The organism is Methylobacterium longum, from assembly GCF_022179385.1.
GTDB classification, from domain to species: Bacteria; Pseudomonadota; Alphaproteobacteria; order Rhizobiales; family Beijerinckiaceae; genus Methylobacterium; species Methylobacterium longum.
Genome location: NZ_BPQS01000013.1, coordinates 1 through 55916, shown reverse-complemented (window position 1 = coordinate 55916; position 55916 = coordinate 1). Strand labels below are relative to the sequence as shown.

The following is a 55916-nucleotide window of genomic DNA, read 5'->3' as shown; positions in this document are numbered from 1 at the left end:
TACACCCGCTTCGAGGACGAGCGGACCCGCCCCGCCGCCGAACTCCTCGCCCGCGTGCCCCTCGCCGCGCCGCTCCTGGCCTGCGATCTCGGCTGCGGCCCGGGCAATTCCACCGCGCTGATCGCGGCGCGCTACCCGGGCGCGGAGGTGATCGGCCTCGATGCCTCGCCGGCGATGCTGGCGAGCGCCCGCGCCCGGCTTCCGGGCCTAGCCTTCGCGCTGGCCGATGCCGCGACCTGGATTCCGGAGCGGGCGCCGGACCTGATCTACGCCAACGCCGTGCTGCAATGGCTGCCGGACCACGCGCGCCTGCTGCCGCGGCTGTTCGGCCTCCTCGCCCCGGGCGGCGTGCTCGCGGTGCAGATGCCCGACAACCTCGCCGAGCCCACCCATCGCCTGATGCGCGACGTCGCGGCGGACGGACCCTGGGCGGCGGCGATCGGCGATCCGGCCGTGGCCGGCCGCCTCGGGCGGATGCTGGAGCCCGCGGCCTATTACGACCTGTTGGCGCCGCACGCCGCCGAGGTCGATGTCTGGCGCACCGCCTATCACCACCGGATGGCGGATGCCGCCGCCATCGTGGACTGGGTGAGCGCCACGGGGCTCCGGCCCTTCCTCGACCCGCTCGATGCCGGGGAGCGGGCCGGATTCCTGTCGGCCTACACCGCCGAGATCGAGGCCGCCTACCCGCCGCGCAGCGACGGGCGGCGCCTGTTGGCCTTCCCGCGGGTGTTCATCGTGGCGCGGGCGCGGTAGCGGCTCAGGCCTCGCCGCGGGCCATCAGCGCCTCGTACTCGGAGACGTCCAGCTTGCCCTCCTGGGCGACACGGGCCTTGTCGGCATCGCTGATCACGTCGCCCGCGAGGTCGAGGCGCTTCCAGGCGGCGAGCGGGGTCTCGCGGCCGGGCCGCGGCACGTACTTGTTCTGCTCGAGCTTCTGGTACTTGTGGATGTAGCGCGGGCAGTTGACCCAGATCTTGGTGACCGCGACCTTCACGAGGTACTTCGCCTCGGTGTACTCGGCCATGAGGGCGTCGTCGCGCAGCAGCGTCGCGTGGCCTTGCACGCGGATGCGGTGCGGCGTCTCGAAGTCGATGAACAGCAGGCCGACCTTGGCCTGACCCTCGATGTTGCCCATCGAGTAGAACATGCCGTTGCCGTCGAAGCCCGGGAACACCAGCGTGCTGGCGTCGAGCACCTTCACGAAGCCCGTGGGGCCGCCCTTGTAGGAGACGGTCGGCATGCCGTCCGGGTCGACGGTCGAGAGGAAGAACATGTCGCGGGCGCCGATGAAGGCGGCCTCGTCCGGCTGGACGCTCTCGTGGACCCAGTCCTCGTCGAGGCGCACGGCGAGCTTGGTGGTGCCGAACTCCTCCTGCAGCGCCCGGTGCGCGTCGGAATAGAGCGATGCCATGCGTGTCCTCTCCGCGTGCCGGTCCTCGTGCAGGCGGGACCGCTGCGGGGCTTATGGCCGGGATGTCCGGTGCCGGGCAACCCGGAACGCGAAGGGCCGGCCACGCCTTCGCGTGACCGGCCCCGGCATGCGCGGCCGGGCAGAGCCCGACCGCGCGGGTGCGGATCAGTTGCGGGTCTTGTCGACCAGCGCCTTCTCGGAGATCCACGGCATCATGCCGCGGAGCTTGGCGCCGACCTCCTCGATCGGGTGGGCGGCGAGCTTGGCGCGGGTCGCCTTGAACGAGGTCTGGTTGACCTTGTTCTCCAGCATCCAGTTGCGGGTGAAGGTGCCCGACTGGATGTCGTTCAGCACGCGCTTCATCTCGGCCTTGGTCTCGGGCGTCACGATCCGCGGGCCGGTGACGTACTCGCCGTACTCGGCCGTGTTGGAGATCGAGTAGTTCATGTTGGCGATGCCGCCCTCGTAGATGAGGTCGACGATCAGCTTCACCTCGTGGAGGCACTCGAAATAGGCCATCTCGGGGGCGTAGCCCGCCTCGACCAGGGTCTCGAAGCCGGCCTTGATCAGCTCGACGAGGCCGCCGCACAGCACGGCCTGCTCGCCGAACAGGTCGGTCTCGCACTCCTCCTTGAAGGTCGTCTCGATGATGCCGGCGCGGCCGCCACCGTTGGCCGAGGCGTAGGACAGGCCGAGGTCGTGGGCGTTTCCGGAGGCGTCCTGCGCGATGGCGATCAGGGTCGGCACGCCGCCGCCGCGGAGGTACTCGGAGCGCACGGTGTGGCCGGGGCCCTTCGGAGCGACCATCAGGACGTCGAGGTCCTTGCGCGGCTCGATCAGGTTGAAGTGGACGTTGAGGCCGTGGGCGAACAGGAGCGCGGCGCCCTGCTTCATGTTGCCTTCGAGGGACTCACGGTAGATGTCGCCCTGCAGCTCGTCGGGGGTGAGCATCATCACCACGTCAGCCTGACGGGCGGCCTCGGCGACCGACAGGACCTTGAAGCCCTCGGCTTCCGCCTTCTTGGCGGTGGCGGAGCCCTCGCGCAGGGCGATGACGATGTCCTTCACGCCCGAATCGCGCAGGTTGAGCGCGTGGGCGTGACCCTGACTGCCGTAGCCGACGATGACGACCTTCTTGCCCTTGATCAGGTTCAGGTCGGCGTCGCGATCGTAATATACCCGCATGTCTGTCTCCTCTTAAACGTGGTGGTTCGGGTCGGTTGTGGCCCGGCCGTAGAGGGCCAGGAACTGCTCGACGGCGCGGCCCGCATCGCGCCGGATCTCGGCCCCATCGAAATCGAGGGTCTCGCCGAGCAGAAGTCGGATCTGGATATCCCGGCCGACGAGGCCGAAGAAGGTCCGGAAGGCGGCCTCGCTGTCCGCGAAGGCGAGAAGGCCGGCGGCGCGCCCAGCCTCCAGCACGGGCTTCACGCGCTCACCGATGGCGAAGCGCCCGTTCGCCAGGACGATGCCGCCGAGGTTGCTCTTGCGCGAGCCCGCATGCGCGATGGCGATCCGGTTCAGCGCCACCGAGGTCGGACCGGTGATGACCTCCAGCCACGTCACGGCGAAGTCCTGCAGGCGCTCCCGCAGGGTCGCGCCGTCGAGCACATGCGCGGCATCGGAGCCCGCATGGACCCGCGAGGCCTGCCAGCGCACCGTCGCGGTCAGCAGCCCGTCCCGGTCGCCGAACCACTTGTAGAGCGTCTCCTTCGAGCAGCTCGCCCGCCGCGCGACGGCATCCATGGTGAGCTGCTCGCCGTCCTCGACCATGAGGCCGAGCACGGCATCCAGCACCGCCTGCTGGCGTACCGAAGGCGCGTCCCGCTCTGCTGTGGCGCTGGTCTGCATCATCTCGAATGGCGTACCGTACCGTACGGTACGCGCTCTAGGACGATTCGCGGATGGCGGCAAGGGGGGTGCCGCGCCCCGACCGTGTCAGCGCGGCAGGGGCAGGCCCTCGCGGGCGAAGACGGCCTGCACGGCCGGCCGCTCGGCAACGCGACGGGCATGGGCGGTCCAGGCCGGGAAGCGGCCGGCCATGTCGAACCGGAGCACCGGACCGTTGGCCCAGAACCAGAACACCGTCAGGTAGGCGTCGACGACGCTGAAGCGGTCGCCCACCGCCCAGCCGCCGTGCGAGAGGCGCACCTCGGTCATGGTGGCGAGGTCGGCGTAGGTGTTGGCCGCCTTCGCCTTGATGCCCGGAAGGGCGCTCTCGTCGTCGGAGTAGCGCTCGGGCCGGCGGACATGGGCGTAGGTCACGTGGTGGTTGCAGGCGAGCCAGCCGAGCCACTCGTCCGCGGCGGCCTGCTCGCGCAGGTCGGTGGGCCACAATGCCGTCTCCGGCACCTGACGGGCCACGTGGCGCATGATCGCCGCGCATTCGGTGAGCACCCAGCCGTCCTCGGTCAGCGCCGGCACGCGGCCGCGATCGTTGATCGCGAGGTATTCCGGCCGGCGCTGGTCGCCGGCGGCGAGGTCGAGCTTGATGCCCTCGTATGACAGCCCGGATTCCTCCAGGACGATGTGGGCGGCCAGCGAGCAGGCGCCGGGGGCGTAGTAGAGGGTGCGGGCGGTCATGAGTGATCCTTGATCGACGAAGTCGGGCGCGGCGCGTTCGCCGCAGCAAGGCGGCCTCGATCGGCTCGCCTCATCGATTCAATCGGCGCTCCGCAACACCGTTCGGCCGAGTGGCCAGATCCTAAAGCGGCTCCGCCCCGCGCCCCATCGCGGAGATGCCGGTCCGGCAGATCTCCACCAGCCCGATCACGCTCATCAGGCGCACGAACCGGTCGATCTCCTCGGTGGCCCCGGTCAGCTCGAACACGAAGGAGTTGAGCGTGGCGTCCAGCGTCTTGGCGCCGAAGGCGGCGGCGAGCCGCAGGGCCTCGCTGCGGTGCTCGCCCTCGCCCTTCACCTTCACGAGGCAGATCTCACGCTCGAGGGCGTTGCCCTGAAGCGTCAAATCCACCACCCGGTGGACCGGCACCAGCCGGTCGAGCTGCGCCTTGATCTGCTCGATCACGGCGTTGGTGCCCGTGGTGACGATGGTGATGCGCGAGATGTGGCGCGCCTCCTCGGTCTCGGAGACGGTCAGGCTCTCGATGTTGTAGCCGCGGCCGGAGAACAGCCCCGAGATGCGGGCGAGCACGCCGGGCTCGTTGTCGACGATCACCGCCAGCGTGTGCCGGTTCACCGGCTCGACGCGGACGGCATCGGGGTAGTGGGTGTTCATCGCATTCATCGCCGGCCTCGTCCTCGTCGTTCGACCCATTGCCGCCGCAGCGGCGGATCGCGGCCCGGCGGTACGCCGGGCCGCCCTCCCTCACACCAGCATCTTGCCTTCCTCGGAGATCACGTCGCCGAGTTCGACGCCGGTCTCGCCGAGGTAATCGGACAGGAGCATCTCGTTGTGCGCCTTGCCCGACGGGATCATCGGGAAGCAATTCTCGGTCTTGTCGACGATGCAGTCGAAGATCACCGGGCCGTCATGGGCGAGCATCTCCGCGATGGCGCCGTCGAGGTCGCCCGGCTTCTCGCAGCGCATGCCCTTGGCGCCGTAGGCCTCCGCGAGCTTCACGAAGTCCGGCAGGCTCTCCGAGTAGCTCTGCGAGTAGCGCGAGCCGTGCAGCAGTTCCTGCCACTGCCGGACCATGCCCATGTACTCGTTGTTCAGGATGAACACCTTGACGGGCAGCCGGTACTGAACCGCCGTCGACATCTCCTGCATGTTCATCAGGATCGAGGCCTCGCCCGCGATGTCGATGACGAGCCCGTCCGGATGCGCGAGCTGGGTGCCGATGGCCGCCGGCAGGCCGTAGCCCATCGTGCCGAGGCCGCCGGAGGTCATCCAGCGGTTCGGCTCGTCGTACTTGAAGTACTGGGCCGCCCACATCTGGTGCTGGCCAACCTCGGTCGTGATGTAGGTCTCGCGATTCTTGCAGGCCTCGTAGAGGCGCTGGACGGCGTATTGCGGCTTGATGATCGTGCCCGACGGCCAGTAGGCGAGGCAGTCGCGCGCCTTCCAGGTCCCGATCTTCTGGAACCACGGATCGAGGTTGGACCTGTCGGGCCGCGACGGCAGGGCGCGCCACGCCTCCAGCATGTCGGCCAGCACCGAGGCGCAATCGCCAACGATCCCGACATCGACCTTGACGACCTTGTTGATCGAGGACGCGTCGACGTCGATGTGGATCTTCTTGGAGAAGGGCGAGAACGCGTCGAGCCGGCCGGTGATTCGGTCGTCGAACCGGGCGCCGACGCAGATCATCACGTCGCACTCGTGCATCGCGAGATTGGCCTCGTAGGTCCCGTGCATGCCAAGCATGCCCAGGAACTTCTCGTCCGTACCCGGATAGGCGCCGAGCCCCATCAGGGTCGAGGTGACCGGGAAGCCGGTCTCGCGGACGAGTTCGCGCAGGAGGCGCGAGGCCTCCGGGCCCGAATTGATCACGCCGCCGCCCGTGTAGAAGACCGGCCGGCGCGCGGTCGCCATCAGTTCGACGGCCGCGCGGATCCGGTCGGCATCGCCCTTCACCGCCGGGCGGTAGGTCTTGTGGCTCGCGATCTCGGGGCGCTCGTAGAGCCCGGAGGCGAACTGGATGTCCTTGGGCAGGTCGACGACGACCGGGCCGGGCCGGCCATTGGCCGCGACGTAGAACGCCTCGTGCAGGATGCGCGGCAGGTCGTCGATCGATTTGACCAGGTAATTGTGCTTCGTGCAGTGGCGCGTGATGCCGACCGTGTCGCATTCCTGGAACGCGTCGGTGCCGATCAGGTGCGTCGGGACCTGGCCGGTGATGCAGACCAGCGGGATCGAATCCAGCATCGCGTCGGTGAGCCCGGTGACGATGTTGGTGGCCCCGGGACCCGAGGTAACGAGGACGCAGCCGACCTTGCCGGAGGAGCGGGCATAGCCCTCGGCCGCGTGGACGGCGCCCTGCTCGTGGCGGACGAGAATGTGCTTGACGGCGTTCTGGTGGAAGAGCGCGTCGTAGATCGGCAGTACGGCGCCGCCCGGGTACCCGAACAGCGTATCGACACCCTGATCCTGGAAGGCCCGGATGACCATCTCGGCCCCGGTCATGACCTCGCCGCTCATGCTCGTCTCCTCGCGCTCTCCGGAGCCACGGCGGTCACCGACCGCCGCCCTGCCCCGTCCTCTCTCACCGCACCCTCGTCATGCGGGGCGGTTCCCGCCTCGCCCGAACGTGCCGTCCGCCTCGATATCCCGTCCGGCCGATCCCATGCCGCCCTGGAGCGGGCAACAAAAAAGGGCCCCGAGGGACCCTGCATGCGCCACCGCTCGGATCGCGACCCTAGCTCAGGGCCGCCCCGTCGGTGACGCTACCGCTACAATAAGGATCGTGGTCATCGGATATCCGTACTCGCCTCGCGGCGGCCAGTCGATCCGACGTGGATCGACACCGGTCGCGCGTGAAGTGTCGGGCCTCATAGCGGAGCGCGTGGTGCCGGTCAACGCGTCCGCGCGGCTGTTCGTGCTGTTTCCCTGTGTCGAGCCGGTCAATGCCCCTCACTGCAGCGACGGCGGGAAGCGCCGGACCCAGTTGCTCGCCGCGTCGTAGGCCGCGCCAAGTTGCAGGCAGGCGAGCTCGCCATGATTGGGGCCGACGATCTGGATGCCGGTGGGCAGGCCGCCCGCTCCGAAGCCGGCCGGGACGTCGAGGGCCGGCAGGCCCGACATCGTCGCCGGAATCGTGATCTGCATCCAGCGGTGATAGGTGTCCATCGCCTGCCCGCCCACCGTCCCGGGCCAGCGCAGGGTCTTGTCGAACGGGAAGACCTGGGCGCTCGGCATGACGACGAAATCGTAGGCGTCCATGAAGCGGCGCAGGGTCTCGTACCAGCGCGTGCGCCCCTCCAGGGCCGCGATGATCCGGTCGGCGCCGAGCGCCAGCCCCCGCTCCACCTCCCAGACGGCCTCCGGCTTCAGCAGTGCCCGCTGACGGGACTCGTCGTGGAACGGGCGGAGCGACGCCGCGACCGTGAAGGCCCGCAGCACCAGCCAGTCCTGCCAGAGCTGCTCCATGTCGTAGCGGGGTATCGCCTCCTCGACGATGCAGCCGATGTCGACGAAGGTTGAGAGCGCGGAACGCCCGAGGTCGAGCACGCCGGGATCGAACGGGATCTGCCCGCCGCAATCGCCGAGCCACGCGATCCGCGTGCCGCGGAAATCGCGGGCGAGCGAGTTCGCGAAGGCGGATGGATCCTGCCGGATGGCGTTCGGGCAGCGCGGATCGTAGCCTGCCAGCACCGAGAGCATCAGGCCGATATCGGCGGGCGTCCGGCCGATGGCGCCGAGCACCCCGAGGCCGGGGCTGAACACGTCCTTGGCCTCGGCCGGGATCCGGCCCCAGCTCGGGCGCAGGCCGTAGCAATTGTTGAAGGCCGGCGGGTTGCGCAGCGACCCGGCATGGTCGCTGCCGTCGGCGACCGGCTGCATCCGCAGAGCCACCGCCACGGCGGCGCCGCCGCTCGATCCGCCCCCGGTCTTTTCCGGATCGTAGGCGTTGCCGGTGGCGCCGTAGACCGGGTTGAAGCTGTGCGAGCCCAGGCCGAACTCGGGGATGTTGGTCTTGCCGATGAAGATCGCCCCAGCGGCGCGCAGCCGGGCCACCATGATCGAGTCGGTCTCGGCGATCCGGTCGGCGAAGATCGGGGATCCTTGGGTAAACCGCAGGCCGCGGACGGGGTCGAGATCCTTCACGGCCAGCGGGAAACCGTGCAGCGGGCCGACGGCATCGCCGCGCGCCAGGGCGGCGTCGGCGGCCTCGGCCTCCCGCAGGAGCGCGGCATCATCCGCGAGGCCCACGAGGGCATTCACCTGCGGGTTGATCCGGTGGATCCGCTCCAGATAGGCGCGCATCACCTCCCCGCAGGAGACCACCCGGCCGCGGATGGCGGCGGCGAGGTCCACGGCGCCGAGCCCCGTGATGCCGTCCTGTCGCGCGTCCTGCATCGAAAACTACCTCCGGATCGACGGAGATCGGTAGCCGGAGGTTGGATCCAGGCAAAGACGCCTTTAGCTGAAAGGATGGAATGCCGCTGTCGGTGTTTGCGAGCGCAGCGAAGCGATCCAGTGTCGCGCGACGATCACCGTTGTCGCGCTGCCCTGGGTCGCTTCGCTGCGCTCGCGATGACGTCCGGCCGCCACTGAGGCCGTCACGCCACCGACCAGGGCAGCGTCTCCTCACCGCGGAACACCACCACCGCCGTGTCGTCCACCGCGACCGCCTCTGCGACCCGGCCCGGCCGCCGCTCCAGGGTCACGGTCCCGGCATTGGGCTCCAGCCCGTGGAAACGGGCGCCGTTGAGCGACGCGAAGGCCTCGAACCGGTCCAGTGCCCCCTCCTCGTCGAAGACCTGCACGTAGGTCTGGAGCGCGGAGGGCCCGCAGAACACGCCGGCGCAGCCGCAGGACGCCTCCTTGGCGCCGCGGACATGCGGAGCGGTGTCCGTGCCGAGGTAGAAGCAGGCCTCGCCCGAGGTCGCAGCCTTGCGCAGCGCGAGCCGGTGCCGCTCGCGCTTGGCCACCGGCAGGCAGTAGAGGTGCGGGCGCAGGCCCCCCTGGAAGATGTGGGTCCGGTTGATCACGAGGTGGTGCGGCGTGATCGTGGCCGCGCACCGGCTCCGGTGCTCCCGGACCACGTCGAGGATCTCCGCCGTGGTGGCGTGCTCCACGGTGACCTTCAGCCCCTGGTGGCGGCCGAGCAGCGGGATCAGGCTGCCCTCCATGAAGGCGGCCTCGCGGTCGAAGATGTCGATCTCCGGTTCGGTCGCCTCGCCGTGGATCAGAAGCGGCATGCCGATCCGCTCCATGCGCTCCAGCACGGGGGCGATCCCGAGGAGGTCGGTGACGCCGGCATGCGAGTTCGTGGTCGCGCCCGCCGGGTAGAGCTTGGCGGCGACCCAGACCTTGTCCTTGAAGCCGCGCTCGATCTCGGCCGGATCCGTGTCGTCCCGCAGGTAGCAGGTCATCAGCGGCGTGAAGTCCATCCCGGCGGGCAGAGCCGCCAGAATGCGCTCTCGGTAGGCCCGCGCGGCCGCGACCGTGGTCACCGGCGGCACGAGGTTCGGCATGATGATGCCCCGGGCGAACTGCGCCGCCGTGTAGGGCAGCACCGCTTTGAGCATCGCGCCGTCGCGCAGGTGGATGTGCCAGTCGTCCGGCCGGCGGATGGTGATCCGCTCGACCGGCTTCGCCTCCTGGCGCTCGGCGGGGAACAGGTCGGCGACGCCCATCGCGAAAACTCCTCAGGCCTGACCGAAGGCGGAGATGCCGCCATGGGCCGCCGACCATTCGGCCGGGGCGTTGAGGAAGCGCTCGACCTCGTCGAGCGTCTTCGGGTCGAAGGTGCCCATCTCCTTGGCCACCGCCAGCACGTCCCACCACGTGGTGAGATAGTGGAGCTTGATGCCGATCTCCTCCATCAGCGCGGCGCTGCCCGGGAAGATGTCGTAGTAGAACAGCACGAAGCAGTGATCGACCTGGGCGCCGGACTCGCGCAGGGCGTTGCAGAAATTCACCTTGCTGCGCCCGTCGGTGGCGAGGTCCTCGACCAGCAGCGTCCGGGCGCCCTCGACGATCTCGCCCTCGATCTGGGCGTTGCGGCCGAAGCCCTTGGGCTTCTTCCGGATGTACTGCATCGGCAGCATCATCCGGTCGGCGATCCAGGCCGCGAAGGGGATGCCGGCGGTCTCGCCGCCCGCGATGTGGGTGAGCTTCTCGTAGCCGATCTCGCGCACGATCGTGGCGGTGGCGAAGTCCATGAGGGTCGAGCGCAGGCGCGGGAACGAGATGATCTTCCGGCTGTCCGTGTAGACCGGGCTCGCCCAGCCCGACGTGAACTTGAACGGCTCGTCCTTGTAGAAGAGGACCGCGCCGATCTCGAGGAACATCTTGGCCGCCTCGCGGGCGATCACCGTCCGGTCGAGGGGCAGGAAGGGGCTGGTCATGCGGCGTGCGCGCTCCCGCTGAGGGCGCTCTCCATCGGCGACGGACCCGGCCGGGGGCTGAGAGCGCGTGAGACTGAGGTCTGGCCGCCCTCCTCCGCCCTGGCTCCGCACGCGTCAAGTCTGCGCGGGACGCTATCCGCGCCTCAAGCGCCGGCCCGGAGATGCGCGAGGTGCCGGATTGCGAGCGCGTAGCCGTGCGTCCCGAACCCGGCGAGCACGGCCGTCGCGGCGAGCGAGATATAGGAGTGATGGCGGAAGGCCTCGCGCCGGTGGACGTTCGAGATGTGGCACTCGATCACCGGCACCGCGCAGGTGTTCAGCGCGTCGAGGATCGCCACCGAGGTGTGGGTGTAGGCCCCCGCGTTGATGACGATCCCGGCGGATCCGACACGGAAATCGTGGATCGCGTCGATCAGCACGTGCTCCGCATTGCTTTGCCGAAAATCGACCTGCAGCCCGAAGCCGGCGGCCGTGTCGCGGCAAAGAGCCTCGACGTCGGCCAGCGTCTCGCGGCCGTAGATCTCGGGCTGTCGCTTGCCGAGCAGGTTCAGGTTCGGCCCGTTCAGGACCAGGACAGTGTCGTTCATCGTGTGCCCCGTGGCCCGGGCGGCGTGGCCGACTTACCGCCCGGGCCTCGTCCCCATACTCGACCTTGTAAGTCAGTTCGCATCCCCTCGGGCAAGGCCGGATCGCATCGGCCGCGCGGGGATCGGAGCGCGGCTCGGATCGACCGGTCCGGCCCCGTGCTCACGCCGCCGCGGCGGAGAGCGCACCGAGGTCGCGGACCAGCTCGTCCACGCGCCCGGGCTTCGCGTCCCAGGCGAACATGAAGCGCGCGCCACCGCCGATGAAGGTGTAGAACCGCCATCCCCGGGCGCGCAGGCCGTCCATGGTGGCGGGCGGCAGCGTCAGGAAGACCGCGTTGGCCTCCACGGGAAACAGTGCCCGCACCCCTGGCAGCCCGGCGACGGCCTCGGCGAAGCGCCGGGCGCAGGCGTTCCCGTGCGTGGCGTTCCTCAGCCATGCGCCGCTCTCCAGCATGCCGACCCAGGGGGCCGCGAGGAAGCGCATCTTCGAGGCCAGTTGGCCCGCCTGCTTGCAGCGGTAGCCGAAATCCTCGGCGAGCTTCGGATCGAAGAACACCACCGCCTCGCCGGCATGCATCCCGTTCTTGGTACCGCCGAAGCACAGGACGTCGATGCCCGCCCGCCACGTCATGTCGCCCGGGCTGCAGCCGAGGCTCGCGCAGGCATTGGCGAAGCGCGAGCCGTCCATGTGGAGCGCAAGACCGAGGTCTCGGCAGGTCGCCGACAGCGCCCGCAGCTCGGCGAGGCTGTAGACCTGACCCGTCTCGGTGGGCTGCGTGATCGTTACAACCCGCGGCCGCGGGAAGTGGATGTCGCTCCGGTTCTGAGCGAGGCCGCGGATCGCGTCCGGCGTGAGCTTGCCGCCCTCGGTCCGGACGGTCAGCAGCTTCGAGCCGTTGGAGAAGAATTCCGGTGCGCCGCACTCGTCGGTCTCGACATGGGCCGAATCGGCGCAGATCACGCTGTGATAGGACTGGCAGAGGGCGGCCAACGCCAGGGCGTTGGCGGCGGTGCCGTTGAACGCGAAGAACACTTCGCACTCGGTCTCGAAGAGGGCCCGGAACGCGTCGGCGGCGCGCTGCGTCCACCCGTCCTCGCCGTAGGCCGGGGCATGGCCGCGATTGGCCGCCTCCATGGCCGACCAGGCCTCCGGGCAGATGCCGGAGTAGTTGTCGCTGGCGAATTGCTGCGAGTCGTCGTGTCTCATCCGCGCAACCTAGCACGACACCGGCGAAGATGGATCGCGCAAGCAGGTTGGAACTGGTGCGCGCTTGGTGTAATAGGCCCGCCAATGCGTGGGCTCCACGCCGATTCGGAAACCGACGTTCCCGTCCCTCCCGGGTTCATCCCGGGCGAGGGACGTTGCCGGTTTCCAGATCGGCGGCGGGCTGCGCGAGCCCCAAATCCAGGTCCAGAGGATCAAGTCCGTTGCAGGTACTCGTTCGCGACAACAACGTCGATCAAGCGCTCCGCGTCCTCAAGAAGAAGATGCAGCGCGAGGGCATCTTCCGCGAGATGAAGCAGCGCAAGGCTTATGAGAAGCCGTCCGTGCGCAAAGCTCGCGAAAAGGCCGAGGCCGTCCGCCGCGCCCGCAAGCAGGCCCGCAAGACCGCGATCCGCGAGGGCCTGATCGCCGCGCCGAAGCCGAAGCCCCGTTTCCCCGCCGGCGGCCGTCGCCCCGGCTTCCCGTCCCCGACGGCGGCGCAGCCGCAGGGCGGCAACGCCTCGGGTCAGGTCCCGGTCACGCCGGCTCCCGTCGCCTGAGCGACCACGGAGCGGCTTCGAAAGAGCCCGGCCCGCGTCAGCGGCCGGGCTTTTTCTATGGCCGGGTGCCGGGCGGGTCCTGCCGGCCATCCGCCCGCTCGGCCAGGCCGCCGGTCTCGCGAGCGAAGCGAAACAAGCCCGTCGCCCCACGCCCGGGGAGGTCGTGAGGCTCCAGGTCGCGCCGCTGCGCTCACGCAGACCGTTCGGAAAGGCCGCCCAGGCTCAGGCAGCCTTGCTTCAGGCCGCCCGGGTTCAGGCAGCTTTGGCGGCGATCGTCGCGCGTTCGGCCTGAACCAGCACGTCGAGGGCGCGCCACGGCTTCTGCATGTACACCGCCTGATCGGGCAGGCGCGCGTCGCGGCTCGCCCCGGAGGTGATGACCACGCGCACGTCCGGCCAGCGGCGGCCCACCGCCTGAGCGAGGGAGATACCGTCCATCGCGCCCGGCAGGCGCACGTCGGCGAAGAGCAGGGCCACGGTGACGTCGGCGCGCTCCAGCACCGACAGGGCCGCCTCCGCGCTCTCGCAAGCGATCACGCCGAGATCCGTCTCTTCCAGCACCGCGGTGGCGAGATCGCGCACCGCCGCGTCGTCCTCGACGACGAGAGCCACGGGGCTGGAACTATCGGGCTGTGCGCGATCCATGAAAGGTCTCCTGATCTCGGTGATTTACCCCTCGACGGGTCACGGCCTCATGAGCAGGCTTCTGATTCCCCGATTCGGCCATGCTGGCCTGTCAGGAGCCGGCTCACAAGAGTCGTGGCGATTCGGCGGGCGTATGCCTGCCCTGCGGCCAAGGGTCATCACTTTCGTGCACAACGCCCGAAATTGGCGCAACGCACGGGCGGTTAAGAAACTGTTCACCGAAGTGGACCGACTGTTAACCTGCTGGGCGGCGCGGACCCATCCCGGTGGGGCGTTCTCGGCGGATTCAACGCGGACCAGAGCTGAAGGATCGACCTCCCCCATGTGCCGTTTCCTCGCCTACAGCGGTGAGCCGGTCTTCCTCTCCGACCTCGTCTGCGCGCCGACCCACTCGCTGGTGCATCAGTCGCTGCACGCCGACGAAGGGAAGACCGAAACCAACGGCGACGGGTTCGGCATCGGCTGGTACGCCGAGCGGCCGGAACCGGGGGTCTATCGGGATATCTCGCCGGCGTGGTCGGACGAGAACTTGGTGAACCTGTGCGGGCAGGTCCGGGCGCGGACGTTCTTCGCCCATGTGCGCGCCTCGACCGGCACCGCGACCGCCCGGGCGAACTGCCATCCGTTCGTCCACGGCCGCCATCTGTTCATGCATAATGGCCAGATCGGCGGCTACCATCGGATCAAGCGCCGGCTCGAGGCCATGATCCCGGACGCCTATTACGATCACCGCCGCGGCAGCACCGATTCCGAGGCGATCTTCCTGCTAGCGCTGGCCAACGGGCTCGAGACCGATCCGGTTGGCGCGATGGCGCGGACGCTGGGCTCCATCCGCGAGCTGATGGCGGCCGCCAATGTCTGCGAGCCGCTGCGCTTCACCGCGCTCCTGACCGACGGCGAGACGCTCACCGCCTATCGCTGGGCCTGCGACGGCCGTCCCCCGAGCCTGTACTACCGCGAGGGTCCCGGCGGCATCGTGGTGGTCTCGGAGCCGATCGACGGATGCCGCGAGGGATGGCAGGTCGTCCCGAAGGGCGGCACGCTCCGCGCCCGCCACGGCGCGGCGACGGTCGTGCAGGTGCCTGGAACCACGAGCCGCGCAGCAGCCTGAATACAAACGGGACCAGCCATGCCGCGGGAGGCATTGCCGGGTCGCGCCGTATGTCCACATTCCGCCCACGGCCGATCGTGCGGCCGGGCGGGAATCGACCGATGTATCCGGATACCGAGCTTCACATCGCCGGGCGCTGGCGCGCGGGCGCCGACCGGGAGACCCTGGGGGTCCTGAACCCGGCTACGGGCGAGACGATCGGACAATGCGCCGTCGCCACACAGGCCGATCTCGACGAGGCCCTGGAGGCCGCCGCCCGTGCGTTCCCGGCGTGGCGGAAGGTGGCGCCGTTCGAACGCGCCAAGGTGATGCGCAAGGCCGCCGACCTGCTGCGCGCCCGGGCCGACGACATCGCCCGCACCATGACCCAGGAGCAGGGCAAGCCGCTTGCCGAAGCGCGGATGGAGACCCTGGCGGCGGCCGACATCATCGACTGGTTCGCGGAGGAAGGTAAGCGCGCATACGGCCGCGTCATCCCGGGGCGCGCCGACGGCGTCCTGCAGGCGGTGATCCGCGAGCCGGTGGGTCCGGTGGCCTGCTTCACGCCCTGGAACTTCCCGATCAACCAAGCGGTCCGCAAGATCTCGGCGGCCCTCTGCACCGGCTGCACGGTGATCCTGAAAGGCCCCGAGGACACGCCGGCCAGTTGCGCGGCCCTGGTCCGCGCCTTCCTGGATGCCGGCATCCCGGGCGATGCGCTCTCGCTCGTCTACGGCGATCCGGCGACCATCTCGGCCTACCTGATCCCGCACCCGGTCATCCGGAAGATCTCGTTCACCGGCTCGACCGTGGTCGGCAAGAAGCTCGCCGCGCTGGCGGGCGAGCACATGAAGCGCGCGACCATGGAACTCGGCGGCCACGCGCCGGCGATCGTGTTCGGCGACGCGGACGTCGAGAAGGCCATCGCGGTCCTCGCCCCGTCGAAGTTCCGCAATGCCGGACAGGTCTGCGTCTCGCCGACCCGCTTCCTGGTGCACGATACGGTGTTCGACCGCTTCGTCGAGGGCTTCACGAGCTTCGCCAAGGCCCTGAAGGTCGGCGACGGATTGGATCCCGACACCAAGATGGGTCCCCTGATCCACGGCCGCCGCCTCGACGACATCACGGCGCTGAGCGCCGACGCGGAAACGAGCGGGGCCGGCCTGCGCACCGGCGGCCAGCGCATCGGCAACCAGGGCAATTTCTTCGAGCCGACCGTCTTCACCGAGGTGCCGCTCACCGCCCGAATCATGAACGAGGAGCCCTTCGGGCCCGTGGCCTTGATCAACCGCTTCTCGGACGACGACGAGGCGCTGGCCGAGGCCAACCGGCTGCCCTACGGCCTGGCGGCCTACGCCTACACCCGCTCGGCCGAGCGCGCGGCCCGGGTGTCCAACGGGGTCGAGAGCGGCATGATCTCCATCAACCACCACGGCTTGGCCCTGCCGGAGACGCCGTTCGGCGGCGTGAAGGATTCGGGCTACGGCAGCGAGGGCGGCCCGGAGGCGCTCGACGCCTACCTGGTGACCAAGTTCGTCACGCAGGCGAACTTCTGACGAGCCGCGCGGCGCGTCAGTAGTGGGGAGGCGGCGGCTCCGCTCCGCGCGGCGCGGCGCGGACCGCCGCCTCCTCCACCTGCTCCCGGAGCCCGTCGACCTGCCGCGTGAGGCGGTCGATCAGCTGCCACTGCGCGGTCACGGTCCGGTTCAGATCCTCGATCGTGGCCTCCTGCTCGGTGAGACGCATCTCCAGGCGGTCGATCCGGCTCGGTTCGTCCATCACCGCTCTCCCGTCAGACCCGCCACACGCGGTTCGGTGTCCCCGCGCCGGCTCTTAGCGCAACCGGGACATCCCGCGATATACAGGTGCGCCGCTGCGGTCCCGGAGAGCCCCGACGCGTCCGGCCCTCGATGCCCGTCGCCGGATCACCGGCCACATCCCCCGCCCCATCCCGGCCCGTCGGAAAGCATCTCCCGGCGAAGGTTTTGATACAACTTAAACGCGTGTTCACCGGCGGGCACGATTCCGTGAACGGGCTTCTAGTCAATCCCGGCGCGGAAGTTCTTGAACGATCCTCGGGCAAGTACTTCGCCGTATTCTTGTGAAGTACCGGATCCGATGGCGATGTTTGGTTCACGTGCGGACGCTCTGATCACGGCGATCGACCAGACGACGGCGCGGGCCGAGTTCACGCTCGACGGCACGATCCTGGATGCGAACGCCATCTTCCTGGACCTGTTCGGCTACGCGGGCGCCGAAGCGCGCGGGCGTCAGCACGGCCTTCTCGTGCCGGAGGCGGAGCGCGCGAGCCCGGACCACGTCGCGTTCTGGGAGCGACTGCGCACCGGTCGACCGGAGACCGGCGAGTTCGCGCGCCTGACGAAGTCCGGCCGGACCATCCGGATCAGCGGCTCGTACAATCCCGTCCGTGATCGTCGCGGAGCGGTGACCAAGATCGTGATGCTCGGCACCGATGTCACCGAGCTGTCGGCTCGCGAGACGCAGGCTGCCGGCCAGATCGCGGCCCTCGACCGCTCGCAGGCGGTGATCAGCTTCACGCTGGAGGGCCTCATCACGGACGCCAACGCCAACTTCCTGTCGACCATGGGCTACACCCTCGACGAGGTGCGCGGGCAGCACCACCGGATGTTCCTGCCGGCGGATGAAGCGGCGAGCGCCGGGTACACGGCGTTCTGGGCCGCCCTCGGCGCGGGGCGGCACCAGGGCGGCGAGTTCCGCCGGATCGGCAAGGGCGGGCGCACCGTCTGGATCTTCGGCGCCTACAACCCGATCTTCGACAAAGCCGGCAAGCCCTGCGCGGTCGTCAAGTTCGCCACCGACGTGACGCAGCAGGTCGAGGAGCGTCAGCGGCGCGCCGAGGGCCAGCGCGCCATCGACGCGGATATCGCCGCGATCCGCGACTCGATGAGCCGCGTCGTCCAGCAGGCCAACGGGACCGCGAAAGCCGCCAACCAGACCACCCGGAACGTCCAGGCGGTCGCCGCCGGATCGGAGGAGTTCGCCGCCTCCATCGAGGAGTTGAGCCGGCACGCCCTCCTGGCGAAGTCGTCCGTCGACAAGGTGGTCACCCGCGCCGAGGAGGCGGGGGCGATCATCGTAGGCCTGACCGGTGCGGCGGACCGGATCGGCGCCGCCGTGAACCTGATCCGCTCCATCGCCGACCAGACCAACCTGCTGGCGCTCAACGCGACCATCGAGGCCGCCCGCGCGGGCGCGGCCGGCAAGGGGTTCGCGGTGGTGGCCGCCGAGGTGAAGGCCCTCGCCGAGCAGACCGCCCGGGCGACCGGCGAGATCGGAACCCAGATCGCCGCCGTGCAGACGGAGACCGCCCGGGCCGTGGCGGCCATCGACGGCATCGGCGCCACCATCGAGCAGCTCAGCGAGATCTCGCTCAGCGTGTCGTCCGCGGTGACCGAGCAGGCGGCGGTGACCCGCGACATGACCGAGAACATGCAGTCCGCCGCCCACAGCGTGGAATCGGCCCGCGCGGCGATCGCCGAGATCGCGGCCTCGGCGGGGCTGGTGGACGCCTCGGTGCGCAAGGTCTCCGAGGCGGCCCGCGCCCTCGCCTGACGGCGGCGGGCCGATCGTCCCGGGACGTCCGATCAGGCCGCCCGCGCGGCGGCCGGATTGGCGACCGCGACCCGGTCGCGCCCGCCATTCTTGGCCGCGTAGAGCGCGGCGTCGGCCTGCCGCATCAGCGCCTCGTACCCGGTCCCGCGGCGGATCTGCGCGATCCCGATGCTGACGCTGACGCGCAGGTCGGGGAGTTCCGGCACGAACAGCTCCGCGAAGGTCCGGCGCAGCTCCTCGGCGCGGGCGAGGGCCTCGGCCGGCGAGACGTCGGGCAGCAGGCAGGCGAATTCCTCACCGCCCAAGCGCCCCAGCAGCGCCTCCCGCGGCAGAAGGGAGGCCGCCATGGCGCAGAACCCGACCAGCACGGCGTCGCCCACGGCGTGACCGTGATGGTCGTTGACCGCCTTGAATCGGTCGAGGTCGATCAGCAGCAGCGCGCCGTCCCGCTGTTCGGCCAATGCGCCGAAGGCCGCCTCCGCGAAGGCCCGGCGGTTGCGCACGCCCGTGAGCGCGTCGGTCGAGGCGGCGATGCGCTGCTCGCGCTCTGCCCGCTCCTTGACCAGAGCCATGAAGGTGAACGCGGAGGCGATGGAGAACAGCATGGTGACGAAGCACAGGATCGCCACCCAGGGCGAGGTCAGCGGGTTCGGGCCGAGCATGGGCGGCGCCAGCAGGGTCGTGGGGATCCGGACGAAGTAGAAGGCGCCGTGCAGCGCCAAGACCGCGCCGGCGCTGATCCGGGAGGCGAGGCGTTCGGCCCGGCCGCGCCAGATCTCCGCGGCGGCCGCGCCGCAATAGGCCGTCGCCACGGCCGAGGCGTACAGGACGCGCAGGCTGATGGACTCGTAGAAGGCCGGCACGCAGCAGAGGATGCACCAGAGGCCCGCGCCCGCCATCGCCACGGCCAGGCGGGTGCTCCGGCCCTCGAACGAGCGCACGCCGCTCCAGATCAGGCCGTAGGCGGCCAGCACCACGGCGTTGGCCAAGCCGATCGAGAAAAGATCCGGGATCTGGCCGCGCAGGGCCAGCCCGGTCGAGCCGACCGACCCGACGAGGTGTGCCGCTCCCCACACGGCGAGCGCGCGGGATCCGGGGGCCTGCCGCCAAGTGGCCAGGAACAGCGTGCCGACCAGCAGGGTCGTCGCGGAACTGACGATCAGCAGGGTGGCGGGATCAAGCTGCACGACCGTCCATCGATCTCCAGTCCGGGGTGATCCCACCGGGTGCCGACCTGCCGCGCAGGGCCAGGGGCGTTCCGGCGAAGAGTGATCCCTACACCATAAGGATTTAATACCAAGGGTCCGACCAGGGACGCTCCGGGCCGCGCCGGTGCCCTCGCGGGATTCCGCGCGCGTCCGCCCCTCGAACGGACGGGCGGGTCCGCACATCGCCACGGGTGGAGGGCCCGTCGTCAAAGCCCCTGCGATCGACACACACCAACAGTCGCGGGCGCCGCGGGCGCGCGCATGAGGGACCGGAACCGAGGCCCTTGACCGCTCCGTGGCACGGTTGCCGCGGGGATCCGCGGGCGAGGCCGCCAAGCCCGTGGACCGCCCCCGGGATGGCAGCGGGCCTAGGCCGCGTGGATCACCGGGACCGCGGGCGCACCCTCCCACTCCGTATTGGCGGGGATCGACTCGCCCTTCATCACGATGGTCAGAGGCCTCAGCCGCGCGTAGTCGCCGACTTTGGTGTCGTAGAGCACCGTCGAGAAGGCGCCCACCGACACGCCCTTGCCCACGACCACGCGGCCGATCTTCATGATCCGGTCCTCGTACAGGTGCGTCTGCAGCGCCGAGACCCGGTTGATCGTGGCGTAGTCGCCGATGGTGACGCAGTCGAATTCGGTGATGTCGGTGGTGAGCATGCACACCCCCCGACCGACCTTCACGCCGAACAGGCGCAGTACCCAGGGTAGGAACGGCGTGCCCTGAAGGTGCTCCAGCAGCACCTTGCCGGCGAGGCCCCAGTAGGCCACCGCGATCGCCTCGGTGCGCATGGCCCACCACGACCACATCGGCTGCATCCCGGGCTTGTAGACGCCCATCAGCAGCCACTTCATCGCGATGACCGCGCTGGACTGGATCAGCGCGATGGCGACGCTCGCCACGACGAAGCTGACCGCCAGCCCGGTCCAGTCCTTCTCCAGGATGGCGGGATAGAAGTACCAATCGATCACGGTGATCGCGAGGGTGATGTAGAGCATCGGCGAGAACGAAGTCGCGAAGGCCTCGAACACGCCGCGCCGGATTTTCGGCCACATCCCGGGCTCGTAGGTCTGCGCCGTCGAGCCGAGATCGACCTTCTGCCGGGCCGGGAGCCGGATCGGCGGCGAGCCGAACCAAGTCTCGCCGGGGCTCATGGCCGCGTTCGCCGGGGGCTTCGACTTGATGCCGATCAGCACGTCGTCGGGAATCACCGCGCCGGGCGGCACGACGGCGTCGTTGCCGACGAAGACCCGGGCGCCGGTGCGGGTCGGCTCCAGGTGCATCCAGCCGCGTCGGATCTCCTCCTCGCCGTACACCACCTCGTCGGCCACGAAGTTCTTCGCGCCGACCTCGGCGAGGTCGTAGCGGCCGGCGAGGTTGGTGGAGATCTCGGCACCGTGGCCCATATTGGCGCCCATCAGCCGGTACCACGCCCGCATGTAGACCGTGGCGAAGAGCGACGAGAGCGTCTCCAGCGTCACCTCGACGGCGAGCGCCAGCGACCACTTGCGCAGGTAGAACAGCGAGTGGACCGAGTAGGTGCCCGAGCGCGTTCGCGGCAGCACGATCCAGCGGATGCCGGCGATGAGCAGCACCGTGCCGGCGGTCATCAGCATGGCGGTCGGCCACGTGAGGATCGGCAGGTACCAGTGGTAGTCGACGTCGGTGATGTCGGAGAGCGAGTCCGAGATCTGGTCGAAGATGAAGAAGGCCGGGAAGATCGGCAGAAGGCCCACCGCCGGGATCGCGCCGAGGAGGACGATGTAGGCGGCCATGAAGGCGGCCCGGCGTCCGAACGACGCCTCGGCGGGGGCGGGCAGATCCGCCGGATCGGCCATCCCGACCTTGCGGCCGGGGGAGCCGTCCCACCGCTCCGCCGCACCGACCCGCGAGCCGGCCGGGATCGTGGTGAGGTCCCCGATCTCGGCCTGCGGCCCGATCACGGTGTCGTGGCTGATCACGCAGGAGGTACCGATCGCCGCGTCGGCGCCGATCTCCGCCGTGCCGATGACCAGCTCGTTGCCGACGATCTCGGCGTTGGCGACGACGAGGCGGCCGCCCAGCGAAGCGCCGTCGCCGATGGTCAGGAGGTCGGCGGCACCGACTTCGATGTCGGAGATCAGGGTGTCGCGGCCGACCTTGGCGCCCATCAGGCGCAGGTAGATGGCGATGGCCGGCGAGCCCTGGAGCCACTTCACATGGACGAGGGGCGCGAGCCGCTGCGCGAGCCACCAGCGGTAATAGTACGTCCCCCAGAGCGGGTAGCGACCAGGCTTGGTCCGGCCGAGGATCAGCCACTTGCCGGCCACCGCCGCGACCGCCGTCACGCCGTTGATCGCGATGTAGACGAGGAGCAGCACCCCGAGCTCGGCGAAGAAGCTCAGCCCGCCGCCGGTGAGCAGCAGGTACGTCACGAACATGCCGAGCCACTGCGCGGTCGCGAGCGCGATCACGAGGGGCAGCGCGGCGAGCTGCGCGAGCCCGCACAGCGCCCGGCGCAGCAGCGGTGGCGGCTCGAAGCTCAGGTCGCGGGTCGCGGCCGCCGCGCCCATGCCACCCGTGCGGGCGATCAGCGCGTCGGCCATCGCCCGCATCGTGCGCAGGGCGTAGACGTCCGGCAGGGTGATGCCGACCAGCGCCGGGCTCTCGCGCACCGCCGAGACGAAGCGGGCGGCGAGCAGGGAATGACCGCCGAGATCGGAGAAGAAGTCGCCTTCGAGGGCGATCGGCTGATTGCCGAAGATCTGCTTGGCGGCGGCGACGAGGGCAGCCTCCGTCTCGTTGGCGGGGGGCTCCTGCTCGCCGTCGGCCGAGACTACGGTGAGCGGAGCGACCTTCAGAGACTTCCGGTCGACCTTGCCGGAGGTGAGCCGCGGAAGCGTCTCGGTCACTTCGAAATGGCCCGGCACCATGTAGGGCGGCATCTGCCCGGCGAGGGTCTTCCGCAGCGCCGCGGTTTCGATCGCGCGGCCGCGCTCCGGGATCAGAAAGGCGACGAGGCGGTCGACGCCGTCATCCTGCCGCAGCACCACGGCGGCTTGGTTGATCTCGGGGATCGCCCGGATCCGGGCCTCGATCTCGCCGAGCTCCACCCGGAAGCCGCGGATCTTCACCTGATCGTCGATGCGGCCGTGGAACACGATCCGGCCCGCAGCGTCGAGGGAGACCGCATCGCCCGAGCGGTAGAGCACCGGGTCGGTCCCGTCCGACCCGAAGGGGTTGGCGATGAATTTCTCCGCCGTCAGCTCCGGCCGGGCGAGATAGCCGCGGGCCACGCCGGGGCCGCCAATCAGTAGTTCACCCTGCTGGTCGCGACCCAGCAGGGTCAGATCCTCGCCGGCGACGTAGACGGAGTAATTCGGGATCGGGCCGCCGATGGTGACCGGCTCGCCCGGGCGCATCTCGGCGGCGGTCGCCACCACCGTGGCCTCGGTCGGCCCGTAGGTATTGAACAGCTGGCGCGTGCCCGTGGCCCAGCGGGCGACCAGGGGCTCCGGCAGGGCCTCGCCGCCGAGCAGGACCAAGCGCACCGTCGGCAGGTCGCCGGAGATCATCGCCAGCAGGGTCGGCACGGTGTCGAGCACCGTGATCCGCTCCGCCTCCAGGATGCCGGGCAGCGATTCCACGTCGCCCATCATGGCCGGGCTCGCCACGAACAGGGTCGCGCCCACGAGGTAAGGGACCCAGATCTCCTCCATCGAGAGGTCGAAGGCCACCGAGGCGCCCTGGAAGACGACGTCGTCCGGACGCATCCCGTAGAGGGCGTTTCCCGAGCGCAGGAAATGGCAGATGTTGGCGTGGCTGATGACGATGCCCTTGGGCACGCCGGTCGAGCCCGAGGTGTAGATCAGGTAGGCGGGGTGCGCGCCGGTCAGCCCGGCGGCGCGGGCGTCGGGGACGGTCGCATCGGCCGGGGTCGCGGCGTCCAGGTCGGCAGGGGTCAGGGCCGGCGCCGCCGCCGGCGCGGATTGCTTGAGCGCCGGCGAGACCAGCAGCGCCTTGGCAGCGGCATCCGTCAGGCAGACGCCCACCCGGTCGGCCGGGGCCTCGGCGTCGAAGGGGAGCCACGCGGCGCCCGACAGGGTGATGCCGATCTGCGCCACGAGGAGGTCCGGTCCGCGGGCCATCCAGAGACCGACCACGTCCCCGGGGCCGATGCCGCGATGGGCGAGGCCAGCGGCGATCCGGCCGGCGCGGTCGGCGACCGCGGCGTAGGTCAGGCGCGGGTGGACACCCCCGGCCTCCACGCGCGCGCCGTCGATCAGGCAGGGATGGTCGGCCCGGGTTCGCGCGGAATGCAGGAAGACCTCGGCCAGCACCTCGTCGCGGATCAGGTCCGGGCGGTGCGCGCCGCGCAGGACGGCCGCCCCGTCGCCGGACCGCTCGCGCTCCCCGGCCGGACCGGACCGGGTCTTCTCGGCGACGTCGCTCATCCGCTGCTCCGCTGGCCGCCCGCTCGGGCCGGCACTGACCGTGGCCGTCGCCCTATAGCCCGCCGATCATGCCGTTATCGAGGCCGATTTGCGCCCCCGCCCGGCGGATCACGCCCAGCGCCAGCCTTCGGGCTCCAGGACCAGGACTTCGCCCTGGCGAATGCCGAGGCGCGGCGCCGCGTAGGGATCGAGATGGCCCAGCGCCACCAGGGCCGCCCGCGCCACCCCGCCATGGGCGACCACGACCGTGTCGCGTTCCAGGCCGGCCAGCGCCGGGCCGACGCGCTCCACCAGCGTGGCGTAGCTCTCGCCGCCGAGGCCGGGCGGCCGGTGGCGCCACCGGTCGCGCTCGCGCCCCGCCGCCCCGGCCGGGTCCCGGCGCCGGATCTCCGACCAGGTCGAGCCCTCCCAGGCGCCGAAGCCGATCTCGCGCAGGCGCGGATCGGTGCGGTAGTCCTCGGGGGACAGGCCGAGGGCCGCCCGCAGGATCTCCATCGTGCGCCGCGTCCGCTTGAGGGGGCTCGCCACGAAATCCGCCCCGGCGAGCCCGGGGCCCGCCAGCACGGCGAGCCGCTCGGCCGCGGCGGCCGCCTGCGTCTCGCCCAGGGCGTTCAGATCGGTATCACGGCCGCCCTGGAGGCGGCCTTCCGCGTTCCAGTCGGTCTGACCGTGGCGGATGAAGTAGATCGTAGCCAACCGTATCGAACCCCGTCCTGCGAAGGCGTCTGGAACGGCCCGGATGCACGGCCGTTTCCGCCGACGGTCGGCAACGTCCGGGAACAGGTCCTGCCCTATGTCGAAGAAGCACGGCAAGCATCATCGCGGCCAGAAGCACGGACGCGGCGTGACAGATGGGGATGACCTGAACGCGACGGCGGGATCGGACCGGCCGTCCACCGCCCGGTGGGCGAGCGCCGTCGACACGCTGGCGGAGTCGGAACCGGCCGCCTTGCGGGGGCACCGGGCGACCCCGATCGTGGCGGCGCCGGGCGTCGTCGCGGTCGAGCCGGGCGCGCGTTTCGACCTCGCTTCGGTCGAGGCCGACGCCGATGGCGGGCTCGACAAGGCCTGGGCGAAGGAGGCGCTCGACACGGAGCGCGCGCGCATCGTCGCGCTGCAGGAGCGGCTCTATGCCGAGCGCAGCCGCAGCCTGCTCCTGGTGTTCCAGGCGATCGATACCGGCGGCAAGGACGGGACGATCCGGGCCGTGCTCAAGGGCGTGAACCCCCAGGGCTGCGCGGTGGCGTCGTTCAAGGTCCCGTCGAGCGAGGAGATGGATCACGACTTCCTGTGGCGCTATCACGCGCGCACGCCGGGCCGCGGCATGATCGGGGTGTTCAACCGCAGCCACTACGAGGACGTGCTCGTGGTGCGGGTGAAGGGCCTCGTGCCGGAGGCGGTCTGGCAGAGCCGCTACGGGCGGATCAACGACTTCGAGCGGCTGCTCACCGAGTCCGGCACGACCGTCCTGAAGTTCTTCCTGCACATCTCGAAGGCGGAGCAGAAGAAGCGGCTCGAGGCCCGGATCGCCGATCCGGAGAAACACTGGAAGTTCGACCCCGCCGACCTCGTGGAGCGGAAATCCTGGGACGCCTACCAGCAGGCCTTCGCGGACGCGCTGTCCCGATGCTCGACACCGGATGCACCCTGGCTGGTGGTGCCGGCCGATCACAAATGGTTCCGGAACTACGTGATCGCCAAGACGGTGGCGGATACGCTCGCCGCGATGGACCCCCAATTCCCCGAGGCGGTCAAGGGAATCGCCGAGCTCAAGGTCCCCGATTGAGTCGGGCGGCGCGGCACGCGGGTGGTGCGCGAGGTCTCGGGCTACCGCGCGCTCCGGCGGATCGGCGCCCCGGTCGACGCGCCGTCGGTGTTCAGGGGCGGCGACGGTACCGGCAGGACCAACCCTCCTCCCGCAGCGGCTTCGACGGCGGCGCGGATCCTGGTCACGCGCGACGGTAGGACCCGATCGAGGAATTCGCGCGGGCCCGTTCGTGGCGGGGGACGCCGACCGGGTCCGGCCCGCCGGCGGACCTAATCCTTGTCGAGGCTCAGGTCCGGCGCCTCGGGGTTCTTCATGCCGACGACGTGGTAGCCGGCATCCACGTGCAGGATCTCGCCGGTCATGCCGGCCGCCATGTCGGAGACGAGATAGGCCGCCGTCTCGCCGACCTCGCCGATCGTCACCGTCCGGCGCAGGGGCGAATTGTACTCGTTCCATTTGAGTATGTAGCGGAAGTCGCCGATGCCCGACGCCGCCAGCGTCTTGATCGGGCCGGCCGAGATCGCGTTGACGCGGATGTTCTTCGGGCCGAGATCGGCCGCGAGGTAGCGCACGGAGGCCTCGAGCGCCGCCTTGGCCACGCCCATGACGTTGTAATGCGGCATCCATTTCTCGGCGCCGTAATAGGTCAGCGTCACGAGCGAGCCGCCGGGCCGCATGATCTTCTCGGCGCGCTGGGCCACCGCGGTGAACGAGTAGCAGGAGACCAGGAGCGACTTGGTGAAATTGTCCTCCGACGTCTCGATGTAGCGCCCGGTCAGCTCGTCCTTGTCGGAGAAGGCGACGCAGTGGACCACGAAGTCGATGCCCTCGGGGAAGACCCGGGCGGCCTCGGCGAACACGGCGTCGATCGTGGCGGCCTCGGTCACGTCGCAATGGCCGATGACGTGGGCGTCGAGTTCCTTGGCGAGCGGCTCGACCCGTTTGCGCAGGGCGTCGCCCTGATAGGTGAAGGCCAGCTCCGCCCCGTGGGCGCGGGCGCTGCGGGCGATGCCCCAGGCGATCGAGCGGTTGTTGGCGACCCCGAGGACGATGCCCCGCTTGCCCGCCAGAAGGCCCTGCCCGTGTTCCGCCATGATCGATCCCGAAGTCTCGCGACACCTCGCGGCGCCGGGGGGCCTCCTTAGCGGAGGCGGCCCGGCGACGGAAGTCCGGGACGTGCCCCGGGGCTTTCCGCCTCGGGCGGTTCCCGCGGATCCGCCCGGGGTCGTCGGCTCAGGCCGCCTTGGCGGCGCGCCGCGCGCGGGCGAATTCCATCAGGGCCGCGTCCTCGTCCTCCGGCAGGACGATCGCCGTGGTGGCGAACAGGTCGCCCAGGCTGCCATCCTTCCTCGGCAGCCCCTTGCCGCGCAGGCGGAAGGTCCGGCCCGAACTCGTCATCGGCGGCATCTTCATCTCGACGGCGCCGGTCAGGGTGGGCACGCGGATCGTGCCGCCGAGCACGGCGTCCTCCAGGGGCACGTCCACAGTGGTGCGCAGGTCGGCCCCGTCGACCGTGAAGCGCGGATGCGGCCGGATCCGGATGGTCAGCAGCGCATCGCCGGGCTCGCTCCGAGGCCCGCCGGCCTGCCCGAGACCGCGAAGGCGGATGGTCTGACCGTCGACGACGCCGCGGGGGATCACCACGTCGACCTCCCGCCCGGTGGGCAGGTACAGGCGCAGCTTCTCCTCGCTGGCGACCTGCTCGAGGGTGACCGACAGCTCGGCGGCGACATCCTCGCCCTTGGCGGCCTGGCGCTGGCCGCCGGGGCCGGCCCCGCCGGCGCGGAACGCCTCGCCGAAGATGTGGGAGAAGATGTCCTCGCCCATGCCGCCCTGCCGGCTGCGGGCCATGTTCTCGAAGTCGAAACCGCCGCCGCCTCCGCCGCCGCGGCCGCCACCGAACCCGCCGCCGAAGCCTTCGAAGCCACTGGCGCGCGGCCGGCCCTCGGCGTCGATCTCGCCGCGGTCGAACTGCTTGCGCTTCTCGGCGTCGCCCAGGATCTCGTAGGCCGAGTTCGCCTCGGCGAAGCGGTCCTTGGCCTTCACGTCGTTCTTGTTGCGGTCGGGGTGGAAGTCCTTGGCGAGCTTGCGATAGGCCTTCTTGATCTCGGCCTCGCTCGCCCCCTTGGCCACGCCCAGCACGTCGTAGGGATTGCGCATGGAACTCTTGGCTGTGCGGTGTGGGGTCTGAACCCCGATGTGGGGAGAATGTTGCATCCCTGCAACGGTCACGGACGCGAAACTCTGCGGGTTCGTGCGTGACGTCAAGCGCCGCATCTCGCCCGCAGGGGGCCGTGGCCTTACCTTGCGTCCGCGACCGGGGCGGACGCCCCGAGCGGGCGCGCGCCGGTCGAATCGCCAGGAGCCGGAGACCCGATGCAGTACACCAGCGACCACCTCCATCTGCGCAGCCGCGACGCCGTGAAAGCCGCGGGCTTCTACGTTGAGACGTTCGGGGCGCGGGAGGTGAAGCGCGTCGGCGACGACCCGGTGCAGCGCGTGGTTCTGGACCTCGGCGGCCTCACGATGTTCATCGAGCAGGCGCCGGACGAGATCGCCCCCGCCACGCCGACCCCGTGCCTCGGCATCGAGCATTTCGGATTGCGGGTCGCCGACATCGAGGCGGCGATGGCCGACCTGACGGCGCGGGGCGTGCCGGTCAAGACCGGCATCACCGCGCGGGGCCCCGGGCTGCGGATCGCCTTCGTGGAGGGACCCGACGGGGCGCTGATCGAGATCCTGGAGCGCTCGGCCGCCTGAGGGCGGTTCCGTCGCGATGCGGGCGGGTTCCCGCTAACCGGTAGCGGGCAACGCCTCGGCGCGGGCAACATGGGCGGCGGGTCCGTAGACCGCGCCCAGCACCGTCTCGCAGTGCAGCCGCACGCGACCGTGGCACTCGCAGGCCGCAGCCGATACGGCCGCACGATCGACCACCGTGATGCGCCCGCGTCCCACTTGGATGAGACCCTGGTCCTGCAGCGTCCGCAGGATGCGCGTCAGATAGGTGCGCTGGACGCCGAGCATCGCGGCCAGCACCTCGTGGGTGATCGGCAGAATATCGCCGCCGAGCCGGTCCTGGAGCGTCAGCAGCCAGCGGAGGCACCGCTGCTCGATGGGGTGCAGGGCGTTGCAGGCGGCGGTCTGGACGAGTTGCGCGAGGAAGCAATCGGCGTAGCGCGCGAACAGGTCGCGCAGCGAGGCGGACCGGACGGTCGCCTCGAGGAGGCGATCCGCGTGGAGGCGGAGCGTCGGCCCGCCGACCTGCACCAGCGCGTTGGCCGAAGCCGGCATCCGGCCCGGGCCGACGATTCCGCCGACGGCGCCGTCGTGGCCGATCGTGACGGTCTCGGCGGTTCGCCCGTCGCGGGTGGCGACGACCAGGGCGACGACGGTCTGTTCGCAGGGAAAGGTGATGTGCGTCACCTCATCACCCGCCTCGAAGACGGTCGAGCCCTTGGCGTAGGACAGGTGTTCGAGGTGGGGAACGATCAGCGCACGGTCGGTGGCGGACAGCGCGGCGAGGAGCAGGTTACCGGTTGGGACGGCACGATCGATCGGCATCAGGCGCGGCGAGGTCCGGGAGGAGAGGCTCCCGAAGGGATCCTCGCCGGCGTGCCGGATCGGCAGCCAGACTTCCGGAGAAATACTCCGCGCGCCGCGCCTCTGAACTAACCTGGGTTTCTTTCCATAGACCGTATCTATTTGTCCGTGCAGAGCCCCTGCGCGGAGAGACGGCGGTGCTCCCGCGGATCGCAATCCGTGGACAGGAACGAGGCCCAGTCGGACGGGGTGCCGTAGAAGGCGTTGCGATCGACGTCGCCCTGCACCCCGGGGACCCGGCCAGTTGAGGTGAACTGCCAGAGCATCCACTTGCGGTTGACGAACCGCTGCTCGGGCTCCGCCGCCGTAGACCGCAACCAGTGCGGGTAATCGGGCAGCTCGCCTTCGAGCACGTCCTTATGGAACGTGATGTCGGTGTAGATGATCGGGCGCTTGCCCGTGTAGCGTTCCATCTCCTCCAGCATCTCGGTGACCATCGCCAGGGCCTGCGCCTTGGGCAGCTTCTTGGGGCACGTCTGCGAGTGGCCATTCCACTCGACATCGAGCACCGGCGGGAGCGCGGCCGGGTCGTTCGGCACGTTCCGCTTGAACCACTCCATCTGCTCCCGGGCGGAGCGGCACCAGAACACGAAGTGGTAGGCGCCCCGCGGCACGCCGGCCCGGGCCGCGCCGTCCCAGTTGGTCCGGAAGCGCTCGTCGACGTGGTCGCCGCCCTCCGTCGCCTTGATGAAGGCGAACTGGGTTCCGGCCGCCCGGACCGAAGCCCAATCGACGTTGCCCTGCCACTTCGAGATGTCGATGCCCTGGATCGGGTGCTGCTTGGCCTTCGCCACACCGGGATGGGGCTTGGTGTCGCCCTTGGTGGGGTAGAAGTCGTTGTTCGACGCGCAGGCCGCGAGCCCCGCGAGGATCGCGGCGGCGGCGAATCGCCCGGCGCACCGCCGGGCGGCGGCAAGTCGGCCGTTCAGTCCCCAGGTCAGGTCCCGGGACAGAGACCGCGAAAGCTTCATGATCCGCGTCATCAGTGCTCAGCCCGCCACCGAAAGAGCGCCACAGACAGACGTATTCGATGGCCCCGGCGCGGTTAACGGAGCTTTGCGATCATTGCGGCGGAATTCCGAGATGCGTTGCCCCACCGCGACATACGCCGGGCATCCCCGGCTGTTTCACAGGCTGACAACCGGCTAAGTGTCGGTCCTGAAACGCGAGTCCGGTCACACCGTCGTGAGCAAGCAAATCTTTACCATAGGCTACGAAGGCCTCGACTCGGAGCGTCTCGGCAGCGTCCTGAACTCCGCGGGAGTGGCGGTACTGGCCGACGTCCGGGCGGTGGCCAACTCGCGCAAGCGCGGCTTTTCGAAGAACGCGCTCGGCCATTCCCTGGAGGAGGCCGGCCTGCGCTACGCGCATCTGCGCAGCCTCGGAACGCCGAAATCCGGCCGGCAGGCTGCCCGGGCCGGTGACGCGGCGCTGATGCGGCGCATCTACTGCGAGGAGGTGCTCGACACCGCCGCCGGATACGCGGCCCTGGACGAGCTGGCTTCCATGGCCGAGGCCGCGCCGGTCTGCCTGCTCTGCTTCGAGCGGGATCCGGCACTCTGCCACCGGCGCGTCCTGGCCGAGCGCCTCGCGGAGCGAGGCTTCGCGGTCACCGACCTCTTCGGGTGACCATAGGCGCCCGGGTGACCCAAGCGCCGTCAGTGGCCCGGGCGCGGCTGGATGCGGGCGCCGAGGGCACCGGCGAGCCGGCGCATCGGGCCGAGCGCGGCGCCGAGGCGCGTCGGCGCGCGCTTGCGCGGGACCCGCGGACGGCGATCCGCGTCGCATACCGGCTCGACGGGCATGTACAGCACGTCGAGGAACGGGAGTTCGAGGAGCGTCGCGCCGTCCGCGTCGGTGATCACCATCGTGGCGCCGAGCAGCCGCGGGTCCCCGCCGTGCTGGCGCATCAGGCCCTGCACGATGGTGCGCGCGGCGTCGCGGGCCGCATCGGTGTCGGCGACCCACTGCGCCGCCGATGCCGGCAGGGACGCGCCGTCGAGGCGGATGGTGAACTGTGCGCGGACCATGGGGGGCTCCTGGGAGGGCCGTCTTCTACGGGTCAGGCCGCCTGCGCACCGTCGAGGGGCTCGACCTTCTCGGGCGCCGATTTAGGATCGAACGCATCGGCCAGGAGGCTGAGGCGGCGCGCCATGTCCCGCACCTCGTTCAGCGCGATCGACTTCTGGCCTTCCTTCACCGCGCGGGTGATGTCGCTGACCTGGGTGGTGGCGATCCGCTTCAGTTCGTCGGCGAGCTGCTGGCTGGTCATCATCGTGTCCGGGCACAGGTTTCGATCTCGGCACCGACCCTGGCGCGCGGGCGCTTACCAAGGCGTTTCCCAGCGCCGCGAGGACTGTGGACAAGGTGGGGATAGGCGCATCCGCCGCCGCGGCGTCCGGTCCCTCGGATCGCCGCTCCGGCGCGCGGGCTCCGGCGCGGGGGCGGCACGACGCCGCCTCCTGGCTCCCGCGGCGCGCTCGCGTCCCCGCCGGTTGTCGGACGCGGCGGAAACCGCGATGCCGTTCCGGCCATTACCCGCCTGAATGTCCACACAGGCCCCCGCGCCTCTGGGGCAGAGTTTCCTCGGCGACGGCCAGGATCGCCGGGATCGACCAGACCTTCAGGAGCATCATGGACACGACCCCTCTCCGCCCGACCGCGTTCCGGGCTCCGGCCGTGCTGCTGTCCGGCCCGGTCGACTACGACATGTACCGCGACTTCCGACGCCAGCTCGATCAGGCGGCCGACCGCGAGATCGTGGTCGTCGAGCTGACGACGCTGGGCGGGGATCCGGAGGTCGCCCGGATGATGGGCGAGGACATCCGCTTCAACAGCGCGATGGATCCGCACCGGCGGTTCGTCTTCCTCGGCAAGGCGGCGATCTATTCCGCCGGCACGACCTTCATGAGCTTCTTCGCCCGGCCGAACCGGTACCTGACTTGCGGCACGCGGTTGATGATCCACGAGCGCAAGATGAACAAGCAGCTCCAGGTCCAGGGGCCGCTCACCACCTGCATCGCCTCCGTCAAGGCGACCCTCAACGAGATCCTGTGCTCGATCGAGATCCAGAATGAGGGTTTCGCCAATCTCGTCGCGGGCTCGAGCGTCACCCTGGACGAGGTTCTCGAGAAGGCCCCGGCGAATTGGTACCTCGAAGCCGAGGAGGCCAAGACCCGGGGCCTGATCGAGGCAGTGATCTGACGGTCATCCCGTCTCGGGCCCGAGGGCGCCGCAGGCCCCGACGGCGGACCTGCCGCGCTTCCCGGACGGCGCCGCGGTGACGCCGACAGCGCATCGGGGGAACGGTCGAGCGCCGAACACCCGGCGCCCGAGTCGCGTCACGCGTCCGGATAATCGGCCCCCAGGCTGGTCTCGCGCCACGCCTCGATGTCGGCGAGGCGCTGCCTCAGCCGGGTCGTGACCGCGTCGTAGCCCCAGGCGCCGAGGACGAGGTGGCGCGGCGGGTTCTCGATCTCGGTCACCCGGATCATCGCCTCGCCGGCCCGTACCGGATCACCGGCCTGGGTACCGCTCTTCTCCGCCGTGGCCTTGAGACGTGCGCCGGCGGTCTCGGCGTAGTCCGCGATGGCGTTGGGCGTCTGGATCAGGGAGCGACCGGCCCAGTCGGTACGGAACGGGCCGGGCTCGATGCAGGTCACGCGGATCCCGAGCGGCCCGGCCTCGGCGGCGAGCGCATCGGAAAACCCCTCCACGGCGTGCTTGGTGGCGGCGTAGTATCCCGAAGCCGGGAAACCCACGAAGCCCGCCACCGACGTGATGTTGAGGATGTGCCCGGAGCGCTGGGTCCGCATCATCGGCAGAACCGCGCGGGTCAATGCGAACAGCCCGAACACGTTCGCATCGAACTGGGCGCGGATCTTGTCCTCCTCCCCCTCCTCGACCGACGCCTGATAGCCGTAGCCCGCGTTGTTCACGAGCACGTCGACCCGACCGAATGTCGCCGTCGCGGCACGGACCGAATCCGCGATCTGGTCCGCGTCGGTGACGTCGAGGGACAGGGCGAGGACCCGATCCTCGACCCCTGGCGCGAGGTCGGAAACCTTGGCGCGATCGCGGGCCGTGACCACCGCGCACCATCCCCGGCCGATCACGAGCTTGGCGAGGTCCCGGCCGAAGCCGGTGGAGCAGCCGGTGATGAACCAGACCGGGTTGGCGTTCTGCGTCATGGTGGATCCCGTGATCGTCGCGGCGTGATCAGGGCGTCGCGGCCGGTTCCGTCAGGCGATCGACCGACAGGAGGTAGGCGATCAGCGCCGTCTGCTCCGTGCCGGAGACACCCGAACCGGCATCCGCCCAGAAGGCGTGCCCTCTGCCGGTAACGCGGGCGGTCCGCGCGGTATCCGAGGCCTCGTTCGCGGCGACGACCTTCGCGCGCAGATCCCGGTCCACCAACGCGCGCAGGCTGTTGGCAGGATCCGGGGCGACCCCCTTGTAGAGCGTGCCCGCGACGCCGAGCTGGTGCTCGGCATCGGGCCCGACCGACACGCCGGAATCGTGGAGATACGGGGCCGTCCAGGCGAGGCCGACGAGGTTCGGCACCTTGTAGCCGCCCTCGGTGCCCCCCTGCCCCCAGGCGAGCTGGACCTGGGCGAGCTTGTCGCCGGCCAGCGGCACCGGGACGATCACCGGATCGGCCGGCAGCGGGAACGGCGTGTCGGTGGCGAAGAGCGTCGGCGGCGACAGGCGCGCCTCCATCTTGGCGCCGGCCCGCGCCCGGGTCGGCTCCGTCCCGATCTCGGCCTCCGGCACGATCCGGTGGTTGGTGAGCGCCGGGCCGGAATGGCAGGCCCCGCAACCCGCCTTGTCGAACACCGCGCGCCCGGTCCGGACCGTACCCGAATCCTGCGCGGCAGCCGGCGGGTGCAGCAGGTTCTGGAAGGCCGACATGGCGTTGTTGGCGTGGTTGACCGGCTCGCCGGGGACCGAGGTGAACAGGCCGTTGTCGGTCACGTAGTTGGTGGCCGGGTAGGTTGGCAGCACCGCGTAGCTGTTGAGGCCGGGCGAGGCCGGGGTGGGATCGACGCGCCTCAGGACCTCGGACGGCGTTGCCGCGCCGTCCGGCCTGTAGCGGAACGTCTCGGTCGCCGCCCTGCGCAGGACGATGCCGAGATACGTCTCCGGGTCCATGCCGAACAGCCAGGGTGCGGCGGCCGCCAGCTGCGTCGTGTCGGAGTTGGCGGCGTGGACGTTGTTGTTGAGCGAGGACAGGCCGGCGAACGGGCCGACGGCCTCCCGCCCGCTCCAGCTGTAGGGCTCGCCATGGGCGGAGAAGCTCGACGGGATCGAGGTGGGATTGGTGACCCGGTCGGCCGACGAATCGAAGCTGCCCGGCGGCCAGCTCGCCACCTGGACCTTGGTGGCCGCCTCCACGGCCGCTGCGTCCGGCAGCGTCGGGCCCGAACGGGTTGAGCCGGTATGCTGCGGATCGGCGGACGGGCGGGCGTCCGCCTCCGGAACGCTCGCGTGCATGAAGTAGGCGGACGAGTTCTTCGCGAGCGCCATCAGCAGCCCGGCGTTGAGGTCGGTGTTCGGCGCCCCCTCCACCACCTTGCCGGTGCCGGGATCGACGGCGGCATGGCAGAGCGCGCAGGTGATGCCCATGCGCAGGTGCCCGCGGTCGGAGAAGGTCTTGATCCCGATGATGAAGGCGCCGCCCTTGGGCACGTCGAGGCCGGTGGGGACCAGTTCGCCCTTCCGGTAGACGCGGTCGCCGACGCGCACGTCGCGGGCCATGGCGACCTGCAGGTTGGTCGTGCCCGCGCCGCCGAGCCGGGCGACCGCGAGGGCCACCTCGGCGGGCGTCAGGCCGCCGTCCAGCATGCCCATCACGTCGGTGAGGAACACCTCGTTGCCGAACGTCTCCTGGTAGAATGCCTGACGGCCACGCTCGACCATGGCGGGATCGATCGCGACCGCGCCGCGGCCCGGCGACAGGGTCCGGCGCCCCTCGTCCGTGGCGTTCAGGCCGTCCGCCTCCGCGCGGGACACCCGCCGTCCGAGGACGTCGAAGGCGGTCTCGATCGGGTAGCGGTCCGGGTTGAGCAGGTCCGCCCGGTCGGGCATCGGCGCGTAGCTGAAGCGTCCGACGCCCAGGGTGACACCGGCCGCGGCGGTCGCGAGACCGGCGGTGATCAGAATGCGGCGTGGCCAGCCCATGGACGGTTGTGTTCTCCCCTCGGAACCGCCCTGCCCAGCTTCCGGAACGGATGGCCCGGCCACTAACGGGCATCTGCCGCCGAGGTTCATCCCGGCGGCCGGGACCGGGTGACGCGCCCACGACGGCGTGCCGCGCCCGAGGTGCGGATGTCAGATCTGCGCCAGTCCGCCATCCACGAAGAGTTCGACGCCGTTGACGAAGCTCGCGGCCTCCGAGGCGAGGAACAGGACCGCCTGGGCGATCTCGTCCGGCTGGCCCACCCGGCCGGCGGGGATCAGGCCGGCGAGATGATCCTTGGTTCCCGTCGCCTGATCGCCGCCGCCGAACAGCGCGTCGAGGCCGGCGGTCTCGGTGACGCCGGGGCTGACGGCGTTGACCCGGATATGACGGTCCTTGAGGTCGAGGATCCAGTTGCGGGCGAAGCTGCGCACGGCCGCCTTGCTCGCGGCGTAGACGCTCAGCGCCGGCGTGCCGGAGCCGCCCGCGGTCGAGGCGTTGAGGACGATCGCGCCGCCGTCCTTCAGCAGCGGCAGCGCCTTCTGCACCGTGAACAGGACGCCTTTCACGTTGGTGTCGAAGGTCGCGGCGAAGTGCTCCTCCGTGATGGCGCCGAGGGGCACGAAGGAGCCGCCGCCGGCATTGGCGAAGACCACGTCGATCTGCGAATGCTTCTGCTGGACCGCGTTGTAGAGGCGGTCGATGTCGGCGAGCTGCCCGATGTCGCCCCGGATGGCCGTGACCTGCCCGCCGATCGCGCGCACCGCGGCGTCGAGGGCCTCCTGCCGCCGGCCGGTGATGAAGACCGACGCGCCCTCCCTCGAGAAGGCCTTCGCGGTGGCGAGGCCGATGCCGCTCGTGCCGCCGGTCACCACGACCACCTTGTTCAGAAACCGATCCGTCATCGTTGTTCTCCGCGCTGCGGCACCACTCGCGCCGTTGCCGTGAGAGATGTCGACAGAACGTTGGTGCCAGTAGCCGTCGAATGTGGCACTCAGCGTTCCATCAGAGAAACGATGTCCCGCCCGGATCTGAACGACTACGCCTACTTCGCCGAGGTCGTCGCCCATGGCGGCTTCGCCGCCGCCGGGCGTGCCCTGCGCGAGCCGAAATCGAAGCTCAGCCGCCGGATCGCCGCACTGGAGGCGCGGCTCGGGCTGCGGCTGATCGAGCGATCGAGCCGGCGTTTCCGCGTCACCGAGGTCGGAACGAGCTTCTACGAGCGCTGCCGGGCCATGATGGTGGAGGCCGAGCGGGCCGAGGCGCTCGTCGCGGAGGCGCAGTCCGAACCCCACGGCCGGATCCGAATGAGTTGCCCGATCGGCCTGACGGACGTGGTGTCGGCGACGGTGCGCAGCTTCCTGATTCGATACCCCAAGGTTCGGCTGCAACTCGTCGCCACCGATAGGCCCGTCGATCTGATCGAGGAGCGGATCGACGTGGCGCTCCGCGTGCGGCGGGATCTCGACAGCGACGCCTCGCTGACGATGCGGTCGCTCGGGCTCTCGCGATGGATCCTGGTGGCGAACCCGCAGGTGGCGAGCCATCTCGGTCCCGACATCGCCGGCCTCGCGGGTTTTCCCACCCTCGGCACGAGCGACACCCCGGGGGAGATCGCTTGGCAGCTCGAACGGGCGGACGGAACGCGGCACACGCTCCACCATGAGCCACGGCTGACCTGCGGCGACTTCCCGACCCTGTGTGAGGCGGCCGCCGACGGCATCGGCATCGGCTTCCTGCCCGATCACGCCTGCGCGGATCACATCGCTGCGGGTCGGCTCGTCCACGTGTTCCGGGACTGGTGCAGCCAGCCCGGCATCGTCCACCTCGTCTTCACGACCCGGCGCGGACTTCCGCCGGCGGTGCGCCTCCTGATCGACCACCTCGCGGCGGACTTCCCGAAGCTTTGAGTGACGCGGCGCAGGTCAGCGATGCGGGTCTGCCGCTCGGGTCCTCTCAATATCCCCGCGCCGGGTCGATGCCGTCCGGCGGCCGACCGGTCCGGCGATACGCGCGCAGGTTGGAAGCCACCGTCGCGGCCGCGGAGTCCATGTCGGTCGGGCCGGAGATGTGGGGCAGCACGGTCACGCCGGGATGGGACCAGAGGGGCGAATCGGCGGCGAGCGGTTCCGCATCGAACACGTCGAGGACAGCGTGAGCGAGATGCCCGCGATCCAGCGCCGCGATCAGATCCCCGGTGACAACGATCGGCCCCCGGGCGAAATTGATCAGGGCCGCGCCGGGCTTGAGCGCCGCGAGGTGTCGGGCGTCGACGAGGCCGCGCGTCTCCGGCGTCAGGGGAATCAGGCATACGAGGATGTCGCAGCGGGCGAGCATCGCCGGGAGCCCCTCGGCCCCGTGGAACGTCTCGATCCCCGCCACGTCCTTCGGCGTGCGGCTCCAGCCGACGGTGCGGAATCCGGCGCCGGTGAGCCGCGCGGCCGCGGCGGCGCCGAGGGCGCCGAGGCCCAGAAGGCCGACACTCGTCTCGCCCGGCTTGCGGTAGGGGTGCGGGCGCCAGACACGCTCGCGCTGCTGCCGGGCGTAGGCCGGCATGTCGCGCTGGAGGTAATAGGTCCAGGCCAGTACCGCTTCGGCCATGGTGCGGGCCATCTCCCGATCCACGAGGCGGACGATCGGCAGGGGCCGGTCGAACGCACCGACGAGCTTCTCGACGCCGGCCCAGAGGCTCTGCACCCAGGCCAGGCCCGGCAGTGCCGCCACCTCCGCGGGATCGGGATTGGCCACGACGGCCACCCGCGCGGCCTCACGCTCGGCGATGCCCATCGCGCGGAACGGGACCAGCCGTTCCTTGGGCATCGCCGCCGACAGGATCCGCAGGTACTCCGCTTCCTGGTCCGGACTGCTGCACCCGATCAGGGCGATTGGCTCCTCCATCCGTGAACTCCGCTTCGCCCCACGCCCTCGTCCGTCGCGGGCGACGCAGGCCCTGTGCCTCAGCGGTCCGGACGCGTCGAGGGGGGATCGTTCAGCGGGGCTCGATCAGGGCCGGATAGACGAGGCGGACGTTGCGACGGTCGCTCGGGATCTGGATCTCGGGGCGCGTGCGGATGCTGCCCGTCGTGTTCGGCATCACCGGCTCGGTCGGGCGCAGCTTCCAGCGCTCGGCGGCCTGCATCTGGACCCTGGGCTTGGGCCGTTCGAGGTGACCGTCCGCTCCCTCCGTGGGAACGGTGGCGAGACCCACCAGCGTCATCACGGCGAGCAACGTGAAACGGGTGAGCGGCTTGGGGCGGGATGGGGCAGACCGGGAGCGCATGGTGGGGTACCGCGAGGACGCCCTGTTCTGCGCTCCGCAGGTGAAGACGGGATCGAACCGAATCGATTCCCAAGTCGTTGCCAACACCTGCCTGGAGTCGCGGTAAATGCAGGCTCTGCGGGCAGGGTAAACAACAGAACAGGAGGGCTAGCGAGCATGGCGAGCAAGGTCGAGGGAGCCTCCGGGACACCGGAGCGGGCGGAAATCGGCCGCGTGATCGACACCGACATCTCGGCGCGCCTCGACCGCCTGCCCTGGGGCCGCTTCCACGTCCTGGTGATCGTGGCGCTCGGCATCACCTGGGTGCTCGACGGCCTCGAGGTGACGCTGGCGGGCTCGCTGGTGGGCGCCCTGCGCCAGCCGCCGATGTCCTTCTCCGAGTTCGACGTCGGCCTCGCGGCCTCCTGCTACCTCGTGGGCGCGGTCACCGGGGCGATCGGCTTCGGATGGCTCACCGACCGCATCGGCCGCAAGAAGTTGTTCTTCATCACGCTCGCCCTCTACCTCGTCGCCACGGCCGCCACGGGCCTGTCCTGGAATATCTGGAGCTTCTGCGTCTTCCGCTTCTTCACGGGCGCGGGGATCGGCGGCGAGTACACGGCGATCAACTCGACCATCCAGGAGCTGGTCCCGGCCCGGGTCCGCGGCTGGACCAACCTCGTCATCAACGGCTCCTTCTGGATCGGCGCGGCCCTCGGCTCGTTCATGTCGATCGTGCTCCTGAAGCCCGAGGTGATCGACCCGGCCTGGGGCTGGCGGGTCGCGTTCTTCACCGGCGGCGCCATCGGCCTCGTGATCCTGCTGCTGCGCACGTGGATTCCCGAGAGCCCGCGGTGGCTCGCCACCCACGGCTACGCCGCCGAGGCCGACCGGGTCGTCACCGGCATCGAGAAGCGCTTCACCGACGAGGGCGTCACCCTCCCGCCGGTGGACGCGAGCAAGCGCATGAAGGTCCGCACCCGCGACCACACCCCGCTGTCGGAGGTGTTCAAGGCCTTGTTCGTCACGAGCCGCAAGGAGACGATGGTCGGCCTCGCGCTGATGATCGCGCAGGCGTTCTTCTACAACGCCCTGTTCTTCACCTACGCGCTGGTGCTGGAGCGGTTCTACGACGTGCCCGGCAACCATGTCGGCTGGTACCTGCTGCCCTTCGCCCTCGGCTCCTTCCTGGGCCCGCTGCTGCTCGGAAGGCTGTTCGACACGATCGGCCGGCGCCAGATGATCGCCTTCACGTACGGCATCTCGGCGCTGCTACTCGCGGGCGTCGGCCTGCTGTTCCGCCTCGAGGTGCTCGGGCCCGTGGGCCAGACGGCCGCCTGGATGGTGGTGTTCTTCTTCGCCTCCGCGGCGGCGAGTTCGGCCTACCTCACGGTCTCGGAGACCTTCCCGCTGGAGATCCGGGCCCTCGCCATCGCGGCCTTCTACGCGGTGGGCACGGGCATCGGCGGCGTGTCGGGCCCGCTCCTGTTCGGCGCCCTGGTGGAGACCGGATCGCGGGACTGGGTGCTGGTCGGCTACGGCATCGGCGCGGCGCTGATGCTGATCGCCGCCGTGGTGGGCGGGATCTGGGGCACGGCCGCGGAGGGCAAGTCCCTGGAGGAGGTGTCGAAGCCGCTGGCGGCGGCCTGAGCGCCCCGGCCCCGGGCGAGCGGACCGGGGCGGACGCGCTGCGACACGGAATACCGGTGTCGCAGCGGCCTCGGCCGCCTCGCTGCGTGCGCGCCGGCGACCGCGTAGGTCGTCACGCCCCCTTCCGCCACACCTGCCCGTGATAGACGAACTTGGCGCCCTCGTTGGCCAGGGCCGCGAGACCCCGGAAGGCAGGGTCCTGGACGGTGATGACGCTGGTGGGAATCCGCCGCATCATCGCGGCGAATGGCGCCTTCTTCTCGAAGGCCGCGCGGAATCCGCTCTCCTCCAGCACCTTGAGGATCCGGGGCGCGATGCCGCCCCCGATGTAGACGCCGCTCGTCGCCAGGAAGGTCAGCGCGAGGTCGCCGCAGACGCGGCCGAGGATCCGGCCGAACAGCTCCAGCGTCTCGGCGGCGTGAGGATCCGAGGTGTCGAGCCCCGCCTCGGTCACGGCGGCCGGCTCGATCTTCTCGTGCGGTCTGCCGGTGCGGACATGCGCCACGGCCGCGTGCATCCGCGAGAGCCCGGGCCCGGATAGAACCGTCTCGACGGTGATGCGGTCCTCGACGCGTTCCAGGACGTGCCAGACCTTCTCCTCGAAATCGTTGGCCGGGCCGATATCCGTGTGCCCGACCTCGGTGGAGACGATGGCGAGATGGGCCGCGTAGGGGATGAGCGCCGCCGCGCCGAAGCCCGTCCCAGGGCCCAGCACCACCCGGGCGCCACCCGGCACCGGCGGACAGGGGCCGACCGGCGTGAGGTCGTGCGGCTCGATATCGGCGGCACCGGCGGCCACCGGCACGTAGTCGTTCACCACCACCGCGGCGGCGAGGCCGAAATCTTCGGCGATGCGCTGGCCGGCGATGCGCCAGTGGGCGTTCGTGAGCTGGATCTCCGGCCCGTCGACCCGGCCGGCGATCGCCAAAATCGCCGAGCGCGGCGCGGGGGCGCGATCCCCGGCCTTCGCCAGCGAGGCCCGGATGGCGCTCGACGGGTCGGGGTGGTCGGCGGTCGCCTCGTGGGACAGGAGCCGCGGCTGGTCGCCGGTCCGCTCGATGAGGCCGAAGCGCGCATTCGTGCCGCCGATATCGCCGACCAGGACCGGAAAATCGAACATTGCAGGGTGTCCCCGTTCGCTGGACCGTCGGGGCAGGAGGGGTGCCCGCGACGGCTCTGATCGTCCACAACCGCGCCAGACCGGGGGCGGGCGCGCCTGAAGGCGGCGCGCGCCCCAGACGGACCCGCTCGTCCTCACACGATGGCGGCCGGCGCCGATAGGACACGCATCACCGGACCCGGTCCCGTATCCCGGACTATAGCCGAGCATTCGATCAAGGCCGATATGGGCGAGCGACATCAGCGGCATGCCGGCCGCGAAGGGCATCCCCAGAGCCGAGGATGCGCGGAACGACCAGCGGCTGGGCCGACGCGTGAGCCGTGCCGACGCGGCTGGGGCCGGTCGCAGGATCGGCGGCGAGGCCGAGCAGGCCAGGATGGGGAACCGGGGCCGGCGGGAGGAAGTGCAGCCACATTGGCCCGGGCCACGCGCAGGACCGGACGGCGCCGGCCAGGATGCAGGCGCCGTCGATGCGCACCGACGCGCCAGATCCCCCGCCCATAGTCCTCCGGCATCGCCAAATTTTCGCGGATAGCGCCGGCGGCCCCCAATCGCGCGGCCGCCACGCGTGATCCTGCGGGATCCGGCGTGCCGGGTCGGGTTCGGCGCGCCTCAGGCCGGCGGCAGGGCCTCGAGGTCGATCGCGCGCCCCTCGGCCCAGTCCCGCAGCAGCGCCCGAACCGCGGCGGGGTCGGGCAGACGGCGGCTCGCGACGGTCTCGCCGTCGCCGACCCGCACCGCGACGCCGCCATCCTCCTCGACCGACGCGAAGGCGATCTCGTCAGTGCGGTCGTCCCCGAAGAATACGGGCCTCCGACCGGCATAGGGGGCCTGCTCCAGGAAGCCTCGGATCGCGTGCGCCTTGGTGGCCTGCGCCGGGACGATCTCGCCCACCGCCTTGCCGAGTTGCAGGCGGTACGAACGCCCGAGGCTCCCGGCTGCCGCCTTGACCAGGGCCTCGGCCCGGCCGGCGTCGTCGGGGCTGGCAAGCCGCCAGTGCACCGCCACCGAGGCGCCCTTGTCCTCGATCAGCACGTTCGCCAGTGCGGCGCTGTCCGCATGGAGCCGTTCGACCTGCCGGCGCAGATCCGGGTGATCCTCCGGCCGCCCGCCGGTGAGCGCGGCGCCGAGGCGGCGCTCGACTCCGTGCAGACCGGCCGCATCCAGCTGCGAGGGGGCCAGGAAGCCGTCGATCACCGAGACGGGACGGCCGGTGACGATCGCGAGCGCGCCGCCGAGACGCAGGCGGAGGCGCTCCAACGTCGTGACGAGCCCGGGCTCGACCTGCACGGCGTCCGGCCGCGGCGCGATCTCGGCGAGGGTGCCGTCGAAGTCGAGGAAGAGGGCGATGTCCATCGCGGAGCTGTCCGGATCTTGAGGGGCGCCCCGGGCTAGCACGGGGCGGCGCCCCGACAAACGCCGGGCGCGCCGCCCTATATCGCCCCGCGGACGATCTGCACGAGGTTCCCCATGTCATGGATGCTCAGACACCCCGATCCCGATCCGGTCGGGCCCGGCGAAGAGAGCGTGTGGGACTACCCGCGCCCACCGCGCCTGGAGCCGGTGGCGGAGCGGCTACGCGTGGTGCTCGGCGGCGCCCCGATCGCCGAGACGGTCGCCGGCTTCCGCGTCCTCGAAACCTCGCATCCCCCGACCTACTATCTGCCGCCGGATGCCATCGCGCCCGGCGCGCTGGCGAACCCGCGGCGGGGCGGGATCTGCGAGTGGAAGGGGCAGGCCGTGCTGTTCGACGTGCAGGGCGGCGGTCGCCACGTGCCGGGGGCGGCCTGGGCCTATCCCGATCCGTCACCGGATTTCCGCGCCATCGCGGGCTGCGTCGCCTTCTACGCGGGCCCGATGGACGCCTGCTTCGTCGGCGACGCCCGGGCCATTCCCCAGCCCGGGACGTTCTACGGCGGCTGGATCACCCCCGGCATCGTCGGGCCGTTAAAGGGCGGGCCGGGAACGATGGGCTGGTGATCGCGAGGGTGCTTTTCGCCCCGGCAGCCCCTAACCATCGGCCATCAGCGAGGGAGACGGAATGAGCGCATTGACCGAGACCGATCCGACGGGCGCAGGCTTCAGCCCCGCGGGTCTCGCGCGGATCGCGCCGTGGATGGACCGACTCGTGGCCGACGGGCGGCTCGCCGGCCTGTCGGTGACGGTGGCGCGCCGGGGCAGCGTGGCCTTCGCCCGCGCCTGCGGGCAGGCGGACCTGGCCCGCGGCACGGCGTTCACCCTCGACACCGTGACGCGGATCTACTCGATGACGAAGCCGCTCACCTCGGTGGCGGTGATGCAGCTCTATGAGCAGGGCCTGTTCCAGCTCGACGATCCGGTCTCGCGGGTGCTGCCCGAATTCGCCGAGATGCGCGTCGCCGTCGGCGGGAACCGGGCGAAGCTCGAGACCGAACCGGCGCGCCGGCCAATCACCGTGCGCGACCTCCTCACCCACACGGCCGGCCTGACCTACGGCTTCATGGAAGCGACCCTGATCGACGCGCAGTACCGCGCGCAGGGCGTCGACTTCCTGGCGCGCGAGGGAACGCTGGCCGAGATGACGGCCCGGGTGGCGACGCTGCCCCTCCTCGCGCAGCCCGGCAGCGCCTGGAACTATAGCGTCGCCACCGATGTCCTGGGCCAGTACGTGGCGGCGCTGAGCGGGCGGCCTTTCGCCGATTACCTGCGGGAGAACGTCATCGCCCCGCTCGGCATGGCCGATACGGACTTCCACGTCCGCGCCGATCTAATGCCGCGCTTCTGCGCGACCTACGTGTACGACCGCGAGCGGCGGCTCAGCCTGTTCGACGATTCCGTGGAGACGACCTTCGCGCAGCCGCCCGTGATCGCGTCGGGCGGTGGCGGCCTCGTCTCGACGGCGGCCGACTACCAGCGCTTCTGCCGGATGATCCTCAACGGCGGCACCCTGGACGGCGCGCGGCTTCTGGGCCGCAAGACCGTCGCCCTGATGCTCGCCAACCACCTGCCCGGTGACCTCGCCGCCATGGGCACGCCCCGCTTCGCCGAGACCTCCTACACGGGCATCGGCTTCGGCCTCGGCTTCTCGGTGATGCTCGATCCGGCACGAGCCCAGATCCTCGGCACGCCGGGCGAAGTCGCCTGGGGCGGCTTGGCCTCGACGGCGTTCTGGATCGACCCGGCCGAGGATCTCTCGGTGGTACTCATGACGCAGCTCGTGCCGTCCTCGGCGCTGCCGATCCGGCGGGAGCTGCGCGTCCTGACCTACGCGGCGCTCGATGCGTGAGGGGTTGCCCCTCACTCCTGCGGAGCGGCCTCAGGCGCGGCGGGCTTGGCCGCCGGCTTCGCACCGGCCTTGGCGGTGGACTTGGCCGGGGTGGCGAATTCCGGATCGCTGCGCGGACCGCTGGGACCGTTCGTCGGGCCGGCGAGCTGGCCGGGGGCGAGGTCGGCCACCTTGTTCCAAGTCTGCGACTTGCACAGGAAGGCGATCAGGCAGCCCCGCACCGTCAGCTCACCCGGCTTCTCGGTCCAGATGGTGACGTCGTACGACTTGCCGTCCTCGGAATTGTAGATCTTGCCCTCGTAGTGGGCATCGGCGTTCGGCCGCAGGCCCATGATGAGCTGATGGCCGAGCGACGGACGCGCCTGCTTCTTGGGATCGGGATTCTTGAAATCGATCCGCGGCTCGCCCTTCTCGTTGAGCGGGACCTTCAGCCAGACCACGTAGCCGCACAGCCGGTCCGCGGCGGTGCCGCACTTCTCGAGGCGCACGCGGGCGCGGCCATCCTCGGTCAGATAGGTGCCGCTGGGATCAGTCGGGGTTGCGGCGCGCGCCGAACCCGCCAGCCCCGCGAGCGCCAGGATCGCGAGCGGCGCGACGCGGCGGCCGATCGAAGTGAACCTCATTCCCGAACTCCTTGCCTCACGCGCCGTAATGGACACCTGACCGCCCTCGCGAAGATCGCTCGCGCGCGGCAGGTGCCTCATATCCCGCGTATCGCCTGCGCCGGGCGGAACGCCGGACGGCATGCGCTTCTTGCCCGCCCTCTCCCGCGCGAAGTTGTTCGCATCATGACAACGCAGCTTAGGGCTGAAGGGATACAGGCCGTTCCGCACGTCCGTCGGCCCGCACTCAGATCCGGGTCGGCGGCGCGTCGCGAGCCGCGCCGAGGGGGCGCTGCATCAGCGTCACGTCGAGCCAGCGCCCGTGCTTGTATCCGACGCCTACCAGGGTGCCCACCGGGGTGAAGCCGAGGCTCGCGTGCAGCACCACGGAGGCCTGGGAGCCGCTCTGGGCGATGATCGCGATCATCGCCCGGCAATCGAGATGCTCGCTGGCCGCGATCAGCGCGGCGAGCAGGCTGCGGCCTACCCCGCGACCGCGAAAGGCCCGCGCCACGTAGATCGAATCCTCGACGGTGGAGCGGTAGGCCGCGCGCTGATGGTAGGGGCCGGCATAGGCGTAACCCGCGATCGCCCCGTCCCTTTCGGCAACGAGATAGGGAAATCCGTCGCCGCGCAGGAGCGCGAAGCGCCGGGTCATCTCGGCCAGGGTCGGCGCCTCGGTCTCGAAACTGACCGTGCTGGTGGCGACGGCATCCCCGTAGATCGCCGTGATGGCGGGAAGGTCGGCTTCGCGGGCCGGTCGTATCATGTCCGTCACGGCGACACGATATCCGAGTCCGCGGCGATCCGGCAACGCGGCCGGCGCCGCTCCGCATTCCCCGTCATGCCGGCTCCGTGCGGCGCGGGTGTCGCGTCCGGCACGGCGAGACAGTCGGATACAGAGAAGCCGGACCCTGGGCAGGGGTCCGGCTCCGTCGCGACGCGCGTTCGTTCAAGGGCTGGCCTTGCGGCGAAGACCAGCCCTCCATTGGGAATCGGATCCGTTCAGCCCTGCTTCGCCTTCTTGTTGGCGTTGTGGTGCCCGATGGCGCAGCCGGCCGCGGCGCCCATCTTGCCGTGACCGGCCACGTGGCCGGCGACACCGCCGACGACGGCACCCTTGAGGCATCCCTTCGCTTCGGCCGGAGCACCGGCGAGCAGGGCACCGATGGTGAGGGCGGCGGCGAGTGCGATCCGATTGGTCATCGAGGTGATCTCCTGTTGTCCCTGTCGAAACCGCGCCGCGGGCGGACCCGTTCCCGGTCCGTCCGTCACGATGGGTTGTGGACTCAGCGCGCGATCCCGGTCACGAGCCCGACGAGATCCAATGGAGCGTCCGTCCCGGTCTTGGCGACAATCGCCTTCCGCTATCAGCGGGCGTTCGCTGCGGTGGCCGCGAGGCGGGATGCCGCCTCGGCGAGGAATGTCCCGCCGGAGAGGGCCTGAGCGAGACGGGCCGCCACGGGCGTCGGCCGATGCGCCCCCGGAGCCCGCGCCGCTGCCGGCTGCGGAAGGTGCAGCACCCGCCCCGCGCAATCGAGGACGTCGCGGCGCTTGATGACGGCGAAGGCCTGGGTCGATCCGACGAGCCGGGCCATCTCGTCGACCGCGGTCAGCAGGCCTGCCCGCCGGAGCAGCCGCGACAGGCACCGAAGCCGGTCCTTCACCGCGAAGCCGAGCCCCGCGAAACACCGCAGGTCGCCCCGGGCGAGCAGGTCCTCATCGAACGGCAGGCGCGCGAACTCCTCCGATGTGGCGAAGTCCTGATCGACCGCGACGCCCCGCGCGCATGATCGGCCGCCCGCGCAGGCGAGGATCCTCGCGGCACCGGCCCTGGCCGCGGTAGCGCTGCGCGGCATCCTCCGGGGCGGGCGTGTAGAAATTGTCGACCGCCGTCCGGTCCGATCGGAGGAGCATGCCCCTTGCTGCCGGAGGCGTGACGCCCCGTCGAGCGGCTCCGGCCAGCGCGCCGGGTCGACGACAGCTTCCTCAAGGCCGCTTTCGAAGCCGGTCTCAAGGTCGTCGCGCAGGCGCGCGACGTGATCACGGGTCAGGCTGGACATCGAAGCCGTATCCAAGCGACCGGATCCTGCCGATCCACACGCGCTCGCCGAGTCCGCATCCGCAGCACGCGTGGATATTAGGCACGACTATAGAACGCACGCCCATCGTCACGCAGGCCGGTGTCAAAGTGTAGTATTCGCATCGAGCGCAACGGGGTTTATATTTGGCGGCTTCGGCGGCGTCGCCCACCGAGACGCCTCCATTCGCATGATCGCGGAAGCGACCGTCCAGGGAGCGGTTTGCCGGCCCCGGCGAAGCAGCGGAGATCCTACGCGCGACCGCTCAGGCCGCCTCAGCCGGCGGTGCGCAGGCTACCCACGGTGGTAGCCGTCGGCATCTCCTCGGTGATCGGCTCCTGAATCAGCGTCCAGTAGCCGAGTGCCGCCACCAGGGCGATCACGGCACCGGTGATGAACGCCATCGAGAAATGCCCCGTCCCGCCGACGATGAAGCCCGTGATCGTGGGCGCCAGGGCGCCGCCGATGTAGCCGCCGAAATTCTGCATGGCGCCGAGCGAGGCCGTGCAGCTCGCCGGCGCTGCCACGGAGGCCATCGCCCAGGCCGCCGATGAACTCATGTAGACCAGGAACAGCGAGGCCGAGATGCACGCGATGGCGAGCGTGTCGCTCGGCGTCAGGGCAGCCACCACGGTGAAGGCGGCGGTCGCCACCAGGGAGGCGGCCATCGGGATCTTGCGACTGCGGATCGGGTCGACGCCCCGGCGGACCAGGATGTCGACCACCCGGCCGCCCAGGATGCCGCCCAACACGCCGAAGGCGAAGGGGATCGAGCCGATGAGACCGGTCTTCTGCAGGGTGAAGTGTCGCTCGATCTCCAGGTAGCTGGGCAGCCACGCCGTATAGAGCCACGTCATGTAGATGCAGCCGAAATAGCCGATGATCATTCCCCAGCTGGTCCGGAAACCGAACAGCCGCCGCCACGCGCTCCAAGTGACCGCGCGACGCGCGTTCGGCCCGTCGCCCTCCTCCAGGAAGGTGCGTTCGCCGGGCGTCAGATCGGTCTCGCGCGGATTGCGGAACACCAGGTAGACGATCGCAGCCAGCAGGAGCCCGGCCGCCCCCATGATCACGAACATCGCACGCCAGCCGAAGCTGACCATCAGGAAGGTCAGCAGGGGCAGGGCCAGGAAGGTGCCCAGCGAGGAGGCGCAGTTCCAGATTCCCGTGGCAGTGCCCCGCTGGCGGATGTTGAACCAGTCGCGGGAGACCCGGGCGCAGGTGGGGAAATGCGGCGCCTCGCCCACGCCGAGCACGATGCGGGCGCTGACGAATTGCCAGAACGACGACACGGCGCCGCCGAGCATCTGGCCGAAGGACCAGCAGGTGAGGCCGAGGGTCAGGGTCAGGCGCGGGCCGAGTCGGTCCGCGAGGGCCCCGGCCGGCAGCTGCGCGAAGGCGTAGGCCCACAGGAACGCCGAGAGCAGCAGTCCCATGTCGGGGATCGACAGACCGAGATCTTCGCGGATCAGCGGGTTGGCCACCGCCAGGGTGGCGCGGTCGACGTAGTTGACGACGCCCGCCGTCACCAGGAGCGCGAGCGAGATCGTCTGGATGCGCCGCAGGCGCGGCGTCGCGGCCAAGGCCATCGGATCCTCCCGGGATGACGGGCCCCTTCGGGGCTCCGAACCGACCAAGTCAGCGACTCGCGACGGCCAACCCGCATTCTGCATCGATCCTGGGTCGTTGGAAGAGGCGTTCGGCCCTCGCCTCCCGGCGCCTGGCATCGTAGACCGCCTGCAACCCTCATCGTCCGAGACAGCTCCGTTGCGCCTGACCCAGATCACCCACCACGACCTCGACGGCTACGGTGCCTCCACGGTGGCGGCCGCCTGCGCGACGGTGGAGCGCGTCGTGCACGTGCCCCGCTACAGCGATGTCGGTCCGGTCCTCGAGGACGAGATCAAGCGCCTCGGCCGGGCGACCGAAGGCGAGGCGCTGCTGATGACCGACCTCGGCCTGGAGGAGCAGACCATCGCGGGTCTGAGGAAGTTCGCCGCGATGAACCGCCGCCGGGAGGAGGGCCGGAAGCACCGCCTCGTCGTCCTCGATCACCACGCCTCGTCCCTCGATCAGCTGAAGCGCCTCGGGTTGGAGCCGGCCGCCGATCCGGACCGCCCCGGCCTCAACCGGATCGATCTCGGCGACCCCGAGATCGCGGTGCTCATCGAGGAAGACATCTGCGCGACCCGGATGGCTTTCGACCATCGCGCCCTGTTCGCCACCCGCGAGCCCGAGACCGATCTCTCAAGCCTTCTGGCGGCGGTGGATGCCCTCGACCTCTGGCGTAAGGAGAGCCCGCATTTCCGCGGTGGCCTGGCGCTCGACGAATTGTTCTGGGACGTGGTGTCGAGCTACGTGCCGGTGGGCCATCCGTGGCACGAGCGCTTCGTGTCCGACATCCTGCTCGCGGCCGCGTCGGCCCTGCGCGACGGCGCGAGCCCGGCCGAGCTCGAACGACGCGCCGCGGCGATCCGCATCGGGGTGGTGGATTCCCTGTTGCGCGAGGCCCCCGACGACGATCCGGACCTCACCACGCGCATGCGGCTCGCCCGGGCGCTGGCCCGCTCGGACACCCTGTTCCGCCCGCTCAAGGACGGAACGCTCCTGTCCTTCGCCCTCGATTCCGGCACCTTCCAGCGGGTCTCCGACCTGATCATGGAGGCTGGTCGGGCCAAGCGCGTGGTCAATGTCCAGCGGATGGGCAATCTCTCGTTCCGCTCCATCGACGGCACGGCGCTCGACGGCGCCCGCCTGTTCCGCGGCGGCGGGCACCGGGACGCCGCAGGCGGCCGTCTCCAGAACGGGTCGGCCTTCTCGATGGCGGACGCGATCGCCCAGGTGGAGCCGGTGCTGAACCCCGAGAAGCCCGCGGGATCGGACAGCCCGTTCGCCGCGCTGAAGAACTGGAAGGGGTGAGCCGCCGGGAGGTTCGCCGCGGCGTCGCCGTGATGTCGTCCGTCAGACCGGAATGTCGGTTCAGAGCCTGAAATCTTCGCCGAGATACAGCCGCCGCGCCTCCGGGTTCGCCACGATCTCCTCGGGGGTCCCCTCCGTGAGGATGCGGCCGGAATGGGCGATGTAGGCGCGGTCGATCAGGCCCAGCGTCTCGCGGACATTGTGGTCGGTGATCAGCACGCCGATGCCGCGCTGCTTGAGATGCTTCACCAAGTCCTGGATGTCGCCCACTGCGATCGGGTCGATGCCCGCGAAGGGCTCGTCCAGCAGCATGAAGGTCGGCGAGGAGGCCAGCGCCCGGGCGATCTCGCAGCGCCGCCGCTCGCCGCCCGAGAGGGCGATCGAGGGCGCCTTGCGCAGGCGCGCGATGTCGAACTCCTCCAGCAACGCATCCAGCTTGCGCGCGCGCTCCTTGCGGTCCGGCTCGACCACCTCGAGCACCGCGCGGATGTTGTCCTCCACGGAGAGCCCGCGGAAGATCGACGCCTCCTGCGGCAGGTAGCCGATGCCGAGCCGGGCCCGCTGGTACATGGGCAGGTGGGTGATCGGCAGGCCGTCCAGACTGATCTGGCCGCGGTCGGCCGCCACCAGGCCGGTGATCATGTAGAAGATCGTCGTCTTTCCGGCGCCGTTCGGCCCCAGCAGGCCGACGGCCTCCCCGGTGCGGACCGTGAGACCCGCCTCGTGGACGACGGTCCGGGCGCCGTAGCTCTTGCGCAGGCCGCGGACGCTGAGGATGCCGAGGCCGCCCTCGTCGCTCGGAGCCCAGCCGTCGACCGCGGCGCCCTCCTCCGGCCGCGCGCGCCGGCCGAACAGGCGGCCGAGCCAGCCCGTGCGACCCGCCGCCTGCTCCGGGCCAGCCTCGAACGCCACGGCGCCGCTCAATCGACCTGCGCCTTCGGCCTGGCCGGCGGCGGCTGCGCGCAGCCTTTCGCCTTGCCGTCCTTCGCGTCGGCCTTCTCGCCGGGCACAAACAGGGCGGAGACGCGGCCACCCGGCACCGGGTCCATGTTCGCCCGGCCGGTGTTCATGTCGTAGACCAGGCGCTGGCCGCGGGTGACGTTCTGGCACTGGCTCAGCACGACGTTGCCGGTGAGGACGATCCGCTTGGCGTCCTGGTCGAATTCGGCGCGGTCGCCCGTGGCGACCTGATCCTTCTGCACCACCGTCACCGGGCCGGCGCAATCGACCTTCTGGATACCGTTCTCCGCGGGATTCCGGGGAGCCGAAGCTTCGGCCCCGTCATCCTTCGCATCGCCCTTCGCAGGCTTGCCCGTCCCGTCCTTGCCACGCTTGTAATGGACCGTCATGGTCGAGCACCGGATGGTGCTGTCGCCCTGAACGGCCACGACGTTGCCGGCGAAAATCGCCTTGTTCTCCCGGTCGAACACGTCGAGGCGGTCGGCGTCGATCTTGATCGGGTCCTTGCCGCCACCGCCGATGTTGCCGAAGGGCGAGTCCTTGCGGGCAGCCGGCTTCTCGGCGAGCGCCGGACCGGCGAACGCCAGTCCTGCCGCCAGGGCGGCCCATAGCAGGCGGGCACCGCTCATCGGGAACCGTCCGCGGCTTGCGCATCCGAGGTCTGTACCCGCAGAGGCGGCCTCTCGGCCTGATCCGCGTTGGCGATAACGACGTGGACGTTGCCGACGAAGGAGATCCGCTTGCCGCTCTCCACCACGTCGAGACTGTCGGCGCTCACGGTGGCGCGCGGGCTCGAGACGGTGACGGGCTCCTGCGAGGTGATCGCGCCGGTCTTGAACGCGACGGCCGCCGAGCGCAGCCGGGCCTCCTCGCCCTTGTCGGTCCAGATCCGGATGTCGGTCTTCAGGTCGAGGGCCTCGCGGGCCGTGTCGAACAGGCCCGAGGCCGCCGACAGGCGGGCGACGCCGCCCTGGTCGTCGGTGGCGATGTGTCCCCGCATCTGCTGCAGTTCGATCTGGCTCGGCTTGCGCACGTCCTGCAGGGCGGCGTCGGCCGTCACCTCGTAGCCGCGCGTACCTTGCCGGAACCCGGCGAGCCGGGGGTTCTCCATGCGGACCTTCGATCCGGCGAGGGTCACCGGTCCGACCGAAACGCCCGGCAATTGGGTCGCAAAGGGATTGAACAGGAAGCCGAGGAGCAGCGCCACCGAGCCCCCGGCCATCACCGGGATGAGGCGACGCATCGCGCGCACGCGGCCGCTGTGGCGGTACGCCTGGGCATGCGCCCGCGTCCGCGCCGCCGCGACCGCCTGTCCGTTGCCGGCTTGAGCCTCGACCGGGTTCATGCAGCGTCCGTGAGGCGCGCCGAGCGCGCGCGAGGGAAGTGGGGTCCGACGCCTGCGGCCCCCACCGCGCCCGCGCCACGGGCCGGGCAATGCTCCCGACCAGTGGCGAAGTTATGGCTCGACCATTTCCGAATGATCAACCGAAGCCGCGATCGCCGGGCGCGGATGTGTGCGAAGACACACGCCGCGCGCCAAGGGCAGCCTCCGCCCCCCGTGCCTAAGTAGTCCTACGCGCCCCTGGCAGTCGCCAGGGCCGCCGCCACGGTCCGGGCGAAGGCAGCCGGGTCGCGGGGGCTGTCGCCGTCCTGGATGCGCGCGAGGTCGAGCAACGTGCCGGCGGCCTGCGGCACCTCTGATTCGGGCGCGGCGGCCAACGCGCGGATCAGCGGGTGGCGCGGATTGATCTCCAGGACCGGCTGCCCGGCACCGGCGCGCCCGGCACGGCGCATGAGCCGCTGCATCTGCAGGTCGGGTCCTCCGGTGCCGGCCGACAGGACTACCGCCGAATCGACCAGCCGGTCCGTGGTGCGCACGTCCGCGACCTCGGCACCCAGCGCGGTCTTCACGGCGGCCACGAAGGCATCGATGCCCTCGAGCGCCTCCGCCTGCTCGCCCGCGACGGCGAATTTCGACAGGTCGAGCCCGCCCTTGGTGATCGAGCGGAGCGGCTTCCCGTCGAAGGTGCCGAGCTGGTCGGGCCAGAAGGCGTCGACATGGTCGGAGAGGAGCAGCACTTCGAGGCCACGCGCCCTGAAGCCCTCGAGCTGAGGCGACGATTTCAGCGCCTCGGCATCGTCGGCCACGAGGTAGTAGATCGCCTCCTGTCCGTCCTTCATGCGGGACACGTAGTCGGGCAGCGAAGTCCAGCCCTCCACCGCCGACGAGCGGAAGCGCAGCAGCGGCGCGATCTCGCCCCGGCGCTCGAAATCCTCGTAGATGCCCTCCTTGAGAACGGGACCGAAATTCTCCCAGAAGGCTTGGTAGCCGTCGGCATCCTTGGCGCGGGTGGCGAGTTCGGACACGACGCGGCCGGTGACGGCGCGGCGGATCCGCGCCAGAGCCGGGGTCGATTGCAGCATCTCGCGCGAGACGTTGAGGGGCAGGTCCTCGGTGTCGACGACGCCCTGGACGAAGCGCAGCCAGGGCGGCAGCAGCTCGGCTTCGTCGGTGATGAACATCCGTCGCACGTGCAGGCGGACCTTGCTCTGCCGATCGTTGTCGAGGGCCTGAAACGGCTTGGAGCCCGGCACGAACAGCAGCGCGGAGAATTCGAGCTGCCCCTCGGCGCGCCAGTGCAGCGTGGCCCAGGGTTTGTCGAAATTCATGCCGATGGAGCGGTAGAACTCCTCATACTGCTCGTCGCTGACCTCGGATTTCGGTTTGCGCCAGAGCGCCGTGCCCTGGTTGGCCGATTCGTCCTTCCCGTCATGCGCGATGGCGATCGGGACCGTGATGAAATCGGCCCATTTCCGCACCAGATGGTCGAGGCGGTAGGGCTCCAAGTACTCGTCCGCATCCTCCTTGAGGTGCAGCACGATGTCGGTACCCGGCTCGGCCCGGGTCGCGGGCTCGAGGGTGTAGTTGCCCTGCCCTTCCGAGGCCCACGTCCAGGCCTCGTCGCTGCCGGCGCGGCGCGACGTGACGGTGACGCGGTCGGCGACCATGAAGGCCGAGTAGAAGCCGACGCCGAACTGGCCGATCAGGCTCGGCCGGTCCTCGGCCTTCGCGGATTCCAGCGTCTGCGAGAAAGCCCGCGTGCCGGAGCGCGCGATGGTGCCGAGGTTGGCGGCCAAGTCCTCCTTGGTCATGCCGATCCCGGCATCCGAGACGGTGAGCGTCCGCGCCTCCTTGTCGGGCGCGATGCGGACCTTGGCGTCCGGCGGCAGGGCGCTCGCCGCCGAGGTCAGGGCCTCGAATCGCCGCCGGTCCATGGCGTCGGCGGCGTTGGCGACGAGCTCGCGCAGGAAGATCTCGCGGTCGGAATAGAGCGCATGCACGACAAGGTCGAGGAGCCGGCCTACCTCGGCCCCGAACTCGTGCCGCTCGATCGTCTCGCTCACGGGTGATGCCTCCGCTGTGGGGAAAAACGCGGTGGCGATATGCTTGCGAACGCGACCGTTTTCAATGCACCCGGCGGACTCGGCGGCGTCGACATGGCGGCCGGCCGCCTTCTGGGAGCGCCGTCACGACCGGCCGGTTCAGATCTCGATCTCCGTCCCGACCTCGACGATCTGGCGGGTCGGCAGTCCGAAATGGGCGCCCGTGCGCTCGGCATTGCGCTTCATGAAGGCGAACAGGCCCTCCCGCCAGGGTGCCATGCCGGGATGGGTCGGCGACGGGATCACCACCTCGTGTCCGACGAAGTAGGTCATGTCCTCGAGATATTCCGGGGGCAGCAATCCGCTGGCCACGGCGCATTGCAGGCCTTCGGGGATCGAGGCGGTCTGCATGAACCCGTATCGCAGGACCACCCGCTCCATGCCGGGCGTGTATTTCGAGATCGCCTTGCGAATGCCCTGCGCCACCAGGGTCACCTGCGCGCGCTCGCTCGCGGGGATCACCGGATCCTCCTCGTACAGGACGGTGATCAGCAGGATCCGCTCGTGCAGGCAGCGGCTGCGCTCCAGCAGACGGCCGAGCGCCATCGGGATCCCCTCGGTGGCGGCGGTCAGGAAGGCCGCGGTGCCGGGCAGCGTCACCGGCGGATGCGAGGCGAGGCTGGCGAGGAACGTCGCCTCGGACATGCGCATGGCTTGGCGGACGGATTCGAGAACCTGATTGCCCTTCATCCAAGTCAGCATCAGGAAGGCGACCACGGCCGCCAGCAGCAGCGGAAACCAGCCGCCCTCGAACAGCTTCACGCTGTTGGCGGCGAAGAAAACGACGTCGATGGCGAGGAAGAAGCCGTTGACCGCGCAGACCAGGATCGGATTGTAGCCCCAGCGCAGCGCGATCAGCGCCGCCAGCAGCGTGGTGATGCCCATCAGGGCCGAGACCGCGATGCCGTAGGCGCCCGCCAGGGCGTCGGAGGAGCCGAACACCACGACGGCGGTGAGCGTCGCGGCCGCGAGCAGCCAGTTCACACCGGGCACGTAGATCTGGCCGCGCTCCTCCTGATCGGTATGGACCACCCGCATCATCGGCATGAAGCCCAGCTGGATCGCTTGCTGGGTCAGCGAGTAGACGCCCGAGATGACCGCCTGGGAGGCGATGACGGTGGCCATCGTGGCCAGCGCGACCAGCGGGTAATGCGCCCAGTCGGGCGCGAGCCGGTAGAAGGGGTTCTCGATCGCGTCGGGCTCGGCGATGATCAGGGCGCCCTGCCCGCAGTAATGGATCAGCAGTGCCGGCAGCACGAGGCCGAACCACGCGAAGCGGATCGCCGGGGCGCCGAAATGCCCGAGATCGGCATACATCGCCTCGCCCCCGGTCACCGCGAGGAACGCCGCGCC

The 55916-nt window shown here is 70.3% G+C and carries 53 protein-coding genes (1 of these 53 running past the window's edge); 14 read left to right on the top strand and 39 right to left on the bottom strand.

Translation table 11 applies throughout. The features are described 5' to 3' along the window. Nucleotides 1–756, top strand: partial view of a trans-aconitate 2-methyltransferase gene (gene tam / locus MFF58_RS13930; protein WP_238288781.1) — the 3' portion only. 24 nt of this gene lie to the left of the window's left edge; the window shows 756 of its 780 coding nt (coding positions 25–780); its start codon lies beyond the left edge, outside the window; the stop codon is at nt 754–756. Nucleotides 757–760: 4 nt separating this feature from the next. Here tam and MFF58_RS13925 read toward each other — a convergent pair whose 3' ends face one another. The 11 genes from MFF58_RS13925 to MFF58_RS13875 all read right to left on the bottom strand — a co-directional run bounded on the left by MFF58_RS13925 (nt 761) and on the right by MFF58_RS13875 (nt 12187). Continuing rightward, entirely contained in the window at nt 761–1414 is a 654-nt protein-coding gene (locus MFF58_RS13925) for a pyridoxamine 5'-phosphate oxidase family protein (RefSeq protein ID WP_238288773.1), read from the bottom strand. 165 nt (nt 1415–1579) lie between these two features. Next, nucleotides 1580–2599: a ketol-acid reductoisomerase gene (ilvC, locus tag MFF58_RS13920; RefSeq protein WP_238288772.1), complete on the bottom strand. Its 1020-nt coding sequence runs from the start codon at nt 2597–2599 to the stop codon at nt 1580–1582. Between the two features lie 12 nt (nt 2600–2611). Continuing rightward, nucleotides 2612–3268 (bottom strand): TetR/AcrR family transcriptional regulator C-terminal domain-containing protein, encoded by a 657-nt coding sequence (locus MFF58_RS13915; RefSeq protein ID WP_238288770.1) that lies wholly within the window; start codon nt 3266–3268, stop codon nt 2612–2614. Between the two features lie 84 nt (nt 3269–3352). Beyond that, nucleotides 3353–3997, bottom strand: a complete 645-nt coding sequence (locus MFF58_RS13910) for a glutathione S-transferase family protein (protein ID WP_238288768.1) — start codon at nt 3995–3997, stop codon at nt 3353–3355. Between the two features lie 121 nt (nt 3998–4118). After that, on the bottom strand, nt 4119–4661 hold the full coding sequence (gene ilvN / locus MFF58_RS13905; protein WP_043347129.1) for an acetolactate synthase small subunit: 543 nt from the start codon (nt 4659–4661) through the stop codon (nt 4119–4121). A gap of 81 nt (nt 4662–4742) precedes the next feature. Beyond that, nucleotides 4743–6518 carry an acetolactate synthase 3 large subunit gene (locus MFF58_RS13900; protein WP_238288766.1) on the bottom strand — a complete coding sequence of 592 codons (1776 nt, stop codon included), beginning with the start codon at nt 6516–6518 and terminating at the stop codon, nt 4743–4745. Nucleotides 6519–6950: 432 nt separating this feature from the next. Continuing rightward, complete coding sequence (locus tag MFF58_RS13895) at nt 6951–8396, bottom strand: amidase (protein WP_238288764.1); 1446 nt, start codon at nt 8394–8396, stop codon at nt 6951–6953. Nucleotides 8397–8599: 203 nt separating this feature from the next. Next, entirely contained in the window at nt 8600–9679 is a 1080-nt protein-coding gene (gene pyrC / locus MFF58_RS13890) for a dihydroorotase (protein WP_238288756.1), read from the bottom strand. 12 nt (nt 9680–9691) lie between these two features. Then, entirely contained in the window at nt 9692–10393 is a 702-nt protein-coding gene (locus tag MFF58_RS13885; protein WP_238288754.1) for an orotate phosphoribosyltransferase, read from the bottom strand. Between the two features lie 143 nt (nt 10394–10536). Further along, entirely contained in the window at nt 10537–10980 is a 444-nt protein-coding gene (gene aroQ / locus MFF58_RS13880; RefSeq protein WP_238288752.1) for a type II 3-dehydroquinate dehydratase, read from the bottom strand. Between the two features lie 160 nt (nt 10981–11140). Continuing rightward, on the bottom strand, nt 11141–12187 hold the full coding sequence (locus MFF58_RS13875) for a threonine aldolase family protein (RefSeq protein ID WP_238288749.1): 1047 nt from the start codon (nt 12185–12187) through the stop codon (nt 11141–11143). A 221-nt stretch (nt 12188–12408) separates the two neighbouring features. Between MFF58_RS13875 and rpsU the strand changes: the two genes are divergently transcribed. Then, on the top strand, nt 12409–12744 hold the full coding sequence (rpsU, locus tag MFF58_RS13870; RefSeq protein ID WP_238288747.1) for a 30S ribosomal protein S21: 336 nt from the start codon (nt 12409–12411) through the stop codon (nt 12742–12744). A 252-nt stretch (nt 12745–12996) separates the two neighbouring features. On the opposite strand, the gene MFF58_RS13865 is transcribed toward rpsU, so the two are convergent. Next, complete coding sequence (locus tag MFF58_RS13865) at nt 12997–13389, bottom strand: response regulator (protein WP_238288745.1); 393 nt, start codon at nt 13387–13389, stop codon at nt 12997–12999. Nucleotides 13390–13711: 322 nt separating this feature from the next. Here MFF58_RS13865 and MFF58_RS13860 point away from each other — a divergent pair, with 322 nt between their 5' ends. Both MFF58_RS13860 and MFF58_RS13855 read left to right on the top strand, forming a co-directional pair. Continuing rightward, nucleotides 13712–14500, top strand: a complete 789-nt coding sequence (locus tag MFF58_RS13860; RefSeq protein ID WP_238288735.1) for a class II glutamine amidotransferase — start codon at nt 13712–13714, stop codon at nt 14498–14500. Nucleotides 14501–14601: 101 nt separating this feature from the next. Then, nucleotides 14602–16035, top strand: coding sequence for an NAD-dependent succinate-semialdehyde dehydrogenase (locus MFF58_RS13855; RefSeq protein WP_238288725.1), 1434 nt, complete (start codon nt 14602–14604; stop codon nt 16033–16035). Nucleotides 16036–16051: 16 nt separating this feature from the next. On the opposite strand, the gene MFF58_RS13850 is transcribed toward MFF58_RS13855, so the two are convergent. Then, nucleotides 16052–16258 carry a SlyX family protein gene (locus MFF58_RS13850; RefSeq protein WP_238288723.1) on the bottom strand — a complete coding sequence of 69 codons (207 nt, stop codon included), beginning with the start codon at nt 16256–16258 and terminating at the stop codon, nt 16052–16054. A 339-nt stretch (nt 16259–16597) separates the two neighbouring features. On the opposite strand from MFF58_RS13850, the gene MFF58_RS13845 reads away from it, so the two are divergent. Then, on the top strand, nt 16598–18073 hold the full coding sequence (locus MFF58_RS13845) for a methyl-accepting chemotaxis protein (protein WP_238288721.1): 1476 nt from the start codon (nt 16598–16600) through the stop codon (nt 18071–18073). A gap of 32 nt (nt 18074–18105) precedes the next feature. Here MFF58_RS13845 and MFF58_RS13840 read toward each other — a convergent pair whose 3' ends face one another. The 3 genes from MFF58_RS13840 to MFF58_RS13830 form a co-directional block, all read right to left on the bottom strand. Then, complete coding sequence (locus tag MFF58_RS13840) at nt 18106–19260, bottom strand: GGDEF domain-containing protein (RefSeq protein WP_238288719.1); 1155 nt, start codon at nt 19258–19260, stop codon at nt 18106–18108. Nucleotides 19261–19649: 389 nt separating this feature from the next. After that, on the bottom strand, nt 19650–23717 hold the full coding sequence (locus MFF58_RS13835) for a Pls/PosA family non-ribosomal peptide synthetase (RefSeq protein WP_238288718.1): 4068 nt from the start codon (nt 23715–23717) through the stop codon (nt 19650–19652). A gap of 108 nt (nt 23718–23825) precedes the next feature. Further along, entirely contained in the window at nt 23826–24413 is a 588-nt protein-coding gene (locus MFF58_RS13830; protein WP_238288700.1) for a histidine phosphatase family protein, read from the bottom strand. A gap of 97 nt (nt 24414–24510) precedes the next feature. Here MFF58_RS13830 and MFF58_RS13825 point away from each other — a divergent pair, with 97 nt between their 5' ends. Further along, nucleotides 24511–25503, top strand: coding sequence for a polyphosphate kinase 2 family protein (locus MFF58_RS13825; RefSeq protein WP_238288697.1), 993 nt, complete (start codon nt 24511–24513; stop codon nt 25501–25503). 251 nt (nt 25504–25754) lie between these two features. On the opposite strand, the gene fabI is transcribed toward MFF58_RS13825, so the two are convergent. Continuing rightward, nucleotides 25755–26579, bottom strand: coding sequence for an enoyl-ACP reductase FabI (fabI, locus tag MFF58_RS13820; protein WP_238288695.1), 825 nt, complete (start codon nt 26577–26579; stop codon nt 25755–25757). 139 nt (nt 26580–26718) lie between these two features. Next, on the bottom strand, nt 26719–27645 hold the full coding sequence (locus MFF58_RS13815) for a DnaJ C-terminal domain-containing protein (RefSeq protein WP_238288693.1): 927 nt from the start codon (nt 27643–27645) through the stop codon (nt 26719–26721). 216 nt (nt 27646–27861) lie between these two features. Here MFF58_RS13815 and MFF58_RS13810 point away from each other — a divergent pair, with 216 nt between their 5' ends. Then, a complete protein-coding gene (locus tag MFF58_RS13810; RefSeq protein ID WP_238288692.1) occupies nt 27862–28245 on the top strand; it encodes a VOC family protein in 384 nt (127 codons plus the stop codon). Between the two features lie 33 nt (nt 28246–28278). On the opposite strand, the gene MFF58_RS13805 is transcribed toward MFF58_RS13810, so the two are convergent. After that, nucleotides 28279–29046: a Crp/Fnr family transcriptional regulator gene (locus MFF58_RS13805; protein WP_238288690.1), complete on the bottom strand. Its 768-nt coding sequence runs from the start codon at nt 29044–29046 to the stop codon at nt 28279–28281. Nucleotides 29047–29183: 137 nt separating this feature from the next. Next, nucleotides 29184–30068: a glycoside hydrolase family 25 protein gene (locus MFF58_RS13800; protein ID WP_238288688.1), complete on the bottom strand. Its 885-nt coding sequence runs from the start codon at nt 30066–30068 to the stop codon at nt 29184–29186. Nucleotides 30069–30270: 202 nt separating this feature from the next. Between MFF58_RS13800 and MFF58_RS13795 the strand changes: the two genes are divergently transcribed. Then, nucleotides 30271–30714, top strand: a complete 444-nt coding sequence (locus MFF58_RS13795; protein ID WP_238288681.1) for a DUF488 domain-containing protein — start codon at nt 30271–30273, stop codon at nt 30712–30714. Nucleotides 30715–30743: 29 nt separating this feature from the next. On the opposite strand, the gene MFF58_RS13790 is transcribed toward MFF58_RS13795, so the two are convergent. Beyond that, a complete protein-coding gene (locus MFF58_RS13790; protein WP_238288679.1) occupies nt 30744–31115 on the bottom strand; it encodes a DUF6894 family protein in 372 nt (123 codons plus the stop codon). A gap of 32 nt (nt 31116–31147) precedes the next feature. Beyond that, complete coding sequence (locus MFF58_RS13785; RefSeq protein ID WP_238288670.1) at nt 31148–31357, bottom strand: hypothetical protein; 210 nt, start codon at nt 31355–31357, stop codon at nt 31148–31150. Between the two features lie 362 nt (nt 31358–31719). On the opposite strand from MFF58_RS13785, the gene MFF58_RS13780 reads away from it, so the two are divergent. Continuing rightward, the gene (locus MFF58_RS13780; protein WP_238288668.1) at nt 31720–32289 is read left to right on the top strand and encodes a ClpP family protease; all 570 of its coding nucleotides are present in this window, start codon (nt 31720–31722) and stop codon (nt 32287–32289) included. 137 nt (nt 32290–32426) lie between these two features. Here the strand turns inward: MFF58_RS13780 and MFF58_RS13775 are convergent, their stop codons facing one another. The 3 genes from MFF58_RS13775 to MFF58_RS13765 all read right to left on the bottom strand — a co-directional run bounded on the left by MFF58_RS13775 (nt 32427) and on the right by MFF58_RS13765 (nt 36168). Further along, on the bottom strand, nt 32427–33275 hold the full coding sequence (locus MFF58_RS13775) for an oxidoreductase (RefSeq protein ID WP_238288651.1): 849 nt from the start codon (nt 33273–33275) through the stop codon (nt 32427–32429). 28 nt (nt 33276–33303) lie between these two features. Then, nucleotides 33304–35265 carry a cytochrome C oxidase Cbb3 gene (locus tag MFF58_RS13770; protein ID WP_238288642.1) on the bottom strand — a complete coding sequence of 654 codons (1962 nt, stop codon included), beginning with the start codon at nt 35263–35265 and terminating at the stop codon, nt 33304–33306. 150 nt (nt 35266–35415) lie between these two features. After that, nucleotides 35416–36168, bottom strand: a complete 753-nt coding sequence (locus MFF58_RS13765; protein ID WP_238288640.1) for an SDR family NAD(P)-dependent oxidoreductase — start codon at nt 36166–36168, stop codon at nt 35416–35418. Between the two features lie 111 nt (nt 36169–36279). Here MFF58_RS13765 and MFF58_RS13760 point away from each other — a divergent pair, with 111 nt between their 5' ends. Further along, nucleotides 36280–37173: a LysR substrate-binding domain-containing protein gene (locus MFF58_RS13760; protein WP_238288638.1), complete on the top strand. Its 894-nt coding sequence runs from the start codon at nt 36280–36282 to the stop codon at nt 37171–37173. A 46-nt stretch (nt 37174–37219) separates the two neighbouring features. Here MFF58_RS13760 and MFF58_RS13755 read toward each other — a convergent pair whose 3' ends face one another. Next, nucleotides 37220–38161, bottom strand: a complete 942-nt coding sequence (locus tag MFF58_RS13755; RefSeq protein WP_238288636.1) for a 2-hydroxyacid dehydrogenase — start codon at nt 38159–38161, stop codon at nt 37220–37222. 91 nt (nt 38162–38252) lie between these two features. After that, a complete protein-coding gene (locus MFF58_RS13750; RefSeq protein WP_238288633.1) occupies nt 38253–38543 on the bottom strand; it encodes a hypothetical protein in 291 nt (96 codons plus the stop codon). 156 nt (nt 38544–38699) lie between these two features. On the opposite strand from MFF58_RS13750, the gene MFF58_RS13745 reads away from it, so the two are divergent. Next, nucleotides 38700–40172, top strand: coding sequence for an MFS transporter (locus MFF58_RS13745; protein ID WP_238288624.1), 1473 nt, complete (start codon nt 38700–38702; stop codon nt 40170–40172). Between the two features lie 112 nt (nt 40173–40284). Here MFF58_RS13745 and MFF58_RS13740 read toward each other — a convergent pair whose 3' ends face one another. Continuing rightward, on the bottom strand, nt 40285–41292 hold the full coding sequence (locus tag MFF58_RS13740; RefSeq protein WP_238288615.1) for a glucokinase: 1008 nt from the start codon (nt 41290–41292) through the stop codon (nt 40285–40287). Nucleotides 41293–41904: 612 nt separating this feature from the next. Next, nucleotides 41905–42648 carry a trehalose-phosphatase gene (otsB, locus tag MFF58_RS13735; RefSeq protein ID WP_238288613.1) on the bottom strand — a complete coding sequence of 248 codons (744 nt, stop codon included), beginning with the start codon at nt 42646–42648 and terminating at the stop codon, nt 41905–41907. Nucleotides 42649–42762: 114 nt separating this feature from the next. Between otsB and MFF58_RS13730 the strand changes: the two genes are divergently transcribed. Next, nucleotides 42763–43272 carry a DUF427 domain-containing protein gene (locus tag MFF58_RS13730; protein WP_238288604.1) on the top strand — a complete coding sequence of 170 codons (510 nt, stop codon included), beginning with the start codon at nt 42763–42765 and terminating at the stop codon, nt 43270–43272. A gap of 61 nt (nt 43273–43333) precedes the next feature. Beyond that, nucleotides 43334–44557 (top strand): serine hydrolase domain-containing protein, encoded by a 1224-nt coding sequence (locus MFF58_RS13725; RefSeq protein ID WP_238288602.1) that lies wholly within the window; start codon nt 43334–43336, stop codon nt 44555–44557. An 11-nt stretch (nt 44558–44568) separates the two neighbouring features. Here MFF58_RS13725 and MFF58_RS13720 read toward each other — a convergent pair whose 3' ends face one another. The 5 genes from MFF58_RS13720 to MFF58_RS13700 all read right to left on the bottom strand — a co-directional run bounded on the left by MFF58_RS13720 (nt 44569) and on the right by MFF58_RS13700 (nt 48829). Then, nucleotides 44569–45180 (bottom strand): DUF2147 domain-containing protein, encoded by a 612-nt coding sequence (locus MFF58_RS13720; protein ID WP_238288594.1) that lies wholly within the window; start codon nt 45178–45180, stop codon nt 44569–44571. Between the two features lie 226 nt (nt 45181–45406). Beyond that, nucleotides 45407–45937 (bottom strand): GNAT family N-acetyltransferase, encoded by a 531-nt coding sequence (locus MFF58_RS13715; protein ID WP_238288592.1) that lies wholly within the window; start codon nt 45935–45937, stop codon nt 45407–45409. A gap of 227 nt (nt 45938–46164) precedes the next feature. Then, the gene (locus MFF58_RS13710; protein WP_238288590.1) at nt 46165–46365 is read right to left on the bottom strand and encodes a hypothetical protein; all 201 of its coding nucleotides are present in this window, start codon (nt 46363–46365) and stop codon (nt 46165–46167) included. Between the two features lie 164 nt (nt 46366–46529). Further along, the gene (locus MFF58_RS13705) at nt 46530–47018 is read right to left on the bottom strand and encodes a hypothetical protein (protein ID WP_238288588.1); all 489 of its coding nucleotides are present in this window, start codon (nt 47016–47018) and stop codon (nt 46530–46532) included. 497 nt (nt 47019–47515) lie between these two features. Continuing rightward, nucleotides 47516–48829 (bottom strand): MFS transporter, encoded by a 1314-nt coding sequence (locus tag MFF58_RS13700; RefSeq protein ID WP_238288586.1) that lies wholly within the window; start codon nt 48827–48829, stop codon nt 47516–47518. Nucleotides 48830–49007: 178 nt separating this feature from the next. On the opposite strand from MFF58_RS13700, the gene MFF58_RS13695 reads away from it, so the two are divergent. After that, a complete protein-coding gene (locus MFF58_RS13695) occupies nt 49008–50159 on the top strand; it encodes a dimethylmenaquinone methyltransferase (RefSeq protein ID WP_238288584.1) in 1152 nt (383 codons plus the stop codon). Between the two features lie 60 nt (nt 50160–50219). Here MFF58_RS13695 and lptB read toward each other — a convergent pair whose 3' ends face one another. The 5 genes from lptB to MFF58_RS13670 all read right to left on the bottom strand — a co-directional run. Continuing rightward, a complete protein-coding gene (gene lptB / locus MFF58_RS13690; protein ID WP_373323343.1) occupies nt 50220–51071 on the bottom strand; it encodes an LPS export ABC transporter ATP-binding protein in 852 nt (283 codons plus the stop codon). An 8-nt stretch (nt 51072–51079) separates the two neighbouring features. Continuing rightward, on the bottom strand, nt 51080–51748 hold the full coding sequence (locus MFF58_RS13685) for an LptA/OstA family protein (RefSeq protein WP_238288581.1): 669 nt from the start codon (nt 51746–51748) through the stop codon (nt 51080–51082). Beyond that, nucleotides 51745–52464, bottom strand: a complete 720-nt coding sequence (lptC, locus tag MFF58_RS13680; RefSeq protein ID WP_238288579.1) for an LPS export ABC transporter periplasmic protein LptC — start codon at nt 52462–52464, stop codon at nt 51745–51747. Before lptC ends, MFF58_RS13685 begins: the two co-directional genes overlap by 4 nt. Nucleotides 52465–52691: 227 nt before the next feature. Next, entirely contained in the window at nt 52692–54524 is a 1833-nt protein-coding gene (htpG, locus tag MFF58_RS13675) for a molecular chaperone HtpG (protein ID WP_238288577.1), read from the bottom strand. Nucleotides 54525–54662: 138 nt separating this feature from the next. Continuing rightward, on the bottom strand, nt 54663–55916 hold a 1254-nt coding region (locus MFF58_RS13670; protein ID WP_238288571.1), incomplete at its 5' end, for a KUP/HAK/KT family potassium transporter.

Coding starts and splice junctions, on each gene's coding strand:
- MFF58_RS13925 (WP_238288773.1), bottom strand. CDS start 1,414: ATGGCATCGCTCTATTCCGACGCGCACCGGGCGCTGCAGGAGGAGTTC.
- ilvC (WP_238288772.1), bottom strand. CDS start 2,599: ATGCGGGTATATTACGATCGCGACGCCGACCTGAACCTGATCAAGGGC.
- MFF58_RS13915 (WP_238288770.1), bottom strand. CDS start 3,268: ATGATGCAGACCAGCGCCACAGCAGAGCGGGACGCGCCTTCGGTACGC.
- MFF58_RS13910 (WP_238288768.1), bottom strand. CDS start 3,997: ATGACCGCCCGCACCCTCTACTACGCCCCCGGCGCCTGCTCGCTGGCC.
- ilvN (WP_043347129.1), bottom strand. CDS start 4,661: ATGAATGCGATGAACACCCACTACCCCGATGCCGTCCGCGTCGAGCCG.
- MFF58_RS13900 (WP_238288766.1), bottom strand. CDS start 6,518: ATGAGCGGCGAGGTCATGACCGGGGCCGAGATGGTCATCCGGGCCTTC.
- MFF58_RS13895 (WP_238288764.1), bottom strand. CDS start 8,396: ATGCAGGACGCGCGACAGGACGGCATCACGGGGCTCGGCGCCGTGGAC.
- pyrC (WP_238288756.1), bottom strand. CDS start 9,679: ATGGGCGTCGCCGACCTGTTCCCCGCCGAGCGCCAGGAGGCGAAGCCG.
- MFF58_RS13885 (WP_238288754.1), bottom strand. CDS start 10,393: ATGACCAGCCCCTTCCTGCCCCTCGACCGGACGGTGATCGCCCGCGAG.
- aroQ (WP_238288752.1), bottom strand. CDS start 10,980: ATGAACGACACTGTCCTGGTCCTGAACGGGCCGAACCTGAACCTGCTC.
- MFF58_RS13875 (WP_238288749.1), bottom strand. CDS start 12,187: ATGAGACACGACGACTCGCAGCAATTCGCCAGCGACAACTACTCCGGC.
- MFF58_RS13865 (WP_238288745.1), bottom strand. CDS start 13,389: ATGGATCGCGCACAGCCCGATAGTTCCAGCCCCGTGGCTCTCGTCGTC.
- MFF58_RS13860 (WP_238288735.1), top strand. CDS start 13,712: ATGTGCCGTTTCCTCGCCTACAGCGGTGAGCCGGTCTTCCTCTCCGAC.
- MFF58_RS13855 (WP_238288725.1), top strand. CDS start 14,602: ATGTATCCGGATACCGAGCTTCACATCGCCGGGCGCTGGCGCGCGGGC.
- MFF58_RS13850 (WP_238288723.1), bottom strand. CDS start 16,258: ATGGACGAACCGAGCCGGATCGACCGCCTGGAGATGCGTCTCACCGAG.
- MFF58_RS13845 (WP_238288721.1), top strand. CDS start 16,598: ATGGCGATGTTTGGTTCACGTGCGGACGCTCTGATCACGGCGATCGAC.
- MFF58_RS13835 (WP_238288718.1), bottom strand. CDS start 23,717: ATGAGCGACGTCGCCGAGAAGACCCGGTCCGGTCCGGCCGGGGAGCGC.
- MFF58_RS13825 (WP_238288697.1), top strand. CDS start 24,511: ATGTCGAAGAAGCACGGCAAGCATCATCGCGGCCAGAAGCACGGACGC.
- fabI (WP_238288695.1), bottom strand. CDS start 26,579: ATGGCGGAACACGGGCAGGGCCTTCTGGCGGGCAAGCGGGGCATCGTC.
- MFF58_RS13815 (WP_238288693.1), bottom strand. CDS start 27,645: ATGCGCAATCCCTACGACGTGCTGGGCGTGGCCAAGGGGGCGAGCGAG.
- MFF58_RS13810 (WP_238288692.1), top strand. CDS start 27,862: ATGCAGTACACCAGCGACCACCTCCATCTGCGCAGCCGCGACGCCGTG.
- MFF58_RS13805 (WP_238288690.1), bottom strand. CDS start 29,046: ATGCCGATCGATCGTGCCGTCCCAACCGGTAACCTGCTCCTCGCCGCG.
- MFF58_RS13800 (WP_238288688.1), bottom strand. CDS start 30,068: ATGACGCGGATCATGAAGCTTTCGCGGTCTCTGTCCCGGGACCTGACC.
- MFF58_RS13790 (WP_238288679.1), bottom strand. CDS start 31,115: ATGGTCCGCGCACAGTTCACCATCCGCCTCGACGGCGCGTCCCTGCCG.
- MFF58_RS13785 (WP_238288670.1), bottom strand. CDS start 31,357: ATGACCAGCCAGCAGCTCGCCGACGAACTGAAGCGGATCGCCACCACC.
- MFF58_RS13780 (WP_238288668.1), top strand. CDS start 31,720: ATGGACACGACCCCTCTCCGCCCGACCGCGTTCCGGGCTCCGGCCGTG.
- MFF58_RS13775 (WP_238288651.1), bottom strand. CDS start 33,275: ATGACGCAGAACGCCAACCCGGTCTGGTTCATCACCGGCTGCTCCACC.
- MFF58_RS13770 (WP_238288642.1), bottom strand. CDS start 35,265: ATGGGCTGGCCACGCCGCATTCTGATCACCGCCGGTCTCGCGACCGCC.
- MFF58_RS13765 (WP_238288640.1), bottom strand. CDS start 36,168: ATGACGGATCGGTTTCTGAACAAGGTGGTCGTGGTGACCGGCGGCACG.
- MFF58_RS13760 (WP_238288638.1), top strand. CDS start 36,280: ATGTCCCGCCCGGATCTGAACGACTACGCCTACTTCGCCGAGGTCGTC.
- MFF58_RS13755 (WP_238288636.1), bottom strand. CDS start 38,161: ATGGAGGAGCCAATCGCCCTGATCGGGTGCAGCAGTCCGGACCAGGAA.
- MFF58_RS13750 (WP_238288633.1), bottom strand. CDS start 38,543: ATGCGCTCCCGGTCTGCCCCATCCCGCCCCAAGCCGCTCACCCGTTTC.
- MFF58_RS13745 (WP_238288624.1), top strand. CDS start 38,700: ATGGCGAGCAAGGTCGAGGGAGCCTCCGGGACACCGGAGCGGGCGGAA.
- MFF58_RS13740 (WP_238288615.1), bottom strand. CDS start 41,292: ATGTTCGATTTTCCGGTCCTGGTCGGCGATATCGGCGGCACGAATGCG.
- otsB (WP_238288613.1), bottom strand. CDS start 42,648: ATGGACATCGCCCTCTTCCTCGACTTCGACGGCACCCTCGCCGAGATC.
- MFF58_RS13730 (WP_238288604.1), top strand. CDS start 42,763: ATGTCATGGATGCTCAGACACCCCGATCCCGATCCGGTCGGGCCCGGC.
- MFF58_RS13725 (WP_238288602.1), top strand. CDS start 43,334: ATGAGCGCATTGACCGAGACCGATCCGACGGGCGCAGGCTTCAGCCCC.
- MFF58_RS13720 (WP_238288594.1), bottom strand. CDS start 45,180: ATGAGGTTCACTTCGATCGGCCGCCGCGTCGCGCCGCTCGCGATCCTG.
- MFF58_RS13710 (WP_238288590.1), bottom strand. CDS start 46,365: ATGACCAATCGGATCGCACTCGCCGCCGCCCTCACCATCGGTGCCCTG.
- MFF58_RS13705 (WP_238288588.1), bottom strand. CDS start 47,018: ATGCCGCGCAGCGCTACCGCGGCCAGGGCCGGTGCCGCGAGGATCCTC.
- MFF58_RS13700 (WP_238288586.1), bottom strand. CDS start 48,829: ATGGCCTTGGCCGCGACGCCGCGCCTGCGGCGCATCCAGACGATCTCG.
- MFF58_RS13685 (WP_238288581.1), bottom strand. CDS start 51,748: ATGAGCGGTGCCCGCCTGCTATGGGCCGCCCTGGCGGCAGGACTGGCG.
- lptC (WP_238288579.1), bottom strand. CDS start 52,464: ATGAACCCGGTCGAGGCTCAAGCCGGCAACGGACAGGCGGTCGCGGCG.